This window comes from Microbacterium azadirachtae (assembly GCF_000956505.1).
GTDB classification, from domain to species: Bacteria; Actinomycetota; Actinomycetes; order Actinomycetales; family Microbacteriaceae; genus Microbacterium; species Microbacterium azadirachtae_A.
In genome coordinates this window covers 1-42026 of sequence record NZ_JYIX01000019.1, presented here as the reverse complement: position 1 = coordinate 42026, position 42026 = coordinate 1, and the positions used below count along the sequence as shown (strand labels likewise).

General features: G+C 70.6%; 40 protein-coding genes. 20 read left to right on the top strand and 20 right to left on the bottom strand.

Annotated elements, in window-relative coordinates; genetic code table 11:
- Positions 1-32 precede the first annotated feature (32 nt).
- Positions 33-569: a CGNR zinc finger domain-containing protein gene (locus tag RS86_RS01440; protein WP_045270425.1), complete on the bottom strand. Its 537-nt coding sequence runs from the start codon at positions 567-569 to the stop codon at positions 33-35.
- A 39-nt stretch (positions 570-608) separates the two neighbouring features.
- Here RS86_RS01440 and RS86_RS01435 point away from each other — a divergent pair, with 39 nt between their 5' ends.
- The 5 genes from RS86_RS01435 (at position 609) to RS86_RS01415 (ending at position 6255) form a co-directional block, all read left to right on the top strand.
- Positions 609-1589 carry an EamA family transporter gene (locus tag RS86_RS01435; RefSeq protein WP_045270424.1) on the top strand — a complete coding sequence of 327 codons (981 nt, stop codon included), beginning with the start codon at positions 609-611 and terminating at the stop codon, positions 1587-1589.
- A 93-nt stretch (positions 1590-1682) separates the two neighbouring features.
- On the top strand, positions 1683-2438 hold the full coding sequence (locus RS86_RS01430; protein ID WP_152642028.1) for a GntR family transcriptional regulator: 756 nt from the start codon (positions 1683-1685) through the stop codon (positions 2436-2438).
- A complete protein-coding gene (locus tag RS86_RS01425) occupies positions 2435-3961 on the top strand; it encodes an MmgE/PrpD family protein (RefSeq protein ID WP_045270423.1) in 1527 nt (508 codons plus the stop codon). Before RS86_RS01430 ends, RS86_RS01425 begins: the two co-directional genes overlap by 4 nt.
- A 131-nt stretch (positions 3962-4092) precedes the next feature.
- The gene (gene prpB / locus RS86_RS01420) at positions 4093-5001 is read left to right on the top strand and encodes a methylisocitrate lyase (RefSeq protein ID WP_045270422.1); all 909 of its coding nucleotides are present in this window, start codon (positions 4093-4095) and stop codon (positions 4999-5001) included.
- Between the two features lie 120 nt (positions 5002-5121).
- A complete protein-coding gene (locus tag RS86_RS01415; RefSeq protein WP_045270421.1) occupies positions 5122-6255 on the top strand; it encodes a bifunctional 2-methylcitrate synthase/citrate synthase in 1134 nt (377 codons plus the stop codon).
- Between the two features lie 138 nt (positions 6256-6393).
- Here the strand turns inward: RS86_RS01415 and RS86_RS01410 are convergent, their stop codons facing one another.
- The 7 genes from RS86_RS01410 to RS86_RS01380 form a co-directional block, all read right to left on the bottom strand.
- Positions 6394-6990 (bottom strand): antibiotic biosynthesis monooxygenase, encoded by a 597-nt coding sequence (locus tag RS86_RS01410; RefSeq protein ID WP_045270420.1) that lies wholly within the window; start codon positions 6988-6990, stop codon positions 6394-6396.
- Between the two features lie 179 nt (positions 6991-7169).
- Entirely contained in the window at positions 7170-8210 is a 1041-nt protein-coding gene (locus RS86_RS01405; protein WP_045270433.1) for an N-acetylglucosamine kinase, read from the bottom strand.
- A complete protein-coding gene (locus RS86_RS01400) occupies positions 8207-9481 on the bottom strand; it encodes a 6-phospho-beta-glucosidase (RefSeq protein WP_045270419.1) in 1275 nt (424 codons plus the stop codon). The genes RS86_RS01405 and RS86_RS01400 overlap by 4 nt, the downstream gene beginning before the upstream one ends.
- Position 9482: 1 nt before the next feature.
- On the bottom strand, positions 9483-10364 hold the full coding sequence (locus tag RS86_RS01395; RefSeq protein WP_045270418.1) for a carbohydrate ABC transporter permease: 882 nt from the start codon (positions 10362-10364) through the stop codon (positions 9483-9485).
- Positions 10361-11368, bottom strand: coding sequence for a carbohydrate ABC transporter permease (locus RS86_RS01390; protein ID WP_045270417.1), 1008 nt, complete (start codon positions 11366-11368; stop codon positions 10361-10363). The genes RS86_RS01395 and RS86_RS01390 overlap by 4 nt, the downstream gene beginning before the upstream one ends.
- Positions 11368-12702 carry an ABC transporter substrate-binding protein gene (locus RS86_RS01385; protein ID WP_045270416.1) on the bottom strand — a complete coding sequence of 445 codons (1335 nt, stop codon included), beginning with the start codon at positions 12700-12702 and terminating at the stop codon, positions 11368-11370. The genes RS86_RS01390 and RS86_RS01385 overlap by 1 nt, the downstream gene beginning before the upstream one ends.
- A gap of 68 nt (positions 12703-12770) precedes the next feature.
- Entirely contained in the window at positions 12771-13934 is a 1164-nt protein-coding gene (locus RS86_RS01380; RefSeq protein ID WP_045270415.1) for an ROK family transcriptional regulator, read from the bottom strand.
- Between the two features lie 168 nt (positions 13935-14102).
- Between RS86_RS01380 and RS86_RS01375 the strand changes: the two genes are divergently transcribed.
- From RS86_RS01375 to RS86_RS01350, 6 genes are all read left to right on the top strand, one after another.
- The gene (locus tag RS86_RS01375; RefSeq protein WP_045270414.1) at positions 14103-15515 is read left to right on the top strand and encodes a DUF3824 domain-containing protein; all 1413 of its coding nucleotides are present in this window, start codon (positions 14103-14105) and stop codon (positions 15513-15515) included.
- 316 nt (positions 15516-15831) lie between these two features.
- Positions 15832-17334 (top strand): CoA-acylating methylmalonate-semialdehyde dehydrogenase, encoded by a 1503-nt coding sequence (locus tag RS86_RS01370; RefSeq protein WP_045270413.1) that lies wholly within the window; start codon positions 15832-15834, stop codon positions 17332-17334.
- A gap of 40 nt (positions 17335-17374) precedes the next feature.
- Positions 17375-18562, top strand: a complete 1188-nt coding sequence (locus tag RS86_RS01365; RefSeq protein WP_045270412.1) for an acyl-CoA dehydrogenase family protein — start codon at positions 17375-17377, stop codon at positions 18560-18562.
- Positions 18559-19443 (top strand): 3-hydroxyisobutyrate dehydrogenase, encoded by an 885-nt coding sequence (mmsB, locus tag RS86_RS01360; protein WP_045270411.1) that lies wholly within the window; start codon positions 18559-18561, stop codon positions 19441-19443. Before RS86_RS01365 ends, mmsB begins: the two co-directional genes overlap by 4 nt.
- A 183-nt stretch (positions 19444-19626) precedes the next feature.
- On the top strand, positions 19627-20409 hold the full coding sequence (locus tag RS86_RS01355) for an enoyl-CoA hydratase-related protein (RefSeq protein WP_045270410.1): 783 nt from the start codon (positions 19627-19629) through the stop codon (positions 20407-20409).
- A 5-nt stretch (positions 20410-20414) separates the two neighbouring features.
- On the top strand, positions 20415-20951 hold the full coding sequence (locus RS86_RS01350) for a putative immunity protein (protein ID WP_152642026.1): 537 nt from the start codon (positions 20415-20417) through the stop codon (positions 20949-20951).
- Positions 20952-21000: 49 nt separating this feature from the next.
- Here RS86_RS01350 and RS86_RS01345 read toward each other — a convergent pair whose 3' ends face one another.
- The 5 genes from RS86_RS01345 to RS86_RS01325 all read right to left on the bottom strand — a co-directional run bounded on the left by RS86_RS01345 (position 21001) and on the right by RS86_RS01325 (position 23529).
- The gene (locus RS86_RS01345; protein WP_045270409.1) at positions 21001-21423 is read right to left on the bottom strand and encodes an organic hydroperoxide resistance protein; all 423 of its coding nucleotides are present in this window, start codon (positions 21421-21423) and stop codon (positions 21001-21003) included.
- Entirely contained in the window at positions 21420-21914 is a 495-nt protein-coding gene (locus RS86_RS01340; RefSeq protein ID WP_200892725.1) for a MarR family winged helix-turn-helix transcriptional regulator, read from the bottom strand. The genes RS86_RS01345 and RS86_RS01340 overlap by 4 nt, the downstream gene beginning before the upstream one ends.
- Positions 21915-22068: 154 nt before the next feature.
- A complete protein-coding gene (locus RS86_RS01335) occupies positions 22069-22509 on the bottom strand; it encodes a YdeI/OmpD-associated family protein (protein WP_045270407.1) in 441 nt (146 codons plus the stop codon).
- Positions 22510-22519: 10 nt separating this feature from the next.
- Complete coding sequence (locus RS86_RS01330; RefSeq protein ID WP_045270406.1) at positions 22520-22993, bottom strand: SRPBCC family protein; 474 nt, start codon at positions 22991-22993, stop codon at positions 22520-22522.
- A complete protein-coding gene (locus RS86_RS01325; protein WP_045270405.1) occupies positions 22993-23529 on the bottom strand; it encodes a MarR family winged helix-turn-helix transcriptional regulator in 537 nt (178 codons plus the stop codon). Before RS86_RS01325 ends, RS86_RS01330 begins: the two co-directional genes overlap by 1 nt.
- Positions 23530-23788: 259 nt before the next feature.
- On the opposite strand from RS86_RS01325, the gene RS86_RS01320 reads away from it, so the two are divergent.
- Genes RS86_RS01320 through RS86_RS01310 form a run of 3 tightly spaced genes read left to right on the top strand, consistent with a single transcriptional unit; the run spans position 23789 to position 27218 of the window.
- Positions 23789-24565, top strand: a complete 777-nt coding sequence (locus RS86_RS01320) for an electron transfer flavoprotein subunit beta/FixA family protein (RefSeq protein ID WP_045270404.1) — start codon at positions 23789-23791, stop codon at positions 24563-24565.
- Between the two features lie 2 nt (positions 24566-24567).
- Positions 24568-25548, top strand: a complete 981-nt coding sequence (locus RS86_RS01315; protein ID WP_045270403.1) for an electron transfer flavoprotein subunit alpha/FixB family protein — start codon at positions 24568-24570, stop codon at positions 25546-25548.
- 2 nt (positions 25549-25550) lie between these two features.
- Positions 25551-27218 (top strand): cytochrome b/b6 domain-containing protein, encoded by a 1668-nt coding sequence (locus RS86_RS01310; RefSeq protein WP_045270402.1) that lies wholly within the window; start codon positions 25551-25553, stop codon positions 27216-27218.
- A 299-nt stretch (positions 27219-27517) separates the two neighbouring features.
- On the opposite strand, the gene RS86_RS01305 is transcribed toward RS86_RS01310, so the two are convergent.
- Positions 27518-28024: a GNAT family N-acetyltransferase gene (locus RS86_RS01305; protein ID WP_152642025.1), complete on the bottom strand. Its 507-nt coding sequence runs from the start codon at positions 28022-28024 to the stop codon at positions 27518-27520.
- A gap of 141 nt (positions 28025-28165) precedes the next feature.
- Here RS86_RS01305 and RS86_RS01300 point away from each other — a divergent pair, with 141 nt between their 5' ends.
- Both RS86_RS01300 and RS86_RS01295 read left to right on the top strand, forming a co-directional pair.
- On the top strand, positions 28166-28729 hold the full coding sequence (locus tag RS86_RS01300; protein ID WP_045270401.1) for an acyl-CoA thioesterase: 564 nt from the start codon (positions 28166-28168) through the stop codon (positions 28727-28729).
- Between the two features lie 55 nt (positions 28730-28784).
- Complete coding sequence (locus RS86_RS01295) at positions 28785-30176, top strand: hypothetical protein (protein WP_152642024.1); 1392 nt, start codon at positions 28785-28787, stop codon at positions 30174-30176.
- 6 nt (positions 30177-30182) lie between these two features.
- Here RS86_RS01295 and RS86_RS01290 read toward each other — a convergent pair whose 3' ends face one another.
- Genes RS86_RS01290 through RS86_RS01280 form a run of 3 tightly spaced genes read right to left on the bottom strand, consistent with a single transcriptional unit; the run spans position 30183 to position 32043 of the window.
- Positions 30183-30737 carry a hypothetical protein gene (locus RS86_RS01290; protein WP_152642023.1) on the bottom strand — a complete coding sequence of 185 codons (555 nt, stop codon included), beginning with the start codon at positions 30735-30737 and terminating at the stop codon, positions 30183-30185.
- On the bottom strand, positions 30734-31357 hold the full coding sequence (locus tag RS86_RS01285; RefSeq protein ID WP_052679999.1) for a hypothetical protein: 624 nt from the start codon (positions 31355-31357) through the stop codon (positions 30734-30736). The genes RS86_RS01290 and RS86_RS01285 overlap by 4 nt, the downstream gene beginning before the upstream one ends.
- Entirely contained in the window at positions 31354-32043 is a 690-nt protein-coding gene (locus RS86_RS01280; protein ID WP_045270399.1) for a hypothetical protein, read from the bottom strand. The genes RS86_RS01285 and RS86_RS01280 overlap by 4 nt, the downstream gene beginning before the upstream one ends.
- Positions 32044-32165: 122 nt before the next feature.
- Here RS86_RS01280 and RS86_RS01275 point away from each other — a divergent pair, with 122 nt between their 5' ends.
- The 4 genes from RS86_RS01275 to RS86_RS01260 all read left to right on the top strand — a co-directional run bounded on the left by RS86_RS01275 (position 32166) and on the right by RS86_RS01260 (position 38752).
- Complete coding sequence (locus RS86_RS01275; RefSeq protein ID WP_045270398.1) at positions 32166-35981, top strand: proline dehydrogenase family protein; 3816 nt, start codon at positions 32166-32168, stop codon at positions 35979-35981.
- Between the two features lie 160 nt (positions 35982-36141).
- On the top strand, positions 36142-37047 hold the full coding sequence (gene ddaH, locus RS86_RS01270) for a dimethylargininase (protein ID WP_045270397.1): 906 nt from the start codon (positions 36142-36144) through the stop codon (positions 37045-37047).
- Positions 37047-38354, top strand: coding sequence for an ornithine--oxo-acid transaminase (rocD, locus tag RS86_RS01265; RefSeq protein WP_082076475.1), 1308 nt, complete (start codon positions 37047-37049; stop codon positions 38352-38354). Before ddaH ends, rocD begins: the two co-directional genes overlap by 1 nt.
- 122 nt (positions 38355-38476) lie before the next feature.
- Entirely contained in the window at positions 38477-38752 is a 276-nt protein-coding gene (locus RS86_RS01260) for a helix-turn-helix domain-containing protein (protein ID WP_052679998.1), read from the top strand.
- 6 nt (positions 38753-38758) lie between these two features.
- Here RS86_RS01260 and RS86_RS01255 read toward each other — a convergent pair whose 3' ends face one another.
- The 3 genes from RS86_RS01255 to RS86_RS01245 are packed head-to-tail and all read right to left on the bottom strand — an operon-like array spanning position 38759 to position 41863.
- The gene (locus RS86_RS01255) at positions 38759-39250 is read right to left on the bottom strand and encodes a GbsR/MarR family transcriptional regulator (RefSeq protein WP_045270396.1); all 492 of its coding nucleotides are present in this window, start codon (positions 39248-39250) and stop codon (positions 38759-38761) included.
- A 28-nt stretch (positions 39251-39278) separates the two neighbouring features.
- On the bottom strand, positions 39279-40889 hold the full coding sequence (locus RS86_RS01250; protein WP_235281560.1) for an ABC transporter permease: 1611 nt from the start codon (positions 40887-40889) through the stop codon (positions 39279-39281).
- Positions 40889-41863: an ABC transporter ATP-binding protein gene (locus tag RS86_RS01245; protein ID WP_052679997.1), complete on the bottom strand. Its 975-nt coding sequence runs from the start codon at positions 41861-41863 to the stop codon at positions 40889-40891. The genes RS86_RS01250 and RS86_RS01245 overlap by 1 nt, the downstream gene beginning before the upstream one ends.
- Positions 41864-42026 lie beyond the last annotated feature (163 nt).

Sequence of the window (42026 nt, the reverse complement as noted above, 5' to 3'; positions counted from 1 at the left end):
GGGCCGTAGCGGCGGGAGCCTGGGGCGGGGGGCTACGCCTCCGCGCGACGGGCGCGGTAGGCGGCGACGGCGTTGCGGTTCGCGCAGACCGTGGAGCAGTAGCGCTTGGAGCGGTTGCGGGAGAGGTCGAGCGCGAGGGCTTCGCAGGTGTCGTCGGCGCAGACCGAGATGCGGGATCCCTCCTCGGCGCGGATCACGTCGATCAGGGCCATCGCGGTCTCCACGATCACGCGCTCGGGCAGCGGGTGGTCGTCGGCGACCGCGTGCAGGTGCCAGTCCAGCGGGCCGTGCCGGGCGAGGCGGGGCGTCAGGGAGATGCCGGCGAGGGCCTCGTTGACGGCGACGGCCATGTCGTCGCGCGGCGCGAGCAGCATCGTGCGCAGCTGTGCACGGATCCCTCGTAGTCCCGCCAGCTCGGCCTCGTCGCGATCGAGCCGTCCGGTGTAGCCGAACTGCCCCAGGAACGCCGCCTCATCGCTCAGAGAGGTGAGTGTGTCGGGATCCTCTGCCGAGTTCACGAGCCACACGGCGGCCCGGAGGGTCTCCTCGGTGTCATCGGTGAAGATCATGTTGACACCTTACATCCCCGCCGAGTAGCGTCACATGTCATGAGCAATGTGGCGAATGACGCGCGCGCCGTCGGCATGCGTTCCGGACTGGTCTTCGCCCTCGGCGCTGCGCTCTCCTTCGGGATGAGCGGAGCCTGGGCCCGCGGTCTCATGGACGCGGGGTGGAGCCCCGGCGCCGCCGTCACGGTCCGCATGTGGGTCGCCGCGCTCGTCCTGCTCGTGCCGACGCTGCTCGCGCTGCGCGGCCGCTGGGGGATCGTCCGGAAGCACGCCGGGATGATCGTCGTGTACGGGCTGCTCGCGGTCACGGCCGCGCAGCTGTGCTTCTTCCAGGCCGTCGCCGTCATGGACGTCGGCCTCGCGCTCCTCATCGAATACACGGCGCCGATAGCGGTCGTGCTCTGGCTCTGGCTCCGGCGCGGGGAGCGCCCCGGCGTGCGAGGCATGATCGGCGCCGTCGTCGCATTCATCGGACTCGTGTTCATGCTGGAGATCTTCACCGGCTCGCGGATCGACCCGGTGGGGGTGCTGTGGGCGCTCGGTGCGATGGTGGGCGCCGCGACCTACTTCCTGCTCTCGGGGCGCAGCGACACCGGGCTGCCGCCGATCGCCCTCGCCGGACTCGGCCTGCTGATCGGGTCGATCGGCCTGACCGTCGCCGGCGCGACCGGCATCCTGCCGATGGCCTGGAACACCCACGACGTCGCCTACCGGTTCGGAACGCTGCCGTGGTTCGTGCCGGTGCTCGCGGTCGGGGTGATCGCGACCGCGCTCGCCTACGTGCTCGGCATCGTGTCGACGCGGAGGCTGGGATCGCGCTTCGCATCGTTCGTGGCCCTCTCCGAGGTGATCGCCGCGCTGCTGTTCGGCTGGCTGTTCCTCGGGCAGCTGCCCGATCTGCTGCAGGCGTTCGGCGGTGCGCTCGTGCTCGTCGGCGTGGTGCTGGTGAAGCTCGGGGAGCCCGTCGTCGACGAGGTGGATCCCGATGCGGTTCCGGAGCCGGCCGGGGCCCTGCACTGATCTATGTATACGAAATAGCGCACATTTAGGAAAGTAGCGCCGATCAGTCGCCTTTGTGTATACACTGGCGTCATGACCATCGTCGCCGAGGGGATGCGCGCAGGGGAGTTCGCCTACCGTGCACTGCTCGAGGAGATCCAGTCCGGATCCCTCGCCGCCGGCACCGTGCTCGCCGAGGTCGAGCAGGCCGAGCGGCTCGGCGTGAGCCGCACCCCGCTGCGCGAGGCGCTGCGCCGGCTGACCGCGGACGGGCTCGTCGAGCAGCTCTCGCCGCGCATCACGGTCGTCGCCGCGATCGACGCCGACGACATCCGCGCCCTGTTCGCGCTGCGCCGCGCGCTCGAGGAGACCACAGCCCGCGCGGCCGCCTCCGCGGACGGCCGCGCGGAGTTCACGGAGCTCGCCGCCCGCTTCGCCGACGCCGCGGAGGCGCTCGGGGACGAGGAGGGGCGCGCGCAGTACTACGCGCTCATCGCGCGTTTCGACGAGGCGCTCGATGCGGCCGTCGGCAACGACTACCTCACGGCCGCGCTGCGCACCGTGCGCACCCACCTCGTGCGCGTGCGGCGGATGGCGCGCGACAAGCCCGCGCGCCTCGCCGCGAGCGCCGGCGAGCACCGGCTGATCGCCGAGGCGATCGGATCCGGAGACGGCGACCTCGCCGCGCACGCCACCCACGTCCATCTGCACAACGCGCTCGCGAGCATCCTCGACTCGCTGAACACGGAAGACCACCGCGTTTCGTCTCGCGCCGGCTCCGCCGGTGCTCGCTCAACGACCCCTGGCGAGCCCGCCGGCTCCGCCGGTGCTCGCTCAACGACCCCGTCCGGAAAGAAGGCCAGAGCATGACCGTCACCCACCACCTCCGCGTGCACCGCAGCGACGAGCAGCTCCCGCGCGAGGGGCAGCTCGCCTGGCGCATCGCCGAGATCGCGTCCGACCCGGTCGAGGTCGACGCCGACGTCGTCGACATGATCATCAACCGCGTGATCGACAACGCGTCCGTCGCGGCCGCCTCGCTGACCCGCGCCCCGGTCAGCGCCGCCCGTCAGCAGGCGCTGGATCACCCGGTCTCGGTGAACGGATCCGGATCCACCGTCTTCGGCTGCGCGCTGGAGCGTCGCACGAGCCCCGAGTGGGCGGCGTGGGCGAACGGTGTCGCCGTGCGCGAGCTCGACTACCATGACACCTTCCTCGCCGCCGAGTACTCGCACCCCGGCGACAACATCCCGCCGATCCTCGCCGTGGCGCAGCACGTGGGCTCCGATGGTCGCGCGCTCGTCCGCGGGATCGCGACCGGTTACGAGATCCAGGTCGACCTGGTGAAGGCGATCAGCCTGCACGCGCACAAGATCGACCACGTCGCGCACCTCGGTCCCGCCGCCGCCGCCGGCATCGGCACCCTGCTCGGCCTCGACGTCGAGACGATCTACCAGGCCGTCGGGCAGGCGCTGCACACCACCACCGCCACGCGGCAGAGCCGCAAGGGCGAGATCTCCACGTGGAAGGCGCACGCCCCGGCCTTCGCCGGCAAGATGGCGGTCGAGGCCGTCGATCGGGCGATGCGCGGCGAGACTTCCCCGAGCCCGATCTACGAGGGCGAGGACGGCGTCGTCGCCTGGATGCTGGACGGGCCCGACGCGTCGTACGACGTGCCGCTGCCCGTGACCGGCGAGGCCAAGCGCGCGATCCTCGACACCTACACGAAGGAGCATTCCGCGGAGTACCAGGCGCAGGCCTGGATCGACCTCGCCCGGAAGCTGCACAACGAGCGCCCGGCGCTGACGGAACCGGCGAACATCGAGTCGATCGTGATCCACACCAGCCACCACACGCACTACGTGATCGGATCCGGGGCGAATGACCCGCAGAAGTACGACCCGCACGCGTCCCGCGAGACGCTGGACCACTCGATCCCGTACATCTTCGCCGTGGCTCTGCAGGACGGCACCTGGCACCACGTCGACTCCTACGCGCCCGAGCGCGCCCAGCGCGAGGACACGGTCGCCCTCTGGCACAAGGTCACCACCGCCGAGGATGAGGAGTGGACCCGTCGCTACCACTCGATCGACCCGGCCGAGAAGGCGTTCGGCGGACGCGTCGAGATCCGCCTGACGAACGGCGAGACGGTGACGGACGAGATCGCCGTGGCCGATGCGCACCCGCTGGGGGCACGGCCGTTCGCGCGCGAGGACTACATCCGCAAGTTCCGGATCCTCGCGGGGCCGGTGCTCGAGCCGGCCGAGATCGAGCGGTTCCTCGCCCTCGTGCAGCGGCTGCCCGAGCTCACCGCCGCCGAGGTCGCCGAGCTCTCGATCGTCGCGGCCCCCGGCGTGCTCGCGACCGCGCCGGCGCCCAAGGGCCTGTTCTGACCGACCGTGTCCCGTTTTCGGCGCTGTGATGTCCCATATCCGGTTCGGAATCCCGCAGATTCCGAACCGGAAGTGGGACACGGTCACGGCGCCGGCCTGAGGAAGAACTGAGAAGAACTGAGGAGAGACTGATGCTGTACGCCACCACACCGGCCGCGGAGAAGCGGCGGATCCTTCGCGAGCGGCTCGCCGCGGGCGAGCTGCTGCGCTTCCCCGGCGCGTTCAATCCGCTCTCCGCCCGGCTCATCGAGCGCAAGGGCTTCGACGGCGTCTACATCTCCGGCGCCGTCCTGTCGGCGGATCTGGGCCTGCCCGACATCGGCCTCACCACGCTCACCGAGGTGGCGGGGCGGGGGCAGCAGATCGCCCGGATGACCGAGCTGCCGGCCATCATCGACGCCGACACGGGCTTCGGCGAGCCCATGAACGTGGCCCGCACGATCCAGACGCTCGAGGATGCCGGCCTTGCGGGCACCCACATCGAGGACCAGATCAACCCCAAGCGCTGCGGGCACCTCGACGGCAAGGCGGTGGTCGACGAGTCCACTGCGACCAAGCGGATCAGGGCTGCGGTCGACGCCCGGCGGGATCCGAACTTCCTCATCATGGCGCGCACCGACATCCGCGCGGTGGAGGGCATGGACGCCGCGGTCGACCGGGCCAAGGCCCTCGTCGACGCCGGAGCCGACGCGATCTTCCCCGAGGCGATGCGCACGCTCGCGGAGTTCGAGCGGATGGCCGCCGAGCTCGACGTGCCGATCCTCGCGAACATGACGGAGTTCGGCAAGAGCGAGCTCTTCACGACCGAGCAACTGCGCAGCGCCGGCGTGAGCATCGTGATCTGGCCGGTCTCGATGCTCCGGATCGCGATGGGTGCGACGGGGCGCGCGCTGGATACTCTGAACGAGGAGGGGAGTCTGACCTCTGCGCTCGGCGAGATGCAGCACCGGGCGGATCTGTACGACCTGATCGATTACGAGTCGTACAACCACTTCGACACGAACGTCTTCAACTTCACGATCGACACCACCGGGCGTTGAGCGCCCTTCGTCTCGCTGCGCTCGCTCAGGGACCGATAGAGGGAACGGTTCCTGAGCGAGGAGCGCAGCGACGAGACGAAGGACGCTCGACGACCACGTGAATTGCAAAGGAGCAGCACCATGAGCGACCCCGACATCAAGAAGGGCCTCGCGGGCGTCGTCGTCGACACGACGGCGATCTCGAAGGTCAACCCCGAGACCAACAGCCTGCTCTACCGCGGCTACCCCGTGCAGGAGCTCGCGGCGACCCAGCCTTTCGAGGCCGTCGCGTACCTGCTCTGGAACGGCGAGCTGCCCAACGCCGAACAGCTCGCGGCCCTGCGCGCGACCGAGCGCGAGCACCGTGCGCTCGCCGCCAACGTCAAGGCCGCGATCGACCTGGTGCCGGTCGAGGCGCACCCGATGGACGAGATCCGCACGGCGGTGAGCCTGCTCGGCGCCTCGGACGCGGTGGGATCCGGATCCGTGCTCGATGCGAGCGGCACCCCGGAGCAGAACCTCGAGCGCAGCGTCCGGCTGTTCGCCGCGCTTCCCGCGATCGTGGCCTACGGGCAGCGCCGCCGCCGTGGCGAGGACATCGTCGCCCCTCGGGACGACCTGGACTACTCCGCGAACTTCCTCTGGATGACGTTCGGCACCGAGCCGGATCCGGTCGTCGTCGATGCGTTCAACCGCTCGATGATCCTGTACGCGGAGCACTCCTTCAACGCGTCCACGTTCACCGCGCGCGTCATCACCTCGACCCTGAGCGACCTGTACTCCGCCGTGGTCGGAGCGATCGGCGCGCTCAAGGGGCCGCTGCACGGCGGCGCGAACGAGGCGGTGCTGCACATCTTCGACGAGATCGGCGAAGCGTCGAACGTGAACGCCTGGCTGGACACGGCGCTGGCGGAGAAACGCAAGATCATGGGCTTCGGGCACCGCGTCTACAAGAACGGCGACTCCCGGGTGCCGACCATGAAGGCGGCGCTGGACACTCTCGTGGAGCACTACGACCGTCCCGACGTCGAGGCGCTGTACACGACGCTCGCGAACGAGTTCGTGGCGCGCAAGGGGATCCACCCGAACCTCGACTACCCGTCGGGCCCGGCGTACAACCTCATCGGATTCGACACGCTGACCTTCACGCCGCTGTTCGTGGCGTCGCGGGTCACGGGCTGGACGGCCCACGTCATGGAGCAGGCCGCGTCCAACGCCCTGATCCGCCCGCTGTCCGCCTACGACGGCGTCGACGAGAGGCACATCGAGGTCTGACGGATCCCCTGCCCCGGTCGTCGAGCGAGCCGGAGGCGAGACGAAACGCGGTGACCCCGAGGGGTCGCCGCGTTTCGTCTCGGTCGCTGCGCGTCCTCGCTCAACGACCGTTTCTCGCGCAACGACCGTGGTGGGGCGTCAGCGGTTCAGCCAGGGGCGGATCGCGCGGGTCACCCAGGGCAGCACCCAGTACGTCATGATCGGCGTCAGGACGACGGTGGTCGCCAGCACGCGCAGCCAGATCGGCAGGCCGTTCCAGCCGGGCACAGGGCTCATCAGGTAGGTGAAGACCACGTTCACCGGGAAGAAGCCGAGCCAGATCGACACCGCCTGCTTCCAGCGCGGCGGCGAGGGCGCGACCATGACCGTGGTCGTGCCGGTCGAGGAGGGCACCGAGATCGTCTCGGTCGACGGCTCGTCGAACCAGCCCTCGATCCCGGTCCTCCGGCGGGTGCGCTCGCTGCGCACGAAGCCTTCGCCCATCGACAGCCACCAGGCGCGCTCCCTCGACGCCTCCCACGCATCGAGGGCCGCCTCATCTGCGAAGCGGTAGAGCATGTGCCAGTGGTGCGAGTCCGCGCCGTCGCGCACCCAGCCGGATCCGAGGAAGCCGGGGTGAGAGCTCGCGAGGTTCACCCCCGTCTGCACCCAGGCCGTGGCCTCGGCGATGCGTGCGGGATCGACCTCGCGGCGGATCGAGACGGTGATGGGCGCGGATGACGGCGTACCGGACATGGTGGGTCCTTCGGGGGAGTGCGTGCTTGTGGCGTCCCCGAGTGTACGCATCCCGTGTTTCCCGGATGTTGCAGGATGCCGCCGTTCAGGTCGCACTCCGCCCGTTCAGGTCGCACTTTCGGCGGCCCGAGGTGGTCGGCAGCGCCAAAAGTGCGACCTGAACGGAGAGCGCGCGGCCGTCAGGCGGCCACGGCGCGCTCGATCGCGGTGCGGGCGCGGTGCAGCACGGCGTCCGACGCGCCGCGCTGCTCGAGCAACGCCAGGCCGGCGCCCACGACGGGCCGGGCGTCGACCACCGTCGGCATGGCGTTCGGGAGATGCTCCGCGAGCCCCCGCCGCACGCCGTCGAGCAGCAGCGGGAGACGAGCGGCGATCATGCCGCCGCCGAGCACGACCGGGATCCGCGCAGTTTCAAGGCCGAGGCGGCGGGCGGCGCTCGCCGCCATCCCGACGATCTCGCCGGCCTGGCGCCGCACCAGCGTGCAGGCCACGGCATCGCCCTCGGCGGCGGCCGCGAAGACGGCCGGCACGAGCTCCGACAGCCGCTCCTCGGAAAGGCGTCCGAAGTGCACGTCCTCGATGAGCGTGGCGAGGTCGGGCCGGCCGATGCGCGGCGGAATCGCCGTGGTCAGCACGGTCGCGGGGCCGCGGCCGTCCAGGGCCCGCGCGGCGAGGCGCAGCGCCTCGGTGCCGAGATCGGTGCCCCCGCCCCAGTCGCCCGAGACCGCGCCCCAGGCGAGGAATCGTGCCGTGGCGCCGTCGGCGCGCACGCCGATCGCGTTGAGGCCCGTGCCGCAGACGACGGCGACGGCGTCCGCGGCGAGGGTGCCGGTGCGCAGCAGTGCGAACGTGTCGTTCTCCAGATGCGCGTCCACGTCGTCGTCGCCGCGGAACCACGGCAGCGGGAGGATCCGCGCGCGGTAGGCCGCGACCTCCGCCTCGTGATCGAGGCCGGAGAGGAACACGCCCACCCTCAACAGCGGCGCCCCTCCGGCCTCCGTGCGCACCCGCTGCACGGCCTCGTCGACGACGGAGACCGATGCTCCCTCACGGCCCGGGTGCACATCCGAGGGGCCGAGCCGCACGTGCGCCACGACCGCCCCCGTCTCATCGAGCGCGACGGCGTCGGTCTTGGTCCCGCCGCCGTCGATCGCGACCACGATCCCCCGGGCGGGCGCCGCGGGGTGCTCCCGTCCTGGGCGCACGGCCGGGCCGCTCATCGCGCCCATGCCAGGTGGTCCCGATTGTTCGCGAGCAGGAGGTCCGCGAGCTTCTCGGCCCGGTCCCACTGGCCGACGAGCGGGTGCGCGAGCAGGGCGCGCTCGACGAGCTCCCGGCCGCGTGCGGCGGATCCGGTGTGCCGTGCGGCGTCGAGGGCGAGCCGCTCGTAGCCCGCGACATGGCCGATCAGCCCCTGCACATCGGCCGGCAGGGGCGCGACGGGCACGGCGACGGGACCGGCCGCGCCGATCGTGGCCGACACCTCGATGACGTGGTCGTCGGGGAGGAACGGCAGCGTGCCGTCGTTGCGCAGGTTCGCGACCTGCACGTCTCCGCGATCGCTCTGCAGCGAGGCGATGAGATCCACCGCGGCCTCGGAGTAGAACGCGCCGCCGCGCTCGGCGAGGATCGCGGGCTTGGAGTCGACGGCCGGATCCGCGTAGAGCCGCAGCAGCTCCTGCTCCACCTCCATGACCTTCTCCGCGCGCGGCTGCTCGTGCCGCTGCTCCTCGAAGACGCGGTCGTGCGCGTAGTAGTAGCGGAGGTAGTACGACGGCACCATCGCGAGGTTTCGCAGCAGCGGCGCCGGCAGTTCGACCTCGTCCGCGAGCTCGGGCAGGCGGTCCCGCAGCATCGCCGGCAGCGCATCGGCGCCGTCCAGCAGCACCCCGCGCTCCCAGGTGAGGTGATTGAGGCCGACGTGCTCGAGTCGCACGCGGGTCGGATCCGCGTCGAGCATGCGCGCGAAGCGCCGCTGGAAGCCGATCGCCACGTTGCACAGGCCGATCGCGCGGTGGCCCTCCTCGAGCAGCGCCCGCGTGACGATCCCGACCGGGTTCGTGAAGTCGACGATCCACGCCCCGGGTTTCGCGTGGCGGCGCACGGCCTCCGCGACCTCGAGCGCCACGGGGACGGTGCGCAGCGCCTTGGCGAGCCCGCCAGGGCCCGTGGTCTCCTGCCCGATGCAGCACGCCTCGTGCGGCCAGGTCTCGTCGCCGAGCCGGGCCGCCTGGCCCCCGATGCGCAGCTGGATCAGCACCACATCCGCGTCGGCGACGCCCTCGACGAGGTCCGCGGTCGCACGGATCCGCCCGGGATGCCCCGCACGCGCGAACATCCGCCGGGAGACCCCCACGACCAGCTCCCGGCGCCGGTCGTCCGGATCCACGAGCCAGAGCTCGTCGATCGGCAGCACGTCCCGCAACCGGGAGAATCCGTCCGTGAGTTCGGGGGTGTAGGTGGATCCCCCTCCGATGACGGTGAGTTTCATGTCAGCCCTTCACGCCGGTCAGATTGATGCCCTCGACGAAGACGCGCTGGGCGAAGAAGAACACGATCACGACGGGGATCGTCACGAGCATGGTCACGGCCATGGTCGTGCCCCAGTCGGTGCCGTGCGTTCCGTGGAAGGTGGACAGGCCGTAGGCGACCGTCCAGGCCGACGGATTCTCCGAGGCGTACAGGAGGGGCCCGAAGTAGTCGTTCCACGAGTTGAAGAACAGGAAGATCGCGGCCGACGCGATGCCGGGCTTGGTCATCGGCACCATCACGCGCCACAGCACGCCCCACTCGCCGTTGCCGTCGATCCGCGCGGCGTCGGCGTAGGCCGTGGGGATCGTGAGGAAGAACTGCCGCAGCAGGAAGATCGAGAACGCATCGCCGAGCAGATTCGGCAGAATCAGCGGCCACAGCGTCCCGGTCATCCCGAGCTTCGAGAACATCACGTACACCGGCACGATCGTCACCTGCGGCGGCAGCAGCATCGCGACGATGATCGCGAGGAAGATGATGTTCGCGCCGCGGAAACGGATCTTCGCCAGCACATAGGCCGCCGGTACCGAGGAGAGCAGCATGAACGCCGTGGCGAGCACCGCGTAGAAGGCCGAGTTCAGGAACCACAGCCCCAGCGGCACCTGGGTGAACGCGCGGACGTAGTTGGAGAGGTCCCACGGCTGAGGCCAGATCGAGGCCGTCAGGGTCTGCCGGCTCGACATGAACGAGGTCAGCAGCACGAACAGGATCGGGGCGAGGAACAGCACCGCGAGCACCGAGAGCACGGTGTGGTCCGCGATCCAGACGAGCACCCGCCGGCCGCCGCGCACCGAGCGCGGGGGACGGGCGGATCCCGTGGTGATGAGGGCGGTCGCGGTCATGAGAAGTCCTCCGGGGAGAAGGCGCGCGACTTGCGCAGCAGCAGGGCGACGAACACGCTCGCGACCACGAACAGCACCACGGCCATGGCCGCGGCGTAGCCGAGCTGGAAGTTGGCGAATCCGCGCACGTACAGCCACTGCGTATAGGTGAGCAGCGAGTCCTCGGGATAGCCGATGTCGGCGGCGAGCCCGCCGGAGGCGGCGCCGGAGCGGCCGGACGCGACACCGGAGGCCACGGCCGCCTCGGTGAAGTACTGCAGGGCCGCGATCATGCCCGTCACGAGGGCGAACAGCAGCACAGGGGCGATCGACGGGATCGTCACGTAGCGCACCTTCTGCACGCCGTTCGCTCCGTCGAGGGAGGCCGCCTCGTACTGGTCCCGCGGCACGTTCAGGAGGGCGGCGAGCAGGATGATCATCACGTCGCCCATCACCCACACCCCCAGCAGTACGAGCGAGGGCTTCGCGAGCGCCGGGTCGTTGAACCAGAGCGGACCGGGGATGCCGAGACTCTTCAGTACGAGGTTCACGGGGCCCGTCCCCGGGTTGAAGAGGAACACGAAGGCGACGACGGATGCCACGGGCGGGACCAGTGCGGGCAGGTAGAAGATCGTGCGCCAGATCCCGCCGGCGCTCCTGGCGCGCAGCAGGAGACCTGCCACGGCCAGCGAGCAGACGATCCTGATCGGCACGAGGATCACGACGAACCAGAGGGTGTTCAGTGCGGCCGTGACGATCCGCGGATCCTTCGTGAACAGGTAGACGTAGTTGCTGAAACCGTTCCACTGCGGCGCCGAGACGAGGTCGTAGCGAGTGAACGAGAAGTACAGGTTCGCGACGAGCGGGTAGACGAAGAAGACGGCGAGACCGAGGAGTGTCGGCGCCAGCATCAGGGCGATGCTCCACCGCCGACGGCGGGCGGCGGATCCGCGCCGGCGGCGGGCGGGGGAGCCCGGGGCGTGCGGAGGAGTCTCCGCACGCCCCGGCGCGAGGGTCGCGGTCATCACGGGCCTTCGCTCAGCGCGAGCTGGTCGTCGATGTCCTTGTCGACCTTCTTCAGGCCGGCGTCGATGTCGCCCCCGCCACCGGACTGGAACTTCGTCCAGTAGCCGGAGAGCGCCACCTGGTTCGCGCTGCCGATCACGGTCGCAGGGATCGAGGTCAGGTGCGGGCTCTTCGCGATGTCGAGGAACGTGCCGAACTGATCCGGAAGGTCGAGCTTCGACGACGCGAGCGCGTCCTTCGTGGTCGGGACGTTCTTCAGGCCATTCGCGAGTTTCACGACCGCGTCGGTGTCGAAGGTCAGGTAGCGCAGCAGCGCCCAGGCGGCCTCGGGGTTCTTGGATCCCTTGGAGACACCCGCGATCGTGCCGGACGAGTACCCGCCTCCGTAGAGATCCTCATGACCGTCCAGCACGGGGAACGGCGCGACGCCGTACTTCACGTCGGGGGCCTGATCGGCGAGGAACGCGACGCGCCACTCCCCGTCGAGGTTCATCGCGAGCTGGCCGGTCTGGAAGGCCTGGCTCGCGGAGAACTCGTCGCCGAGGCCCGCCGTGAAGGCCTTGAGCTTGTCGTAGCCGATCTCGTCGATGAAGCTCTTCTGCCAGGTCATCAGCTCCTTCCAGCCGGGGGAGGACGCGATGCTGCTCTTGCCGTCCTTCATCCACTCGGCGCCGGCTGCGGCGCCGAAGACGGTGGGTGCGTTCTCGTAGGCGCCCATCAGCGGGTTGAAGCCGAGGGTCTTGATGGATCCGTCGGGGTTGTACGTCGTGAGCTTGACCGCCATCGTCTCGAGCTCGCTGAGGGTCTTGGGCGGGGCGCTGTAGCCGGCCGCCTGCAGCAGGTCGGTGTTGTAGTAGAGGCCCTGCACATCGGCGAGCATCGGCAGCGCGCACTGCTTGCCGCCGAACGAGGTGTAGCTGCGCGCGACGTCTGAAAGCTGGGACAGATCGACGCCGTCGCGATCGATGTAGGGGGTCAGATCGCGCAGCGCTCCCGAGGAGCAGAACGCGCCGACGTTGTCGACGGCCCCGGAGATGGCGACGTCGAGGCCGTTGCCCGCGGCGATCGCCTTGATGATCTTGTCGTCCTCCTGGCCGGTGCGCACGTCGACCTTCACATCGGGGTGCTTCTTCTGGAAGTCGTCGATCACGGACTGCACGACGCCGGCCTCGCGGTCGCTGAAGAACTCCCACAGGGTGACCGTGCCGGACAGGTGATCGGGCGCCTTCGTGGCGATGGCGGTGTCTGATCCGCCGGAGCAGCCGGCGAGGACGACGCCCGCGACGGCGATCGCGGCGACGGCTCCGAGCCGTGTCATGGTGTGGCGTTTCATGTGAACCTCTCTGTTCGTAGGGGCTGACGCCCCCTTCATCGCCGTGGTCCCGGGCACCCCGGGGGTGGTCAGTCGGGGAGGATCCGTGCGCGCAGACGCGATACGAGCACGTGGCGCGCGCCGAGCAGTACCGCATCGGCGGGGGCGCCGGTGGTGTGCACGGTCGGGTTCCAGCTCGACGAGGCACGCAGAGCCGCGGAGACCGCGTCGGCAAGCGGCGCCCCGCCGGCGACGCCCGTGGGGCCGCCCAGGATCACGAGCGCCGGATCGAGCACCGCGATCACCGGGGTCAGCGCGAACGCGATGCGCTGCGCCAGCGCGGGCAGGATCCTCTCCTGTTCGGGTGCGGCAGCGAGGGCGTCGAGCGCGTGCGTGTAGTCGAGGGTGATGCCCAGGGCGGTGCTCGCGACGCGCGCGACCGCGGATCCGCCGACCAGCTCCTGCAGATCCTCCGCATCCGGGTCGATCGCCATCGCCGTGCGGGGTGCCGGCAGGTAGCCGATCTCGCCCGCGCCGCCGGTCGCACCGTGCAGGATCGCGCCGTCGAGGTCGATCGAGAGGCCGAGGCCCTCGCCGAGCCACAGCAGCGCGAAGCCCGCGGCTTCGGTGCCCGCGCCCTCGGCCCGCTCCGCGATCGCGGCGAGGTTCACGTCGTTCTCCAGAGTCACGGCGATGCCGAGGCCCGCCTCGAGCTCGCCGCGCGCGTTCTGCATGGGCCAGCCGTCGAGGGTGTCCGTGAAGTTCAGGCGATCCGCGGTGGGATCCGTGGCGGCCTGCACGCCGATCACGATCTCGACGATCGCCGCGGGATCGACGGCCGCCGCCGTGCAGGCGGCGTCGATCGCGCGGCGGACATCGCCCTCGGCGGAGCGCGGGTGCGAGGCGTCGAGCGCGACGGTCGCGACCGGGTGCCGCGTGCCGCGCGCGTCGACGACGGTCGCCCGCAGCACGGTCTCGTCCACATCGATCGCGACGCCCAGGGTGTGGTCGAGCCGGACGTCGTAGGTCACCGCGTTCGGACCGCGGCCGGCGGAGAGCTCGCCCGCGGTGCGGATCAGGCCGGCCTCCTCGAGGCGTGCCACGATCTGCGCCGCGGTCGGCTTGGAGAGCCCGGTCAGCTCGCCGATGCGATTGCGCGTCAGAGGACCCTCGTCGAGGAGGAGCGCGAGCGCCGCCTGGTCGTTGCGCAGGGCGAGCCAGCCGGGGGTGCCGGGGGCGGGGGAAGACGTCATCGCAACTCCTGAAGATCTATTAGCTAAGTTTCTTTATAGATACGGGAAGCGAGCCTGTCAACCCTCACCTGCTCATCTGCCCCTGCGCGGAGAGCCCGGTGCGGTTCCGCCTGAAGCGGGGCAGTTCTGCACATCGAACGATGCGGCGCTGCTCGATAGTCTTGGTCCATGGCTACCGAGGGGGAACCGCTTCAGGGCGGGCATGAGCTCGATTTCGGATCCGGTTCGCAGAACCCGACACCGCCTCCGCCGGCTGCGACGCCGGTGCCGGAGGAGGGCGCTGCGGACGCTGCGGCCGTTCCTCCGGCTGCTCCGGAATCGCCGCCTCAGGTGCCGGAGCAGTCCTTTCCGCCGCCCGGCCAGCCGTCGCCGTACGGCGCGCAGCCGGGACAGCCGTATGGCGCGCCATCGGGGCAGCCTGACCAGGGGCAGTCGTACCCTGGGCAGCCCTACGGTGCGCAGCCGGGCCAGGGGCAACCCGCCCAGGCGTACCCCGGTCAGCCGTACGCCGCGCAACCCGGTCAGCCCTACCCTGGCCAGCCGTACGCCGCGCAACCCGGCCAGCCCTATCCCGTCCAGCCCGGTCAGGCCTATGCTCCGCAGCCGCCCCGCAAGACCTCGAAGGGACTGCTCTGGGGCCTGATCGGCGGCGGCGCGGCCCTTCTGCTCGTCGCGCTCCTGGTCGTGGCGCTGCTCGTGGTGCCGGCCATCACCCGGTCCTCCGTGACGGCCGCCGACACGGTCAAGGCCTATCTGACGGCCGTCTCGAAGGGCGACGCGAAGACCGCGCTCGGCTACCTCGAGGGTGTGCCGGACAAGACGCTCCTCACCGACGCGGTGCTGAAGGAGTCGAACAGGCTCGCCCCGATCAGCCGCATCTCCGTCGCGAAGGGCGGCGAGGGCAAGTCCACGGCCACCGTCATCGCGTCGTACCGGATCGGCGACAAGACGCTGTCGTCGGTGACCTATGAGGCCTATCGGATCAAGGACACCTGGAAGATCGCGAACGGCGTGAACCCGGTCTCCCTTGACGCCTTGCGCGGACTCGACGCGACCTTCAACGGCGTGCCGACGGCGGGCATCACGAACGCGTACGTGTTCCCCGGCGCCTATGAGATCGCACTGGATTCGAAGTACTTCTCGATCGACGGCGACACGACCTTGACGATCGCCTCCCCCGAGGACGCCGCCGCGCTGTACGACGTGAAGACCGCGCTGAACGACGCCGGAGTCGCGGCATTCCGATCGCTCGTGCGCACAGCGGTCGAGGGCTGCGTCGCGATGAAGACGCTGGCGACGCCCTGCGGCATGGACATCACGGCGATCGACCTCTCCGGCGCCAGCCCGGTGGAGGGCACCGTCACCCGCACGCTCACCGCCGACGGCAGTGCCGCGCTCGGCAACCTGGAGCCGGAGTCCAGCGGATCCTCGCCCACGGTCGTGTCCAGCTACGACTCGATCAGCGTCGACATGACGCTGCAGGGCAGCGACGGACAGACCTATACGGTCACGTTCGGCGGCTACCTGGACACCCCGACCGTCGACTTCGGAGCGGCGACCCCGACGGTGACCTGGGAGTAGCTCCCGCCCGTCCGCGGAGAGGATCCGCAGAGAAGAGAGGACCCCCGCCGACCCGATTCGGCGGGGGTCCTGCGGTTCGTGACCGCGTAGGCGCCCGTGCGAGAAAGCCGGGCGCATCCCGTTGCGCGGGGAAGACGAGCACCCGATCCGGTCAGCGTCCGCAGCCCGCGCAGAGTCTGTTGTACGTGTCGAAGGTGACCGGAAGGTGAACGGCCTGACAGGTGTCGATGAATTACATGGAACCCCTAGTAAATAGATGGAGGTCCACGTAATCTGAAGGGCAGCGCCGACGACGACGCAGAACCAGGAGCACACGATGGTCCGCGACATCACCCACTTCATCGGAGGATCCCCGATCCCCGGCACCTCGGGCCGCTGGGGGGAGGTGTTCGAGCCCTCGACCGGCGCCGTCCAGGCACGGGTGCCGCTGGCGAGCGGGGACGAGGTGCGTGCCGCGATCGCGAACGCCGAGGCCGCTCAGCCCGAGTGGGCGGCGACCAACCCGCAGAAGCGGGCGCGGGTGCTCATGCGCTTCCTCGAGCTGATCCGCGACGAGACGGACGACCTCGCCGCCCTGCTCTCGCGCGAGCACGGCAAGACCCTGGACGACGCCAAGGGCGACATTCAGCGCGGCGTCGAGGTGATCGAGTTCTGCGTCGGAGCCCCGCACCTGCTCAAGGGGGAGTACTCGACGGGCGTCGGCACCGGCATCGACGTGTACTCGCTGCGCCAGCCGCTCGGCGTCGTGGCCGGGATCACCCCGTTCAACTTCCCCGCGATGATCCCGCTCTGGCAGATGGGCCCGGCCATCGCCGCCGGCAACGCCTTCATCCTCAAGCCCAGCGAGCGCGACCCCTCTGTGCCCGTGCGGATCGCCGAGCTGTTCCTGGAGGCCGGCCTCCCCGCCGGGATCCTCAACGTCGTGCACGGCGACAAGGAGGCCGTCGACGTGCTGCTCACCGATGAGCGGGTGCGCGCGATCGGCTTCGTCGGATCCACCCCGATCGCGGAGTACATCTACACGACCGCGAACGCGCACGGCAAGCGCGCCCAGTGCTTCGGCGGCGCGAAGAACCACCTCGTCGTGATGCCCGACGCCGACCTGGACCAGGCCGCGGACGCCCTCATCGGCGCCGGCTACGGTTCGGCGGGGGAGCGCTGCATGGCGATCTCGGTCGCCGTGCCGGTCGGCGAGGAGACCGCCGACGCGCTCGCCGCGAAGCTCGCCGAGCGGGTGGCGGCGCTCAAGGTCGGGCCCTCGCTCGAGCCGGGCATGGACTACGGCCCGCTCGTGAACCGTGCCGCAGTCGAGCGCGTGAACGACTACATCCAGCAGGGGGTCGACGCGGGTGCCGAGCTCCTCGCCGACGGGCGCGGCATCTCCGTCTCCGGTCACGAGGAGGGCTTCTACCTCGGCCCCACCCTGTTCGACCGGGTCACGACCGACATGTCGATCTACCGCGAGGAGATCTTCGGACCGGTGCTCGTGATCGCCCGCGCGGCCGACTACGAGGAGGCGCTGCGGATGGCGTCCGAGCACGAGTTCGGCAACGGCGTCGGCATCTTCACGCGCGACGGCGACGCGGCCCGCGACTTCGTCGCCCGCGTCAACGTCGGCATGGTCGGCGTGAACGTGCCGATCCCCGTGCCGATCGCGTACTTCACGTTCGGCGGCTGGAAGCGCAGCGGCTTCGGCGACCTCAACCAGCACGGCGCCGACGCCTTCCGCTTCTACACGAAGACCAAGACCGTGACGAGCCGCTGGCCGGCCGCGGGCGTCCGCGAAGGCGCCAGCTTCGTCATCCCCACGATGCACTGACCCGGCCGCACGCACGCAGAAACGCCAGAAGGAACACGACATGACAACCGTCGCCACCCCGATCACGATGACCAGCGAGGAGCGCGCCGCCATCCTCGGCGCCGTGCGCGAGTTCGCCGAGACCGAGCTCGCCCCGTTCGCCGCAGAGCGCGATGAGAAGCACCTGTTCCCGCGCGACACCCTGATGCGCGCCGGCGAGCTGGGACTCGGCGGGATCTACGTGCGCGAGGAGTCCGGGGGAACCGGGCTCGAGCGCGTCGACACCGTCGCGATCTTCGAGGAGCTCGCCAAGGGCGATCCCACCATCGCCGCCTACATCTCGATCCACAACATGGTCGTCTGGATGATCGACGGCTACGGCACCGACGCGCAGCTCGCGCGCTGGATGCCCGAACTCATCTCGATGGAGGGACTCGGCAGCTACTGCCTCACGGAGCCGGGGGCGGGATCCGACGCGGCTGCGCTCGCGACGAGCGCGATCCGCGACGGCGACGAGTACGTGCTGACCGGGGTGAAGCAGTTCATCTCCGGCGCCGGCGAGGCCGCGGTCTACATCGTGATGGCGCGCACCGGGGCTCCGGGCGCGCGCGGCATCACCGCCTTCCTCGTCCCCGGCGGCGCGGAGGGCCTCAGCTTCGGCGCACCGGAGAAGAAGATGGGGTGGCACGCGCAGCCCACCCGCCAGGTGATCCTGGACGGCGTGCGGGTTCCCGCGACGAACATGCTGGGATCCGAGGGGCAGGGCTTCGCGATCGCGATGAGCGCCCTGAACGGCGGCCGCCTGAACATCGCCGCCTGCTCGATCGGCGGCGCGCAGTGGGCGTTGGACCGCGCCGTGCAGTACGTGCACGAGCGGGAGGCGTTCGGCGAGCCGCTCGCCGAGAAGCAGTCGATCCTGTTCGCCATCGCCGACATGCGCACGGATCTGCAGGCCGCGCGGCTCATGGTGCGCGACGGCGCGCAGGCCGTCGACGAGAAGGCGCCTGACGCGACGATGCGCTGCGCGATGGCCAAGCGCTTCGCGACGGACGCCGGCTTCGACGTCGCCAACAAGGCCCTTCAGCTGCACGGCGGGTACGGGTACCTTCAGGACTACGGGATCGAGAGGGTCGTCCGTGATCTGCGGGTGCATCAGATCCTGGAAGGGACGAACGAGATCATGAGACTCATCGTCGGGCGCGAGATGCTGCGCCCCTCCGGATCCGCGTCGATGCGGCCTGCATCATGACGCGGATCGCGTTCCTCGGGCTCGGTCACATGGGCCTCCCGATGGCGAAGAACCTGCTCGCTGCGGGGCACGAGGTGATCGGCTTCGACGTCGTGCCCGCCGCGGTCGACGCCGCCTCCGCCGCGGGGCTGCCGGTCGCGCAGTTCGGGGTGGATGCGGTGTCCGGCGCGGACGTCGTCATCACGATGTTCCCCGCGGGCAAGCACGTGATCGCCGCGTATCAGGACGGGCTGCTGGCCGCGGCCGACCCCGGAACCCTGTTCATCGAGAGCTCGACGATCGCCGTCGACGAGGCGCGCGCCGCGCACGAGCTGGCGATCGAGGCGGGGCATCGCAACATCGACGCGCCGGTCTCCGGCGGTGTGGTGGGGGCGGAGAACGGCACGCTCGCCTTCATGGTGGGCGGCTCGGACGAGGACTTCGCCGCCGCGCTGCCGCTGCTCGAGACGATGGGCAAGCGCATCGTGCACTGCGGTGGTCCGGGGCTCGGGCAGGCTGCGAAGGTCTGCAACAACATGATCCTCGGCATCTCGCAGATCGCCGTGGCCGAGGCTTTCGTGCTCGGCGAACGGCTGGGGCTGGAGCACCAGGCGCTGTTCGACGTCGTGTCGCAGGCGTCGGGCCAGTGCTGGTCGATCACGACGAACTGCCCCGTGCCGGGTCCTGTGCCGACGAGCCCCGCCAACCGCGACTATCAGCCGGGATTCGCGGGTGCGCTCATGGCGAAGGATCTGGGACTCGCGCTGCAGGCGATCGAGGGCACCGGCACCGACGCGCAGATGGGCCGGCTCGCCCAGCAGATCTACGCGACGTTCGCCGCCGGCTCCGGCGCCGGTCGCGACTTCTCCGGGATCATCACGGACATCCGCGACGCGTCCTGACCGCGGACCCGCCCCTGAGCGGACCCTCCTGACCGCGAGACTCCAACTGGGCGACGAGACTGCGCCGCACGCGTGCAGTCTCGTCGCCCAGTTGGAGTCTCGCGGTTCCGCAGTGCCGACACCGTCCGTTCACCGACATCGGAGATACTGGAAGCGCCACGAAGGTGCGGCGAAAGGATGAGCATGGCCACGAACGAGTACGAGACGATCCTCACGGAGCAGCGCGGACGAGTCGGCTGGATCACCCTGAACAGGCCCCAGGCGCTCAACGCGCTGAACTCGCAGGTCGCCGAGGAGGTCACGGCCGCCGCCACCGCGTTCGACGCGGATCCGGGAGTCGGAGCGATCGTCGTCACCGGTTCGGAGAAGGCGTTCGCCGCGGGCGCCGACATCAAGGAGATGGAGGCGATGTCCGCCGCGGAGATCACCGCGACCGACCACTTCGGCGTGTGGCGCGACTTCGCCGCCGTGCGCACCCCGGTCATCGCCGCCGTGTCGGGCTTCGCCCTGGGCGGCGGATGCGAGCTCGCCATGATGTGCGACATCATCCTCGCGGCGGACAACGCGAAGTTCGGCCAGCCCGAAGTGAACCTCGGCGTCATCCCGGGCATGGGCGGCACGCAGCGGCTCATCCGCGCGGTCGGGTACTACAAGGCCGCCGAACTCGTGCTGTCGGGGCGGATCATCGGCGCCGAGGAAGCCGAGCGCGCGGGTCTGGTGTCGCGCATCGTGCCGACCGCCGACCTGCTCGCCGAGGCGTCGACGCTCGCCGAGACGATCGCGTCGAAGTCGCTGCCTTCGATCATCGCTGCGAAGGCGACCCTCGATGCCGCCATGGAGACCACGCTCGCGGTCGGGCTCGACATCGAGCGCGAAGCCTTCGCCTCCCTGTTCGACACGGTGGACCAGAAGGAGGGCATGGCCGCCTTCCGCGAGAAGCGTCCGCCGCAGTTCGTGAACCGGTGATCGCCGTGGCAGACATCCATTCCCTCGGATCCTTCGCGGATCCGTCCCGCCAGAAAGCCGCAGGGCGCGAGGATCCGGCGTCGAACGTCGTGCCGCTCTTCGCCGACGGCGCGCTGCCCGACATCGAGGATCTGCGCCTCTCGGAGGACGACCGGCGCGAGCTGGTCGGCTGGACCATTGCCTGCGCCGAGCGGCTCCTGCCGCTCTTCCAGGCCGAGCGTCCAGACGACGACCGCCCGCACCAGGCGCTCGCGGCCGCGGAGGCCTTCCTGCGCGGCGAGCTCGACATCGACGCCGTGCGGGAGAAGGCGTTCGCCTGCCACGAGGCCGCGCGCCAGGCGCAGGATCCGAGCGCCGTCGCCGCCGCCCGCGTATGCGGGCAGGCCGTGGCCGTCGCGCACCTCGCGGGGCACAGCAGGCAGGTGCCGCGGCACACCGCCCGGGCATTCCCCGGCGACCGCTCCCGCCGAGACGAGGAGCTCGCCTGGCAGCGCATGAACATCCCCGCCCGCTTCGACGCCTACGTGTACGACGGCGACTGAGCCCTCTGGCCCGCGCTGGCGGGCGACGGTCGTGATCCGCGCCGCCGTATCAGTCCTCCGAGACGACGACCGTCACCTCGATGTTCCCGCGGGTCGCGTTGGAGTACGGGCAGACCTGGTGCGCGGCGTCTGCGAGAGCCTGCGCCTGGGACTGCTCGAGCCCGGGGAGGACGACCTCGAGGCGCACCGCGAGCTGGTAGCCGCCCTGGCCGTTCGGGCCGATCTGCACGCGGCCGGCGACCGAGGAGTCGGAGATCGACACCTTCTGCGCACGGGCCACGGACTGGAGCGCCGAGTGGAAGCACGCGCTGTAACCGGCGGCGAAGAGCTGCTCGGGGTTCGCGCCATCGCCCGAGCCGCCCATCTCGCGGGGGATCGCGAGATCCAGATCGACGCGACGGTCGGTCGTGACGACCCGTCCGTTGCGGCCGGCTCCCGTCGCAACGGCTTCTGCGGTGTAGAGGACGTTCATGAGCGATCTCCTTCGGATCGAGGTGCGGATGTTCGAACGGGTGAGGGCTGCGGCGCGCCGGCGGCGGCAACCTCGTGCATGGAGGATGAGATCGCGTGCAGCGTGCGGATGAGGTCCTCCGCGCTCGTGCGGTCGGGGAGGGCGAATCCCTCGGCGATCTGACGAGGGATCTCGCGGAGCTCCTCGCGCAGTCGGCGGCTGTGAGGAGTCAACCCGATCGAGACGACGCGCTCGTCGGAGGAGCGCCGTTCGCGCACGATCAGATCACTGCTCTCCATGCGGCGAAGAAGGGGGGACAGTGTGCCGGAGTCGAGCTGCAGGCGGTCGCCGAGCGACGAGACCGTCTGGTCGCCGTCCAGCCACAGCGTCACGAGCACCAGGTACTGCGGGTACGTGAGGCCCCAGGGCTCGAGCAGTGCGCGATAGGCCTGGGTCGTGGCGCGGGTCGCGGCATAGAGCGCGAAGCACACCATCTCGTCGGTTGCAGCCATGCGAAAAGAATTGCACACAATTAAGTTGTACACAACTTAATGAGTGAAGCCATGACCCAACGGACCCGGATCCTGCCTCGTGCTGGCAAGGGCGCCGCGTTTCGTCTCGCTCGGCCTTCGGCCGGGCTCGCTCAACGACCCCGGGGGCGTCGCGTCAGCCGCGCAGCTCGTCCAGCGCTTTGGCGATGCGGCGCTCGCGCGTCGCATCCTGCTTGGCATCGGCGACGGAGACGGCGAGCTCCTTGCGGCGCGTGAAGCTCAGCGCCTCGTAGGCGGCGGTGAGCCCGGCGTCGGCGAGAGCGGAGGACAGCGCCTCTGGCACCTCGACCGTCCGCTCCGCCGTGTCCGCGGCGATCACCGCGTCGAACTCGTCGCCGAGTTCGAGGCCCATCGCCGTGCGGTTCGCCTTGCTGAAGCCGATGAGGTTCTTCCCGCCCATGCGCCCCAGTCGGAGGCGGGCCGTGTTCGCCCCGATCGTCACCGTGACGGGGAAGGCCTTCGCGGTGCTGACCTCGGCGACCTGCGCGTCGGTGAGCACGATGGCGCCGGCCGGGCCCATGGGCTCGAGGACGGTGCGGATGCGGAGCTCGCTCATGCCGGCCAGCCTATGACTGCTCCGCCTGTGCGGCGAGCGTGTCGTTGCGCTGCTCGATGAGCCGGATCAGGTGCCGCCTCATCACGAGTGCGTCGACGATGCGACCGAGCGGGCCGAACGGGGAGCGGAACTCGATCTCGTCGCGCATGAGAGTGCCGTGGATGCCCCGCGCCGTATCAGCCGGGAGGGACGAGAACGTGTGCCGATGCCGGAACTCGGCGAACGGGCCGCGGATCTGCCGGTCGGAGAAGCCGTGAGGCTCGTCCACGTCGAACACGAGCGAGGTCATCCGGAAGCGGATCCCGAAATGCCGCGCGTCCCAGGTCACCGTGTCGCCCTCCGCCATCCGGCCCGCGCGCACGCCGTCGGCGATCCGCTCGTCGTGCGCGGCCATCGAGTCGACGTGCACGCCGACGTCCAGGGAGAGGGCGAACACCCGCTCGAGCGGAGCGGCGATCGTCCGTTCCAGGACGAAGAAACTCATCAGAGGGGATCCGGCTGCGGACGAGGATCCGCGAAGTCGCCTGCCGCCTTGCGCATGCGCGCCACGATCGCGACGAGGTCGGCCGAGTCCTCAGCGGAGATGCCGGGGGCGGCGAACACCTCGTCGTTGAGCGACGTGGTGGCGCGTTCGACGAGTTCGCGGCCGACCTCGGTGAGCTCGAGCAGCGCCGCGCGGCCGTCGTGCGGATCGCGGTGCCGGGCGATGAGGCCGTCGCGGACCAGCCGGTCCGCGGTGCTGGAGACGCTCGTCGCGTGCACCTGCAGGCGCGCGACCACGCTCGAGAGCGGCAGAGTGCCCGTGCGACTGAACGCGAGGAGGCGCAGCACCTCGTAGCGCGCGAACGACAGCGCGAACGGGCGCAGCGCGGCGTCCACCCGCGCGAGCAGCAGCTGCTGGGCCCGCATGACCGAGGTGACCAGCGACATGCCGTCGGCGGCGTGGTCCCAGCCGTGCATGAGCCACTGCCGCTTCGCCTCGGCGAGAGGGTCGACGGGCAGGGGGTGCGGGCGGGCCATTCCCCTACGTTACCGGGGCGCGAACCGGATCCGGATCCCCCGAGAATCGCTGTGCGGGCGTGTTCGTAGCGCTCCGCCAAGGCTCTGCGGGCGGAATGGCGTCCGGGTTGGAGGGTTGCGCCAGGGTGTGTCCGCCGGTGTCGGGCGCGGTCGGATCCGGCACGGCGCTGAGGTACGCTGGCACCACGTTATCGCCCGGTAACCGAGGCGATTCCGCCCGCGGCCGGACCGGCCGATCGAGGTCGCGTGAGGAGGCTCGATGAAGATCTTCGTCCTGGTGAAAGAGGTGCCCGACACCTACGGGGACCGCAAGCTCGACCTGGAGACGGGTCTGGCCGATCGCGGAGCCGGAGACGTCGTGCTCGACGAGATCACCGAGCGCGCGCTGGAAGTCGCACTGAGCTACGCCGACGCCAACCCCGGGACCGAGGTCGTGGCGCTGTCGATGGCACCGGAGTCGGCGACCGCGTCGATCCGCCGGGCACTCGCGATCGGCGCCGGATCCGCGGTGCACGTGTCCGATGAGGCGCTGCACGGCGCCGATCTGGGGCTGACCGCTGCGGTGCTCGCGGCGGCGATCCGGCGCGGTGCGCCGGATCTGGTCATCACCGGCAATCTCTCCACGGACGGATCCGGAGGCGTGATCCCCGCGATGCTCGCCGAGCACCTCGGGTTCGCGCAGGCGACGGCGCTCAGCGCCGTGACCATCGGCGCCGACACGGTGGCCGGTACTCGCGCGACGGACTTCGGATCCCAGCAGGTGAGCGCGCCGCTCCCGGCCGTGATCTCGATCACCGAGGCGCTGCCCGACGCGCGTTTCCCGAACTTCAAGGGCATCATGGCGGCGAAGAAGAAGCCGCTCGAGGTGCTCTCGCTGGCCGACCTGGGCATCAGCACCGATCCGGCGGAGGCGCCGCAGGCGATCCTGACCGCGGTGGCAGAGAAGCCGCCGCGCGCCGCGGGTGTGAAGATCACGGACGAGGGCGACGCCGCAGCGCAGCTCGTCGAGTTCCTCGCGCAGAACAGGTTGGTGTGAGCATGGCGTACCCCTCCGACTCGATCCTGGTGCTCGTCGATGTGACTCCGGCGGGTGCCGCCGCGCCGACGACCGCGGGCCTGCTGGGAGCTGCGGCGCAGCTGGGCTCCCCGGTCGCGCTCGTGGCCGCCCCTGCCGGTACCGCGGAGGCGGCGGTCGACGCCGTCCTCGCGGCCGGCGCGCAGGTCGTGCTCACCGCGGACGTCGACGGCGGATCCGTGACCGTCCCCGTGGTCGACGCGCTGCAGGCCGCGTACCGTGCGGTCCGCCCCGACGCCGTGCTCGTCTCGAACTCGATCGCGGGCCGCGACGCCGCCGCGCGCTTCGCGGTGCGCGAGCGGCTGGCGCTGTCGGTCGACGCGATCGGCGTCTCCCGCGACGACGAGGGCGTGGTGGCGCATCATTCCGTCTACGGCGGGGCGTTCCTCACCGACTCCGCTCCGACGTTCGGCGCTCCCGTGATCACCGTGCGTCAGGGCGCGATCGACGCGCGCGCCGAGGTCGTGGCCGACGCCCGCGTCGAGGCGCTCGCGGTGGAGGCGTCCGGTGCGCCCGTCGCGACCGGCGAGCCGATCGAAGCCGTCGAGGCGGCCTCGTCCCGGCCCGAGCTGCGCGGCGCCAAGGTCGTCGTCTCGGGTGGGCGCGGACTCGGATCCAAGGAGAACTTCTCCCTCGTCGAGGACCTCGCCGACGAGCTCGGCGGTGCGATCGGCGCCTCCCGTGCCGCGGTGGACGCGGGATACATCCCCTACGCGCATCAGGTGGGTCAGACCGGTGTCTCGGTCTCGCCGCAGCTCTACATCGCGCTCGGCATCTCCGGGGCGATCCAGCACCGTGCCGGCATGCAGACCGCCAAGACGATCGTCGCGATCAACAAGGATCCGGAGTCGCCGATCTTCGACGTCGCGGACTTCGGCATCGTGGGCGACCTGTTCACGGTCGTGCCGCAGGTGATCGAGGCGCTGCGGGCGCGGAAGAAGTAGCGATGACCACCGTGCGCAGGGGACTGCCCCGCATCCGCGGAGGCGAGGCCTGGCCGCCCGCCGGCGTGGTCGCGGCGGTCGCGGAGGTCATCGCGACGGCGCCCGCCGACGAGCGTGCCGCCGAGATGGAGAACGCCGCTCCGAGCGCTCCTGTGGCAGCGGAATCCATCTCTTCGCCGGTGAGTTCGGCGTCGAGGATGGAAAACGCCGCTCCGATGGTCGGCGGAGACACGAAAAGCATCTCGGCGTCGGCGGATCCGGCGCGCGACACCGCGGGCGCGGCAGCTGCCGGATCCGTCCTGCGCCGTGGCCTGCCGCGTACCGCGGGCGGTGAGCCCTGGCCTCCGGCGGGAGCGTCCGTAAGCCCGGTCCCTGAGGTTGTCGAAGCGACTCGCCCTGTCGTCTCGGACGCTTCGACAGGCTCAGCGGCCGAGGCCGCCCCGGCGGTCGCAAGCGCCCCCGCGGCCTCCGCGGTCGTCGTCGCTGCGCCGCAACAAGCCGGATCCGCCCTGCGCCGCGGTCTGCCGCGTGTCGGCGGGGGAGACCCCTGGCCTCCGGCCGGAACCGCCGTCGCGGCCGAGAGCGTGGTCGTATCCGCTCCTTCCGACGCGACGGAGTCCGCTGCGGTTGCGCCCGTCGCGGCGGCTACCGCACCGGAGGCGCCGTCGACGGCTGTCGCCGCTCGCCCCGATGTCTCGGCACCGCTCCCGTTCACGCGCACCGTCTGGAACGGGTCGGCGCCGCGCCGCGCCGTCACGGAGCCCGCGGCATCGAGGCTCCGCCCGACCTGGCTGCAGGCGATCGGCGGTCTGTTCGCCGCGGCGGGACTCGCGGTCCTCGCCGGCGCTGCGATCGTGCTGGTGCGTGCGTTCCTCAGTCTGCCGTTCATGCAGGACTTCCTGACGACCTACCCGGGCGAGTACCACCTGCCCGAGGGGGCGCCCGTCGGGATCCCCGGATGGATCGGCTGGCAGCACTTCTTCAACGTGTTCCTGATGACGCTGATCATCCGCTCGGGCCTGCAGGTGCGCACGCAGAAGCGTCCGACCGCGTTCTGGACACCGCGCGGCAACCCCAAGGGCAAGATCAGCCTGACGCTGTGGTTCCACCAGGGGCTCGACCTGCTCTGGATCGTCAACGGCGTGATCTTCGTGGTGCTGCTGTTCGTCACGGGGCAGTGGATGCGGATCGTGCCGACGAGCTGGGACGTGTTCCCGAACGCGCTGTCCGCCGCGCTGCAGTACGTGTCGTTCGACTGGCCGACGGAGAACGGCTGGGTCAACTACAACAGCCTGCAGCAGCTCGCCTACTTCACGATCGTGTTCCTCGCCGCGCCCGTGGCCATCGTCACCGGGTTCCGGATGTCGGGGCTGTGGCCGAAGAAGGCCGAGGGCCTGTCGAAGGCGTATCCGATCGAGCTCGCCCGCGCGGTGCACTTCCCGACCATGCTGTTCTTCACGGCGTTCATCGTGGTGCACGTGGCGCTCGTGCTGCTCACCGGCATGCTCCGCAACCTGAACCACATGTTCGCCTCGCAGGACGCGGTGACCTGGACCGGTTTCTGGGTGTTCGTGCTCTCGCTCGTCGTGATCGCCGGGGGCTGGCTCGCCGCACGGCCGCTCGTGGTCGCCCCCATCGCGAAGGTGTTCGGCCAGGTGTCGGGCCGGTAGATCCGGTGCCCTCGCGGCCGGATCCGTCGCCGACGCCCCCTCGCAGCATCGAGGCCCCCTCCTAGCGGTGCACGCCCGAGGGGGTGCGGGTGCTGGGAGGGGGCCTCGACGCAGAAGGTGTGCCCTGTGAGGTGGCGTGCCCCGTGCTGGCGCGGCCGTGCGGCGCACCCTGCGTGGGACAAGTGCACAGTGGCAGGATCCGTCCACGCCCCTCGCAGCATCGAGGCCCCCTCCTAGTGGCGCACGCCCGAGGGGTGCGGGTGCTGGGAGGGGGCCTCGACGCAGAAGCGCGGCAGGGGTCAGCGCACGAAGCGGACTTCCTTGATGGTCTCGCCGAGGAAGGGCTCCTGCTGGTTGGCGCCGTCGAGGGTGAAGCCGTTGCGCACGTAGAAGCGGTGTGCGCGGGGGTTGTCCTCGGCGACCCAGAGGTAGGAGTTCTCGCCGGCGCCGACGGCCGCGTCGAACAGACGCTGGCCGATGCCGGTGCCGTGCCAGGCGTCGAGGAGGTAGATGAAGTAGAGCTCGCGCTCCGCCGGGGGGTTCTCGTCCCGGGCGGGACCGGAGCCGACGAAGCCGACGATCTCGCCGTCGACGAGCGCCGCGCTCATGCGGTACTCCTCGCCCTGGGAGGCCCAGTGCGTCCACAGCTCGGCGAGTCGCTTGGGCGAGACGGCCTCGAGCGTGGCGGTGCTGATCAGGTGGTCGTAGGTCTCGTGCCAGCACTTCGCGTGCACACGGCCGAGCGCTTCGGCATCGACATCGCGAACGGGCCGGACGGTGACGGTGGGAAGGGCTTCGGCGCTCATGTTCGCGACTCTACGCGCGCCGTGCGCGGACGCGAAATCGAGTGACATCGGCTCTATGGGCACTCTGACACGTCGTGCCGGGACTGTGTGAATCCGACAATCGATCAGGGGAATCCGTGCCGGATTCACTACGCTCCTCGTGTGAACGTGATCTGGCGCACCCTGCTCGTCGTCCTCTCTGCACGCCGGCGCTCCCGCCGGGGGCAGACCTTGGCTCCGACGGCGGTCGGGCGGATCCGTCTCACCACGCTGCCGACGGATCTGGACATCCTGCGGCACATGAACAACGGCCGGTATCTGTCCCTGTTCGACCTCGGCCGATGGGATCTGCTGATCCGCACCGGGCTGTTCGACGCGATGAAGGAGCGCGGCTGGTACGCCGTGGTCTCGAGCGAGACGATCACCTTCCGCAAGTCGCTCGAGCTGTGGCAGCGTTTCGACGTCGAGTCCCGGTTCATCGGGCACGACGACAAAGCGCTGTTCTTGGAGCACCGCGCCGTGGTCGACGGCGAGGTGTACGCCAAGGTGATCGTGCGCGCGCGCATGCTGCGCCGCACCGGGGGGACCGTCTCGCACGAGGAGTTCTTCGGCGCGCTGGGCCGTCCGGACGATGTACCCGGCGTCGAGGACTGGATCCACGATTGGGCTGCGGCGTCCGCGCTGCCGCCGACCAAGGCGCCCGCGCCGAGCGTCTGGGCGGACTGAGGCATGCGCGCGGTGGGCCTCGTCGCCCGCGGAGCGAGCGCGCTAATCTGAGCCCGTGGGGGCGATACTTCGGACGACCGGCCGGGTCCTGTGGATGCACTGGCCGGCGATGCTCGCGTGGTATCTGGCGGGGACAATCGCGAACTACTGGGTCACGGAGCTGGCCGGTTTCGTCGGCGCCTACAGCTCAGTCGGCGGACTGCTGATCCTTCCGTTCGCGGTGCTGGCCCGGCTGATCAGCCTGGTCGGCATCCTGCTGTCGATGCGTGACGGCCTGCGCTCCCTGCAGAGCGTGGCGCCGGTACCGGAGTCCGTCGGTGAACGCCGCCGCAGTTTCCTTACGGCGCTGCTCGCGAGCATTCTGCCGTTCTTCGCGGTGTATGCCGCGCAGGGCCTGCTGCGCGAGGACGTGCAAGCGTACGGGTTGCGCGCCCTCGCCAAGAACAAGGAGGAGATCGGCGCCACGCTCGGCACCGATCGCACCTTCGACCCGGGCGACAACGTGCTCGAGCTCTCGTTCAACGTCTGGACCGTACTCATCATCGTCGTCGCCTTCGGCGCACGGTGGGCGTGGGGCCGCTGGTCGAAGAGGCTGCCCCGGACCTTCGCGGTGCTCGCGGTGTACTGCGAGGTGGTCTGGGTGTTCTTCTCGATCCTTCTGCTGAAGGACCTCACCGACGCCGCCACGACCTGGGTCGACAACCGGGCGGTGATGGCCTGGCTCGGCGAGGTGCGAACGGCGTTCGGGGGTTGGTTCCCGCCGATCGTCTGGTTGGGCGACGGGGTCGGCTGGCTCCTCTCGCAGGCCGGTCCGGTCCTGCTCGCGCCGTTGGCATGGCTCACCGTGGCGGGTGTCGTCTACGGACAGGCGATCGTCGCAGAGAAGCTGCAGATCCAGCACCGCCTCGTCACTGAGATGCGGGATCGCGTCGCACAGGTGCCCAATCCGGTGATGCGCCGGTTGCGCGACCTGGGCACGGAGCTCGGCTCGCGATTTCTCCCGATCTGGCGGGCGATTTTGCTGATGTGGCGGGCGGGGCCGGTGATCATCGCCTCTTATGCCTTGCTCTACACGGTCGTGATCGTCGCCGAGTCATGGCTGCGCTACGGGGTGAGCCGGTGGATCGGACCGCACGACGCTGACCTGTTCTGGGCCGTGTACTGGCCGGTGATCTTCCTCATCCCGCCGCTCATCGTCGAGCCGATCCGCTTCGCCCTGATCGCCGGCGCCTACGACACCACGTTCGGGATGCTGCGCCGTGCGCAGGAGGCCCGCACCGACGCGGCGGCGCCCGCCACCGCGGAAGAGGTCGACGCAGCGGCCATCACTGCGGCCGCGGGAGCCCTGCCCGCGGCGCGGCTTCGTGGGGGAGCAGGCGATTCGGTCGACATGACGGCGTCGTTGCCTCCCGGTGCCCCGGCGCCGCCCCTGAATCCGCCGGACTGATGCGAATCAGGGGTCGACGCTGAAGCGAACGAATCGTGACTCGGCGAAGAGCGGTTCCACCTCGACCCAGAACGGGCCCCGTACGTCGTCGGGGACGACGTACGGCAGGACCAGCTCGTAGGGCTCGGCCTTCTCGCCTTCCAGCGTGGGTACGCAGTCCTCGGGCTCCTCGTCGTCCCACAGCAGCCCCAGCTCGGTGCGCGCCGAAAGCCACACTCTCCCCGTGCTCTTCTCGACGAGTTTCGGCGCCCAGCAGCCTGGCCCTTTGTCGGCCGTGGGCGTCACCTTCACTCCCACGAGGATGAGCTTCGCGTTCCGTGGCATGTCGAGGCCTTTCGTGTCCGACACCTCCTTCGCCCGCACCGGCCCCCAGGTCGCTTCTTGAAGGTCGACGGTGCCGGATGCGCCGGGCTCGACGGCCCAGATCGGCTGACCGGAGTCGGGGTAGGCGTACTTCCACTGCCACCATCCGATCCCGAGGACCGTGGCGGGCAGCAGGACGGTGACGAGGCCGAGCGCGAGGGCGTTGCTGCGCCACCAGCCGCGCGCGCTGGACGTCATCGCGCCCACCTCTCCGGATCCAATTCCACCTCGTTCTGCAGGGGCAGGGAATCGAGGTCGACGGTGACCTCGACCACCCCGTCGGCGACCGTGGTGTACGTGGGGGCGAACTCAAGCGTCGCCGTTCCTTTCAGTGCGCCCTCGGGCAATTCGAACGCGATGCTGCCGTGCCGGGGCACGCCAGTGATCAGGACCATGTCCGCAGCGGTCTCCCCGCGCTCCGTGGCCGAGTAGGTGCGCCCGCCGAGGCGCAGGTTCGTCACCTGCAGCAGAGCCCCGAACTGATCTTGGACGGCAGCCGCGTCGAAGTCGACGACGAGCCAGGTGCCCTCGGCATGCCAGCGGCCGCCGTCCGACACCGCCCGCCCTGCGCGGATGCGGGTGACTGTCACCGACAGATTGCGTGCCGTGGCGGTCTCGCCCACAATGGTCGCGCTGACGAACGTTTCGTAGGGAGCGTCTTCGGGCTTCTGCACCTGGGTGAGACCCCATGTCGCCACGACGAGCGCAGCCGACAGGGCCCAGGTCCCGGCGGTGCGCAGGCGGCGGCGCGGTGCCGCGGCAGGCACCAGGGCCGACCTGGCCGCGGTGGCCGGCGGAGGTGGAGGGGGAATGGTCACGGCGTCGCCTCCTGCTCGGCGGGCAGCGCGTCGACCTGCACGGTCACGAACGCGCCGGTGCGGACGTCGGACCAATAGTCGCCACGGGTGAAGAGCTCGCCGACGTAGTGAGTGGAATCGGGCAGTACGATGCGGATCTCATCCCCTACGGAGACGACGTCCGCGTCGACTGCCCAGGCGAGTCGCACTCGGGCGGGTACGTCAGGCTGCAGAAACGTGGTGTTGCTGCCGTCGACGACGCGGCTCGCATCGAACCCCTCGAGAGCGACGTCTTCGACGCCGATTCCGCGGAGGGCGTCTTTCGTGGCGGCGAGCCGAGGCTTGTCGAACTCGTTCGTGACATCGAGGACGACGACAAGCGTGCGCTGCCCCGCTGCGGGGTAGATGCTCGTCCCGCGCACCTCTCCGCCGATCGCCGCGCTGACCACCGACATGTCGAGCTCGGATCCGACGAAGTGCTCACCCGCCCGCAGCTCCGCGGGCTTCGGCTTCGGGACGTCTGCGAGGCCACCGAACGCCGCCGTGGATGCGAGCAGGACCGCACCGGTACCGCTGATGAGCCACCCCGTCGGCACGCGATCGGTCATCTTCCTGGCCCACGCCGTCATGCGCGCTTCGGAAGCCGCGCGCGTGGCCGCCTCCGCGACGGCCGGCGGCGCGGGATCCGCCTCCTGCTCTTCCCCCACGAGCACAGCATATAGAGAGGCGCGGAGGGCGTGCCGCCCTGCCGTGCGGGCCGAGGAGCGCCATGCTGGAGGGGAGCATTCCGCGCCCACCCCCGAAGGCGCGAGGCGGGAAGGACGAACCGATGCCGCAGTGGCTGAACGCCGCCGAGACCGAGCGTGCCCGCCGGGCCGTCGTCCTCGCCCAGCGCTGGATCGACGAAGCCGCCGCGACGCATGCGGATCCGGCGGCCGAGCGGCTCGCCGGCGTGCTGCGGGACCCGAACGGGCTATCGTTCACGCTCGGCTTCGTCGACGACGTGATGCGGCCGGAGAGCCTCGGCGCGGCCGCGGCGGGGCTGAACCGCGTGGCGCCGCTCGTGCCCGGATTCCTGCCCTGGTACCTGCGCGCCGCCGTCCGTGCCGGCGGGCTCGTGGCGCAGGGGCTCCCCGCGCCCACCGTGCCGATCGCGCGCACGGTGCTGCGCGAGATGGTCGGGCATCTCATCGCCGACGCGCGCCCCGCCAAGCTCACCCCGACGATCGCGAAGCTGCGCTCCGGCGGCGCCCGGCTCAACCTCAACCTGCTCGGCGAGGCCGTGCTGGGGGAGGACGAGGCGCAGCGGAGGCTGGACGGGATCCATGAGCTCATCCGCCGCGACGACGTCGACTACGTCTCGGTCAAGGTGTCGGCGGTCGTGAGCCGCATCTCGATGTGGGCCTTCGATGAGGTCGTCGAGCAGGTCGCGGAGCGGCTGCTGCCGCTGTACCTGACGGCGGCAGGGGATCCGTGGGCATCGACGAGCCCGAAGAGCGCGCAGACCTTCATCAACCTCGACATGGAGGAGTACCGCGATCTCGACCTCACGATCGCGGTGTTCACGCGGATCCTGGAGGATCCGCGGCTCAAGGACCTTGAGGCGGGCATCGTGCTGCAGGCCTACCTGCCCGACGCCCTGCCGGCGCTGCGCGAGCTGACCGCCTGGGCGAAGGATCGCGTCGACCACGGCGGCGCGCCGATCAAGGTGCGCCTCGTGAAGGGCGCGAACCTCGCGATGGAGCGCGTGGAAGCGGCCCTGCACGGCTGGACGCCGGCGCCCTACGACACCAAGATCGACACCGACGCGAACTACCTGCGCTGCCTGGACGAGGCGCTCACGCCCGAATCCGTCCGGGCCGTGCGCATCGGCATCGCTGGTCACAACCTCTTCGACATCGCATACGCGTGGCTCCTCGCGGGCGACCGCGGGGTGCGTGCGTCGGTCCCTGAGCTTGTCGAAGGGGCCGGCGCCGGCACCGCCGATGCGGGATCCGGATCCGCGCCGATCGAGTTCGAGATGCTGCTCGGCATGGCGCAGGGGCAGGTCGAGGCGGTGAGCCGCGAGGTCGGGCACGTGCTGCTCTACGTGCCGGTCGTGAAGCCGCGCGAGTTCGACGTCGCGATCAGCTATCTCGTGCGGCGGCTCGAGGAGACGGCCTCGCCGGAGAACTTCCTGTCCTCCGCCTTCCGGCTCCACGAGGATCCGGATGCGCTGGACCGCGAGATCAACCGCTTCGCGCTCTCGCTCGAACGCTCCGCCGACCCTGCGCTGCCGACCCGCCCGCGCCGCCGGCAGAACCGGCTCGCCCCGGTGCACGAGTCCGCCGCGCTCACCACGGATCCGGATGCGGAGTCCGCCGCGCTCACCCAGGCCGTGCTCGGGATCGCCGAGGCCGTGGATCCCGGCGACACCTTCGTGGAGACGGCCGTGTTCGCCGCGCGCGAGGACGAGTCCGCGATCGCCGCGGGCGCCCCGGGCTTCCGCAACGCCGTCGACAGCGATCCGGCACTCCCCGCGAACCGGGAGTGGGCGCGCGAGATCCTCGCCCGCATCCCCGGGTCCACGACGGGGGACGGGATCGTACGCAGCGCCCGCGTCACCGACGCGGAGGAGCTCGACCGGATCCTGTCCCGCGTGCGCGCCGCGGCCGGGGCCTGGGGTGCGCGGCCTGCGGCCGAGCGCGGTGAGGTGCTGCTGCGGATCGCGGCGGTGCTCGAGTCGCGCAGGGCAGAGCTCATCGAGGTCGCCGCCGCCGAGACGGGCAAGGTGATCTCCGAGGGCGACGTCGAGGTCAGCGAGGCCGTCGACTTCGCGCGCTACTACGCGGCCAAGGCCCGCGAACTCGACGCGATCCCCGGGGCCGCGTTCGTGCCGGCCCGCCTCACCGTGGTCGCCCCGCCGTGGAACTTCCCGCTGTCGATCCCCGCCGGCGGCGTGCTCGCTGCGCTCGCCGCGGGATCCGGCGTCGTGTTCAAGCCCGCCCCGCAGGCGCGGCGTTCGGCCGCCGTGATCGCCGCCGCCCTCTGGGACGCCGGGATCCCGCGTGATCTGCTCGCGTTCGTCGACATCTCCGAGGGCGAGCTCGGCCGCGAGCTCATCGCGCACCCCGACGTCGACCGGGTGATCCTCACCGGATCCTTCGAGACCGCCGCGCTGTTTCGCAGCTGGCGGCACGACCTGGCGCTGCACGCCGAGACGAGCGGCAAGAACGCGATCGTGATCGCCCCGTCCGCGGATCTGGATCTCGCGGTCGCCGACCTCGTGAAGAGCGCGTTCGCGCATGCCGGACAGAAGTGCTCCGCCGCATCGCTCGCGATCCTGGTCGGCCCCGTGGGCCGCTCCCGCCGGTTCGCGCGCCAGCTCGTGGACGCGGCCCGGTCGATGCGCGTGGCCTGGCCCGAGGACCCGCGCGCCGAGGTCGGGCCGGTCATCGAGCCGCCGCAGGGCAAGCTGAAGTGGGCGCTCACCGAACTCGCCCCGGACGAGAAGTGGCTGCTGAAGCCGCGCGAGATCCCCGGGTCCGAGGGGCGGCTGTGGACGCCGGGTATCCGCCTCGGCGTGCAGCCTGGATCGCGCTTCCACCGCGAGGAGTTCTTCGGCCCTGTGCTCGGCATCATGCACGCGCCGACGCTCGCAAGGGCGGTCGACCTGCAGAACGCCGTCGAGTACGGCCTCACCGCGGGGCTGCACACGCAGGATCCGGCCGATCTCGCGCTGTGGCTCGACCGCGTGCAGGCCGGCAACCTGTACGTGAACCGCGGCATCACCGGCGCCATCGTGCAGCGTCAGCCCTTCGGCGGCTGGAAGCGCTCCTCCGTCGGCACCGGCGCCAAGGCGGGCGGTCCGAACCACCTCATCGGGCTGGGCTCCTGGCGAGACACGGGCGGCGCCGGATCCACGACCCTGCACCTGCGCGGACTGGACTCGCGGATCACCGCGCTCATCGAGGCCGCGCAGCCGTCGCTCGACTACACGGCTTTCGAGTGGTTGCGTCGCGCCGCGCTCTCGGACGCGCTGGCCTGGGATCGCGAGTTCGGCAGGGTGCGCGACGTCTCGCGCCTCGGCGTGGAGCGCAATCTGTTCCGGTACCGCTCGGTGCCGGTCGCCGTGCGCGCCACGGGCGAGGCCCCGTTGCGGGCGCTGCTGCGGGTGGCGATCGCCGCGATCCGCGGCGGGGGCGCGTTCACGCTCTCCTCTCCGATCGGCCTTCCCGCCGCAGTGCGCCGCGTGCTGGGCGAGGCCGGAGTCACCGTGTTCGTGGAGAGCGACGAGGAGTGGACCCAGCGGTTCACCGGACCGGCGGCGTCCGGCGACGGATCCGATCCGCTCCCGTCGCAGAATCTGCGGGAAAACCGCACGGAAAGCAGCAGGAATCGCGACGGGAGCGGGAAGGAACCCGCCGTCGAGGGCGCGCCGGCGCGGCCGAACCGCGTGCGCATCGTGGGGGCGACGGATGACGTCGCGGCCCTGCACGCCGTGCTCGCCGAGGCGGTGCAGGGAGATCCGGATCTGGCGATCTTCGCGGGCGAGGTGACCACGGCGGGCCGGATCGAGCTGCTGCCGTTCCTGCACGAGCAGGCCATCGCGATCACCGCGCACCGCTACGGCAACCCGGACGACTGGAGCGCGGGGGTGATCTGAGCCGGCACCGCGCCGTGATGGCCACGTCCAGCCTCGGGTGAGACAATGGACGACGGCGTGCCCGTGTCGCATCTTCTCCTCGCATCCACGATGTGCCGGATCGAAGGACCGCCGGGCCTCAGGACAGCGTCCGCCGCGACCGAAGATTCCGAGGAGCCTCATGTCGACGCCTGAGACCGCCACCGCCACGCCGGCCCGTACCGCGCACCACCGCCGGTACCTGATGTGCAAGCCCGAGCACTTCACGGTGAACTACAGCATCAACCCGTGGATGGAGCCGGCCAACCCGACCGACACGGCCAAGGCCGTGGCGCAGTGGCAGAAGCTGTACGACCTGTACCTCGAGCTCGGTCACGAGGTCGAGCTGATCGAGCCGCTCGCCGGTTACCCCGACATGGTCTACACCGCCAACGGCGGCTTCGTGATCGGCGGCCGCGCCTACGTGCCGTCCTTCTACTACGCGCAGCGCCAGGGCGAGGCCCCCGCGTTCGCCGACTGGTTCCGCGCGAACGGTTTCGACACCGTCATGCCCGAGGAGATCAACGAGGGCGAGGGCGACTTCCTGCTCGCCGGCGACGTGATCCTGGCCGGCACCGGCTTCCGCTCCGCCGGCGACAGCCACCGCGAGGTGAGCGAGGTCTTCGGTCGCGAGGTCGTGACGCTGACGCTGGTCGACCCCCGTTTCTACCACCTCGACACCGCCCTCACCGTGCTGGACCCCGTGATCGGCGAGGCGAACGGCGGCCCTGCGGCCGCCAACATCGCGTACCTGCCGCACGCCTTCGACGACGCCAGCCGCAAGGCCCTGGAAGAGCGCTTCCCGGACGCGATCCTCGTCTCCGACGAGGACGGTGCGGTGTTCGGCCTGAACTCCGCGAGCGACGGCTACAACGTCATCATCTCGCCGCGCGCCAAGGGCTTCGAGAAGCAACTGCGCGAGCGTGGTTACAACCCGATCCTGATCGACCTCAGCGAGCTGTTGCTCGGCGGTGGCGGCATCAAGTGCTGCACCCTGGAACTGCGCGGTGCCCTGAGCGAGCGGAGCGAGACGAAGGGTGGTGCGTGATGACGCCTGAGCAGGTCAGGGAGTTCGCCGAGCACGGGACGATCTCCGGGCAGGATCCGGATGCCGGCACGACCGGAGCCGTGGTTCCTGAGCGCCCTTCGTCTCGCTCCGCTCGCTCAGGAACCGCGGAGCGAGTCGAAGGGCATGTGGCGCGCAACTACGCGCCGCTCGACGTGACGATCGCCCGCGGCGAAGGCGCCTGGGTGACCGACGTCGAGGGCAAGCGCTACCTCGACCTGCTCGCGGCGTACTCCGCCGTGAACTTCGGGCACCGCCACCCCGCGCTCGTCGCCGCGCTCGAGGAGCAGCTGGGCCGCGTCGCTCTCACGAGCCGTGCCTTCCGCAACGACCGGCTCGAGCCGTTCGCCGCCGCGCTCGCGCGGCTGTGCGGCAAGGATCTGGTGCTGCCGATGAACACCGGTGCCGAGGCCGTCGAGACCGGGATCAAGGTCGCGCGCGCCTGGGGCTACCGCGTCAAGGGCGTGCGCCCTGATGCGGCGCGCATCGTCGTCGCGCACGGCAACTTCCACGGTCGGACCACGACGATCGTCGGCTTCAGCGACGACGAGTCGGCGCGCGACGGCTTCGGCCCGTTCACGCCCGGCTTCGACGCCGTGCCCTATGGCGACGCCGAGGCGATCGCCGCCGCGATCACCGACGACACGGTCGCGGTGCTCATCGAGCCGATCCAGGGCGAGAGCGGTGTGATCATCCCGCCCGAGGGATTCCTGCGTCGGGTGCGCGAGATCTGCGACGAGCGGAACGTGCTGTTCATCGCCGACGAGATCCAGTCCGGCCTCGGCCGCGTCGGCGAGACCTTCGCGTGCGACCGCGAGGGCGTCGTGCCGGACCTGTACCTGCTCGGCAAGGCGCTCGGCGGCGGGATCCTGCCCGTGTCGGCGGTCGTCGGCAACGAGGACGTGCTGGGTGTCATCCGCCCGGGCGAGCACGGATCCACCTTCGGAGGGAATCCGCTGGCGGCGGCCGTCGGGCTGCGCGCGGTCGAGATGCTCGAGTCGGGGGAGTTCCAGGAGCGCGCCCGCGCGCTCGGCGCGCACCTGCGCGAAGGGCTCGAGGCGTTCCTCGGCCACGGGGTGACCGAGGTTCGGGTGGCGGGCCTCTGGGCCGGCGTCGACATCGATCCGTCCCGCGGCACCGGCCGGGAGATCGCCGAGAAGCTCCTCGATCGCGGCGTGCTCGTGAAGGACACGCACGGTCAGACGATCCGCATCGCGCCGCCGATCGTGGTGCGCGCGACCGAGCTCGACTGGGCTCTCGAGCAGCTCCGCGTGGTGCTCGCCGGCTGAGACCTCGGAAGGGCCCGCTCCGGCGGGCCTTTCCCGGTCTCAGACCGTCGAAGACCGCAGGTGCTTAAAGCCCGGGTGAGTCTGCCCTGGCACATCTCGCCGGTATTTCGGACGCTTGAAGGGTGCCCCGAGTCCCATCCGCCGCTGCCTCGCACATCGGCGAGAAGATCCGCGGAGCCCGTCTGGCCGCCACGCTGACGCAGGACCAGGTCGCCGCGCACAGCGGCATCGACTCGTCGAACATCCGCGCCTACGAGACGGGCCGCGCGATGCCGAGCGTCCCGACGCTCGTGCGGATCGCCGACGCCCTGGGCATCGCGCCCGGCAGCCTGCTCGACGGCCTCACGGTGGGGATGCTCCCGATCGCGGACGCCGACGGGCGTCGTCGCGCGAGCTGACCGCGATCAGTTGTCGCGGAGTCCCGCGCGATACGTCTCCCACTCGTCCACGAGCTCCGGCATGCGCCGTGCCATGAAGCGGAAGAACTCCGCCATCTCCGAGGCCCGGTCCCTGGCGGCGTGATCCTCGTCGTGCTCCGCGCCGATCGCCTCGATGTGCGCGGCGAGTCGATCGTAGATGGGGCCGTTGTTGGTCATGAGCCCGTACCAGGTGTCCGGGATGATCACGTACTGGTCGCGTCGGCGGTCGGGCCGGGAGACGCGGCGGATGACCTGGATCGTCTGCAGATAGCGCACGGCGCCGGAGACCGCCGCGGCGCTCACCCCGAGGCGGTCCGCGAGTTCCGCGGCCGTGTAGCCGTCGGCGGGCGCGGCGATGAGCGCCATCATCACCCGGCCTGGCATGCGCGGAAAGCCGACGGCGGCGATCATCGCCGCCGCGGCCTCCGCGGCATCGACCCCGTGATGCACGGGGAGTGCCGGATCCTGCGCGTTCATGACTCCATCATCCCGCGGTCGAGCCGGGTCAGCCCGCCGTGTGCAGCTCGCGGCGGCGCATGAGCGTGAGCGCTGCCGCCGCGCCCGCCGCGATGATGAGCGCGAGCCACCAGGTGCCGCGCAGATCGACGTCGCCGTTCATGACGATCGGGGTGACCGAGAAGGGCGAGAATCGCGTGGTCCACTCCGGCAGACCGAACAGCGGCCCGAACAGTCCGAACAGCGTGGCGAGCAGCACGAGCGCCCAGGCGATGCCCACGGTGCCGCGGGGGAGCAGCACGAACACGAGGCCGGTGAGCACGGTGAACACGCACGCGGCGAGTCCCTGCCCGAGCCCGACCACCGTGACGACCTGTGCGAGCGACGACGCGTCCTTGTCGCCCGCGAGCCCGGCGTACGCCGCGAGCATCGTCGCGACGACGATGATCGCGATCGCGAACGTCGCCACGAGCAGGTAGTCGAGGAGCCACCGCACGCGTCCGATCGGCTGGGCCAGCACGCTCTCGGCGGTGCCGTGCGCCTCCTCCTGCCGTGCGCGCGCGACGATCTGCACCGCCGCGCAGGCGGCCAGGATCCCCATCATCGTGAAGAACACCGAGACGACCGTCTCCTCGAGGTTGCCGGCCTTGCCGATCTTGTCGAGGATCTGCTGCACCGCGGGGTTCTGCCCGGAGATCTGGCCGGCGAGTCCGGACAGCTTGGTCGCGAGCACCCCGGTGAGGGCGCCGCCGATGGCCCAGCCGATGATCGCGCCGTTGGTGAGCCGCCAGACGAGTGCATGCGGTGTCGACAGTGCCGGCCGCGCGTGCACCCGGCCGGGGCGAGCGGGGACGAAGCCCTCGCCGATGTCACGAGCCGACTGCAGCGCCACGGCGACGATCGCGAGGATCAGCCCGAAGGCGAGGCCGAGCAGAGCGGGCCAGCCGTTGTCCGTGTCGTACGGGCGCGCCTGCTCGGCCCAGCCGAAGGGCGAAGCCCACACCAGGCCGGAACTCGTGATGCGGGTGAGGTCGTCGCTGGGGGTGCCCGCGACGTTGCCGATCCCGTTCACGAGGAACGTGCCGACCAGGATCCACACGGTGAGCGCATTGGCGCCGCGCGAGGTGCGCATGAGCTGCGCGGCCATGAGGCCGATCCCGAGGAACGCGATGCCGGTGGTCGCGGAGGTGGCACCCATGAGCCAGGATCCGGGGGCGTCGAGCTTGGATCCGATCAGCGCGAGCGCGACCAGCACGCCGAGCACGGCATTCGCGGCGACGCCGTGGATGATCGTCGCGATGGTGGGGAGCGCACGCCCGACGGGTGTGGCGGCGACGAGTTCGGCCCGCCCTGCCTCCTCGTCGCCGCGCGTGTGGCGGACGGCGAGGAACGTGCTCATCAGGGCCGCGAGCATCGTCAGCCAGGGCAGGATCTCGAACGAGAGGAACTGACCCTCGGACGCGCCGGAGGGGAGGCCTCGGAACATCATGATGACGGGGTTCGCCATCACGGCCGAGAGCACCTCGACCCGGTCGGTGTGCGTGGCGTAGGACTGGGTGACGCCGGCGTAGCCGGCGAAGGCCATCAGGACCGTGGCGAGGATCCACAGGAGCACCTGCAGCCAGTCGCGGCGCAGGCGCTGCCGGAGCAGTGCGCCCATCATGACTCCTTCGCCGCGGCACGGCGCGAGGCGCGGGTGCCCGTCGACGAGTCGTCCTCGGCGGCGCGGAGGGCGGCGAGGTCGTCGCCGTAGTGCCGCAGGAACAGCTCCTCGAGGGACGGCGGCTCGATCCGCAGACCCGTCACGCTGCGCTGGCCCAGCACGGGGAGCACGGACGGGATCGCGTCGCTGTCGATCGTGAACCGCGCGCGGCCGTCGTCGATCATGCCGTCGTGGGCTCCGGGGATCCCGGCCAGGGCCGATGCGTCCGCGGCCTCGAACGACACCTCGGTGCGCGTGAGGTGGCGGAGCTCGGGCAGCGTGCCGGACTCCACGATCCTCCCCGCGCGGATGATGCTGACCCGGTCGCACAGCAGCTCAACCTCGGACAGGATGTGGCTGGAGAGCAGCACGGTCGCTCCGGAGTGCCGGATCCGCTGCACCTCGTCGCGGAAGACCACCTCCATGAGCGGATCCAGCCCGCTCGTCGGCTCGTCGAGGATGTAGAGGTCGGCCGGCACGGCGAACGCCGCGATGAGCGCGACCTTCTGCCGATTGCCCTTGGAGTAGGCGCGGCCCTTCTTGCGCGGATCGAACTGGAACGCCGTCATCAGCCGTTCCCGCTCGGCGCGGTAGCCCTGATCCTTGGTCGTCGCGCCCCGCAGCCGGGCGAGGAAATCGATCGCCTCGCCGCCGGAGAGGTTCGGCCACACGCTGACGTCGCCGGGCACGTAGGCGACGCGGCGGTGGATGCCGACGGCTGCGGTCCACGGGTCGTCCCCGAAGACGGTGGCGGATCCGCCGGTCTTGCGCGCGAGACCCAGCAGGATCCTGATCGTGGTGGACTTGCCGGCCCCGTTCGGGCCGAGGAAGCCGTGCACCTGGCCCTCGTCGACACTGAGGTCCAGCCCGTCGAGCGCATGCACGCGGCCGTAGTGCTTGGTGAGGCCGTCGGTGCGGATGATCGTGTTCATGGCGGCGATGCTACGCCGATTTCACAAATTCGTGAAGGAAATGAAGCGTATGGATTCCGTGAGGATCCCCAGCCGGGAGGTTTGTGGGTGCCGGGTGGACGGTGCCGGGGTTCGGTGCCGGGGTTCGGGCGTTGGCGGGTGCCGGGTGGGCCGTGCCGGGGTT

Coding starts and splice junctions, on each gene's coding strand:
- RS86_RS01440 (WP_045270425.1), bottom strand. CDS start 569: ATGATCTTCACCGATGACACCGAGGAGACCCTCCGGGCCGCCGTGTGG.
- RS86_RS01435 (WP_045270424.1), top strand. CDS start 609: ATGAGCAATGTGGCGAATGACGCGCGCGCCGTCGGCATGCGTTCCGGA.
- RS86_RS01430 (WP_152642028.1), top strand. CDS start 1,683: ATGCGCGCAGGGGAGTTCGCCTACCGTGCACTGCTCGAGGAGATCCAG.
- RS86_RS01425 (WP_045270423.1), top strand. CDS start 2,435: ATGACCGTCACCCACCACCTCCGCGTGCACCGCAGCGACGAGCAGCTC.
- prpB (WP_045270422.1), top strand. CDS start 4,093: ATGCTGTACGCCACCACACCGGCCGCGGAGAAGCGGCGGATCCTTCGC.
- RS86_RS01415 (WP_045270421.1), top strand. CDS start 5,122: ATGAGCGACCCCGACATCAAGAAGGGCCTCGCGGGCGTCGTCGTCGAC.
- RS86_RS01410 (WP_045270420.1), bottom strand. CDS start 6,990: ATGTCCGGTACGCCGTCATCCGCGCCCATCACCGTCTCGATCCGCCGC.
- RS86_RS01405 (WP_045270433.1), bottom strand. CDS start 8,210: ATGAGCGGCCCGGCCGTGCGCCCAGGACGGGAGCACCCCGCGGCGCCC.
- RS86_RS01400 (WP_045270419.1), bottom strand. CDS start 9,481: ATGAAACTCACCGTCATCGGAGGGGGATCCACCTACACCCCCGAACTC.
- RS86_RS01395 (WP_045270418.1), bottom strand. CDS start 10,364: ATGACCGCGACCGCCCTCATCACCACGGGATCCGCCCGTCCCCCGCGC.
- RS86_RS01390 (WP_045270417.1), bottom strand. CDS start 11,368: ATGACCGCGACCCTCGCGCCGGGGCGTGCGGAGACTCCTCCGCACGCC.
- RS86_RS01385 (WP_045270416.1), bottom strand. CDS start 12,702: ATGAAACGCCACACCATGACACGGCTCGGAGCCGTCGCCGCGATCGCC.
- RS86_RS01380 (WP_045270415.1), bottom strand. CDS start 13,934: ATGACGTCTTCCCCCGCCCCCGGCACCCCCGGCTGGCTCGCCCTGCGC.
- RS86_RS01375 (WP_045270414.1), top strand. CDS start 14,103: ATGGCTACCGAGGGGGAACCGCTTCAGGGCGGGCATGAGCTCGATTTC.
- RS86_RS01370 (WP_045270413.1), top strand. CDS start 15,832: ATGGTCCGCGACATCACCCACTTCATCGGAGGATCCCCGATCCCCGGC.
- RS86_RS01365 (WP_045270412.1), top strand. CDS start 17,375: ATGACAACCGTCGCCACCCCGATCACGATGACCAGCGAGGAGCGCGCC.
- mmsB (WP_045270411.1), top strand. CDS start 18,559: ATGACGCGGATCGCGTTCCTCGGGCTCGGTCACATGGGCCTCCCGATG.
- RS86_RS01355 (WP_045270410.1), top strand. CDS start 19,627: ATGGCCACGAACGAGTACGAGACGATCCTCACGGAGCAGCGCGGACGA.
- RS86_RS01345 (WP_045270409.1), bottom strand. CDS start 21,423: ATGAACGTCCTCTACACCGCAGAAGCCGTTGCGACGGGAGCCGGCCGC.
- RS86_RS01340 (WP_200892725.1), bottom strand. CDS start 21,914: ATGGCTGCAACCGACGAGATGGTGTGCTTCGCGCTCTATGCCGCGACC.
- RS86_RS01335 (WP_045270407.1), bottom strand. CDS start 22,509: ATGAGCGAGCTCCGCATCCGCACCGTCCTCGAGCCCATGGGCCCGGCC.
- RS86_RS01330 (WP_045270406.1), bottom strand. CDS start 22,993: ATGAGTTTCTTCGTCCTGGAACGGACGATCGCCGCTCCGCTCGAGCGG.
- RS86_RS01325 (WP_045270405.1), bottom strand. CDS start 23,529: ATGGCCCGCCCGCACCCCCTGCCCGTCGACCCTCTCGCCGAGGCGAAG.
- RS86_RS01320 (WP_045270404.1), top strand. CDS start 23,789: ATGAAGATCTTCGTCCTGGTGAAAGAGGTGCCCGACACCTACGGGGAC.
- RS86_RS01315 (WP_045270403.1), top strand. CDS start 24,568: ATGGCGTACCCCTCCGACTCGATCCTGGTGCTCGTCGATGTGACTCCG.
- RS86_RS01310 (WP_045270402.1), top strand. CDS start 25,551: ATGACCACCGTGCGCAGGGGACTGCCCCGCATCCGCGGAGGCGAGGCC.
- RS86_RS01305 (WP_152642025.1), bottom strand. CDS start 28,024: ATGAGCGCCGAAGCCCTTCCCACCGTCACCGTCCGGCCCGTTCGCGAT.
- RS86_RS01290 (WP_152642023.1), bottom strand. CDS start 30,737: ATGACGTCCAGCGCGCGCGGCTGGTGGCGCAGCAACGCCCTCGCGCTC.
- RS86_RS01275 (WP_045270398.1), top strand. CDS start 32,166: ATGCCGCAGTGGCTGAACGCCGCCGAGACCGAGCGTGCCCGCCGGGCC.
- ddaH (WP_045270397.1), top strand. CDS start 36,142: ATGTCGACGCCTGAGACCGCCACCGCCACGCCGGCCCGTACCGCGCAC.
- rocD (WP_082076475.1), top strand. CDS start 37,047: ATGACGCCTGAGCAGGTCAGGGAGTTCGCCGAGCACGGGACGATCTCC.
- RS86_RS01255 (WP_045270396.1), bottom strand. CDS start 39,250: ATGAACGCGCAGGATCCGGCACTCCCCGTGCATCACGGGGTCGATGCC.
- RS86_RS01250 (WP_235281560.1), bottom strand. CDS start 40,889: ATGGGCGCACTGCTCCGGCAGCGCCTGCGCCGCGACTGGCTGCAGGTG.
- RS86_RS01245 (WP_052679997.1), bottom strand. CDS start 41,863: ATGAACACGATCATCCGCACCGACGGCCTCACCAAGCACTACGGCCGC.